This window comes from Corynebacterium sp. HMSC068H04, assembly GCF_001811255.1.
Lineage (GTDB): Bacteria > Actinomycetota > Actinomycetes > Mycobacteriales > Mycobacteriaceae > Corynebacterium > Corynebacterium hesseae.
This window is the reverse complement of the sequence record NZ_KV803977.1, coordinates 56,148-112,026: the sequence shown is the minus strand read 5'-3', so window position 1 is coordinate 112,026 and position 55,879 is coordinate 56,148. Positions and strand designations below refer to the sequence as shown.

General features: G+C 64.4%; 53 protein-coding genes and 1 pseudogene (2 of these 54 only partly in view). 38 read left to right on the top strand and 16 right to left on the bottom strand.

Annotation, left to right across the window (positions count from 1 at the left end; translation table 11 throughout):
• The 3 genes in view from HMPREF2792_RS03130 to eccB are tightly spaced (at most 55 nt apart) and all read left to right on the top strand, a layout consistent with a single transcriptional unit that may run on beyond the window.
• On the top strand, positions 1–194 hold the 3' portion of the coding sequence (locus tag HMPREF2792_RS03130) for a trimeric intracellular cation channel family protein (RefSeq protein WP_039674330.1). 640 nt of this gene lie to the left of the window's left edge; only the last 194 of its 834 coding nucleotides appear in the window; its start codon lies beyond the left edge, outside the window; the stop codon is at positions 192–194.
• Positions 195–209: 15 nt separating this feature from the next.
• Positions 210–1,067 carry a tRNA pseudouridine(38-40) synthase TruA gene (gene truA / locus HMPREF2792_RS03125; RefSeq protein WP_070521662.1) on the top strand — a complete coding sequence of 286 codons (858 nt, stop codon included), beginning with the start codon at positions 210–212 and terminating at the stop codon, positions 1,065–1,067.
• A gap of 55 nt (positions 1,068–1,122) precedes the next feature.
• Entirely contained in the window at positions 1,123–2,382 is a 1,260-nt protein-coding gene (gene eccB, locus HMPREF2792_RS03120) for a type VII secretion protein EccB (RefSeq protein WP_070530784.1), read from the top strand.
• Here the strand turns inward: eccB and HMPREF2792_RS03115 are convergent.
• Together HMPREF2792_RS03115 and eccD are read right to left on the bottom strand one after the other, a co-directional pair.
• Positions 2,273–3,517, bottom strand: a complete 1,245-nt coding sequence (locus tag HMPREF2792_RS03115; protein ID WP_070530782.1) for a S8 family serine peptidase — start codon at positions 3,515–3,517, stop codon at positions 2,273–2,275. The genes eccB and HMPREF2792_RS03115 overlap by 110 nt on opposite strands.
• Positions 3,514–4,845: a type VII secretion integral membrane protein EccD gene (eccD, locus tag HMPREF2792_RS03110; RefSeq protein WP_070521649.1), complete on the bottom strand. Its 1,332-nt coding sequence runs from the start codon at positions 4,843–4,845 to the stop codon at positions 3,514–3,516. Before eccD ends, HMPREF2792_RS03115 begins: the two co-directional genes overlap by 4 nt.
• A gap of 129 nt (positions 4,846–4,974) precedes the next feature.
• Between eccD and eccCa the strand changes: the two genes are divergently transcribed.
• From eccCa to HMPREF2792_RS03055, 10 genes are all read left to right on the top strand, one after another.
• The gene (gene eccCa, locus HMPREF2792_RS03105) at positions 4,975–8,703 is read left to right on the top strand and encodes a type VII secretion protein EccCa (protein ID WP_144724300.1); all 3,729 of its coding nucleotides are present in this window, start codon (positions 4,975–4,977) and stop codon (positions 8,701–8,703) included.
• On the top strand, positions 8,700–9,830 hold the full coding sequence (locus HMPREF2792_RS03100; protein WP_070530778.1) for a type VII secretion-associated protein: 1,131 nt from the start codon (positions 8,700–8,702) through the stop codon (positions 9,828–9,830). The genes eccCa and HMPREF2792_RS03100 overlap by 4 nt, the downstream gene beginning before the upstream one ends.
• Before the next feature lie 178 nt (positions 9,831–10,008).
• Positions 10,009–10,326, top strand: a complete 318-nt coding sequence (locus HMPREF2792_RS03095) for a WXG100 family type VII secretion target (RefSeq protein ID WP_070521640.1) — start codon at positions 10,009–10,011, stop codon at positions 10,324–10,326.
• 71 nt (positions 10,327–10,397) lie between these two features.
• A complete protein-coding gene (locus HMPREF2792_RS03090; protein ID WP_070521638.1) occupies positions 10,398–10,685 on the top strand; it encodes a WXG100 family type VII secretion target in 288 nt (95 codons plus the stop codon).
• Between the two features lie 433 nt (positions 10,686–11,118).
• Entirely contained in the window at positions 11,119–11,562 is a 444-nt protein-coding gene (gene rplM / locus HMPREF2792_RS03085) for a 50S ribosomal protein L13 (RefSeq protein ID WP_010189505.1), read from the top strand.
• Positions 11,562–12,098, top strand: a complete 537-nt coding sequence (rpsI, locus tag HMPREF2792_RS03080) for a 30S ribosomal protein S9 (protein WP_070521636.1) — start codon at positions 11,562–11,564, stop codon at positions 12,096–12,098. The genes rplM and rpsI overlap by 1 nt, the downstream gene beginning before the upstream one ends.
• 162 nt (positions 12,099–12,260) lie before the next feature.
• Complete coding sequence (gene glmM / locus HMPREF2792_RS03075; protein ID WP_070530775.1) at positions 12,261–13,604, top strand: phosphoglucosamine mutase; 1,344 nt, start codon at positions 12,261–12,263, stop codon at positions 13,602–13,604.
• A gap of 140 nt (positions 13,605–13,744) precedes the next feature.
• A complete protein-coding gene (locus HMPREF2792_RS03070) occupies positions 13,745–14,056 on the top strand; it encodes a hypothetical protein (protein WP_070530773.1) in 312 nt (103 codons plus the stop codon).
• Positions 14,056–15,741 (top strand): zinc metalloprotease, encoded by a 1,686-nt coding sequence (locus tag HMPREF2792_RS03065; RefSeq protein WP_070530771.1) that lies wholly within the window; start codon positions 14,056–14,058, stop codon positions 15,739–15,741. Before HMPREF2792_RS03070 ends, HMPREF2792_RS03065 begins: the two co-directional genes overlap by 1 nt.
• A 357-nt stretch (positions 15,742–16,098) precedes the next feature.
• Positions 16,099–16,317, top strand: coding sequence for a hypothetical protein (locus HMPREF2792_RS03055; protein WP_070521584.1), 219 nt, complete (start codon positions 16,099–16,101; stop codon positions 16,315–16,317).
• A 72-nt stretch (positions 16,318–16,389) separates the two neighbouring features.
• Here HMPREF2792_RS03055 and HMPREF2792_RS03050 read toward each other — a convergent pair whose 3' ends face one another.
• On the bottom strand, positions 16,390–17,211 hold the full coding sequence (locus HMPREF2792_RS03050) for a dienelactone hydrolase family protein (RefSeq protein ID WP_070530766.1): 822 nt from the start codon (positions 17,209–17,211) through the stop codon (positions 16,390–16,392).
• 106 nt (positions 17,212–17,317) lie between these two features.
• On the opposite strand from HMPREF2792_RS03050, the gene glmS reads away from it, so the two are divergent.
• The 9 genes from glmS (at position 17,318) to HMPREF2792_RS03005 (ending at position 25,744) form a co-directional block, all read left to right on the top strand.
• Positions 17,318–19,189: a glutamine--fructose-6-phosphate transaminase (isomerizing) gene (gene glmS / locus HMPREF2792_RS03045; RefSeq protein WP_070530764.1), complete on the top strand. Its 1,872-nt coding sequence runs from the start codon at positions 17,318–17,320 to the stop codon at positions 19,187–19,189.
• A 25-nt stretch (positions 19,190–19,214) separates the two neighbouring features.
• A complete protein-coding gene (gene alr, locus HMPREF2792_RS03040; protein ID WP_070530824.1) occupies positions 19,215–20,321 on the top strand; it encodes an alanine racemase in 1,107 nt (368 codons plus the stop codon).
• Entirely contained in the window at positions 20,311–20,775 is a 465-nt protein-coding gene (tsaE, locus tag HMPREF2792_RS03035) for a tRNA (adenosine(37)-N6)-threonylcarbamoyltransferase complex ATPase subunit type 1 TsaE (protein ID WP_070530761.1), read from the top strand. Before alr ends, tsaE begins: the two co-directional genes overlap by 11 nt.
• A 1-nt stretch (position 20,776) precedes the next feature.
• Positions 20,777–22,369, top strand: a complete 1,593-nt coding sequence (locus HMPREF2792_RS03030; RefSeq protein ID WP_070530759.1) for an aspartate:alanine exchanger family transporter — start codon at positions 20,777–20,779, stop codon at positions 22,367–22,369.
• Positions 22,370–22,438: 69 nt separating this feature from the next.
• The gene (locus tag HMPREF2792_RS03025) at positions 22,439–23,008 is read left to right on the top strand and encodes a hypothetical protein (RefSeq protein WP_070530758.1); all 570 of its coding nucleotides are present in this window, start codon (positions 22,439–22,441) and stop codon (positions 23,006–23,008) included.
• Positions 23,008–23,700: a tRNA (adenosine(37)-N6)-threonylcarbamoyltransferase complex dimerization subunit type 1 TsaB gene (gene tsaB / locus HMPREF2792_RS03020; RefSeq protein WP_070530756.1), complete on the top strand. Its 693-nt coding sequence runs from the start codon at positions 23,008–23,010 to the stop codon at positions 23,698–23,700. Before HMPREF2792_RS03025 ends, tsaB begins: the two co-directional genes overlap by 1 nt.
• On the top strand, positions 23,697–24,191 hold the full coding sequence (rimI, locus tag HMPREF2792_RS03015) for a ribosomal protein S18-alanine N-acetyltransferase (protein ID WP_070530754.1): 495 nt from the start codon (positions 23,697–23,699) through the stop codon (positions 24,189–24,191). Before tsaB ends, rimI begins: the two co-directional genes overlap by 4 nt.
• Complete coding sequence (gene tsaD, locus HMPREF2792_RS03010) at positions 24,185–25,237, top strand: tRNA (adenosine(37)-N6)-threonylcarbamoyltransferase complex transferase subunit TsaD (protein WP_070521556.1); 1,053 nt, start codon at positions 24,185–24,187, stop codon at positions 25,235–25,237. The genes rimI and tsaD overlap by 7 nt, the downstream gene beginning before the upstream one ends.
• A 78-nt stretch (positions 25,238–25,315) precedes the next feature.
• Entirely contained in the window at positions 25,316–25,744 is a 429-nt protein-coding gene (locus HMPREF2792_RS03005) for a hypothetical protein (protein ID WP_070527889.1), read from the top strand.
• A 34-nt stretch (positions 25,745–25,778) separates the two neighbouring features.
• On the opposite strand, the gene HMPREF2792_RS03000 is transcribed toward HMPREF2792_RS03005, so the two are convergent.
• Together HMPREF2792_RS03000 and HMPREF2792_RS02995 are read right to left on the bottom strand one after the other, a co-directional pair.
• Positions 25,779–26,414 (bottom strand): response regulator, encoded by a 636-nt coding sequence (locus HMPREF2792_RS03000; RefSeq protein WP_070527893.1) that lies wholly within the window; start codon positions 26,412–26,414, stop codon positions 25,779–25,781.
• Entirely contained in the window at positions 26,411–27,541 is a 1,131-nt protein-coding gene (locus tag HMPREF2792_RS02995; RefSeq protein ID WP_070521551.1) for a sensor histidine kinase, read from the bottom strand. The genes HMPREF2792_RS03000 and HMPREF2792_RS02995 overlap by 4 nt, the downstream gene beginning before the upstream one ends.
• Positions 27,542–27,653: 112 nt before the next feature.
• Here HMPREF2792_RS02995 and HMPREF2792_RS02990 point away from each other — a divergent pair, with 112 nt between their 5' ends.
• The 5 genes and pseudogenes from HMPREF2792_RS02990 (at position 27,654) to HMPREF2792_RS02970 (ending at position 34,008) form a co-directional block, all read left to right on the top strand.
• Complete coding sequence (locus tag HMPREF2792_RS02990; RefSeq protein WP_070521548.1) at positions 27,654–28,259, top strand: ABC transporter ATP-binding protein; 606 nt, start codon at positions 27,654–27,656, stop codon at positions 28,257–28,259.
• Positions 28,243–29,517: an FtsX-like permease family protein gene (locus HMPREF2792_RS02985; RefSeq protein WP_070527896.1), complete on the top strand. Its 1,275-nt coding sequence runs from the start codon at positions 28,243–28,245 to the stop codon at positions 29,515–29,517. Before HMPREF2792_RS02990 ends, HMPREF2792_RS02985 begins: the two co-directional genes overlap by 17 nt.
• Before the next feature lie 140 nt (positions 29,518–29,657).
• Complete coding sequence (gene groES / locus HMPREF2792_RS02980) at positions 29,658–29,957, top strand: co-chaperone GroES (RefSeq protein WP_167595557.1); 300 nt, start codon at positions 29,658–29,660, stop codon at positions 29,955–29,957.
• An 18-nt stretch (positions 29,958–29,975) separates the two neighbouring features.
• The gene (gene groL / locus HMPREF2792_RS02975) at positions 29,976–31,586 is read left to right on the top strand and encodes a chaperonin GroEL (RefSeq protein ID WP_070530752.1); all 1,611 of its coding nucleotides are present in this window, start codon (positions 29,976–29,978) and stop codon (positions 31,584–31,586) included.
• Positions 31,587–31,735: 149 nt separating this feature from the next.
• Positions 31,736–34,008, top strand: a pseudogene (locus HMPREF2792_RS02970) (excinuclease ABC subunit UvrA).
• 222 nt (positions 34,009–34,230) lie between these two features.
• Here HMPREF2792_RS02970 and HMPREF2792_RS02965 read toward each other — a convergent pair.
• A complete protein-coding gene (locus HMPREF2792_RS02965; RefSeq protein ID WP_070530751.1) occupies positions 34,231–34,530 on the bottom strand; it encodes a WhiB family transcriptional regulator in 300 nt (99 codons plus the stop codon).
• A 348-nt stretch (positions 34,531–34,878) separates the two neighbouring features.
• Here HMPREF2792_RS02965 and HMPREF2792_RS02960 point away from each other — a divergent pair, with 348 nt between their 5' ends.
• Positions 34,879–35,496, top strand: coding sequence for a sigma-70 family RNA polymerase sigma factor (locus HMPREF2792_RS02960; RefSeq protein WP_070530749.1), 618 nt, complete (start codon positions 34,879–34,881; stop codon positions 35,494–35,496).
• A 118-nt stretch (positions 35,497–35,614) separates the two neighbouring features.
• Positions 35,615–36,454, top strand: a complete 840-nt coding sequence (locus tag HMPREF2792_RS02955) for a hypothetical protein (protein WP_070521536.1) — start codon at positions 35,615–35,617, stop codon at positions 36,452–36,454.
• A gap of 85 nt (positions 36,455–36,539) precedes the next feature.
• Here the strand turns inward: HMPREF2792_RS02955 and HMPREF2792_RS02950 are convergent, their stop codons facing one another.
• The gene (locus HMPREF2792_RS02950) at positions 36,540–36,914 is read right to left on the bottom strand and encodes a DUF5319 domain-containing protein (protein WP_070521533.1); all 375 of its coding nucleotides are present in this window, start codon (positions 36,912–36,914) and stop codon (positions 36,540–36,542) included.
• Between the two features lie 149 nt (positions 36,915–37,063).
• Between HMPREF2792_RS02950 and guaB the strand changes: the two genes are divergently transcribed.
• Both guaB and HMPREF2792_RS02940 read left to right on the top strand, forming a co-directional pair.
• Positions 37,064–38,578, top strand: coding sequence for an IMP dehydrogenase (guaB, locus tag HMPREF2792_RS02945; RefSeq protein WP_070530747.1), 1,515 nt, complete (start codon positions 37,064–37,066; stop codon positions 38,576–38,578).
• A gap of 9 nt (positions 38,579–38,587) precedes the next feature.
• Positions 38,588–39,748: a GuaB3 family IMP dehydrogenase-related protein gene (locus tag HMPREF2792_RS02940; RefSeq protein WP_070530745.1), complete on the top strand. Its 1,161-nt coding sequence runs from the start codon at positions 38,588–38,590 to the stop codon at positions 39,746–39,748.
• Between the two features lie 47 nt (positions 39,749–39,795).
• Here HMPREF2792_RS02940 and HMPREF2792_RS02935 read toward each other — a convergent pair whose 3' ends face one another.
• On the bottom strand, positions 39,796–40,776 hold the full coding sequence (locus HMPREF2792_RS02935) for an EamA family transporter (RefSeq protein ID WP_186312138.1): 981 nt from the start codon (positions 40,774–40,776) through the stop codon (positions 39,796–39,798).
• A gap of 74 nt (positions 40,777–40,850) precedes the next feature.
• Between HMPREF2792_RS02935 and HMPREF2792_RS02930 the strand changes: the two genes are divergently transcribed.
• Together HMPREF2792_RS02930 and guaA are read left to right on the top strand one after the other, a co-directional pair.
• Positions 40,851–41,777, top strand: coding sequence for a LysR family transcriptional regulator (locus HMPREF2792_RS02930; RefSeq protein ID WP_070530743.1), 927 nt, complete (start codon positions 40,851–40,853; stop codon positions 41,775–41,777).
• 24 nt (positions 41,778–41,801) lie between these two features.
• Positions 41,802–43,370 carry a glutamine-hydrolyzing GMP synthase gene (gene guaA / locus HMPREF2792_RS02925; protein ID WP_070530741.1) on the top strand — a complete coding sequence of 523 codons (1,569 nt, stop codon included), beginning with the start codon at positions 41,802–41,804 and terminating at the stop codon, positions 43,368–43,370.
• 408 nt (positions 43,371–43,778) lie between these two features.
• Here guaA and HMPREF2792_RS02920 read toward each other — a convergent pair whose 3' ends face one another.
• From HMPREF2792_RS02920 to HMPREF2792_RS02910, 3 genes are read right to left on the bottom strand one after another with little or no spacing between them, the layout of a single operon-like run.
• Positions 43,779–44,942, bottom strand: coding sequence for an HNH endonuclease signature motif containing protein (locus tag HMPREF2792_RS02920; RefSeq protein ID WP_070530739.1), 1,164 nt, complete (start codon positions 44,940–44,942; stop codon positions 43,779–43,781).
• Between the two features lie 33 nt (positions 44,943–44,975).
• The gene (locus HMPREF2792_RS02915) at positions 44,976–46,040 is read right to left on the bottom strand and encodes a threonine aldolase family protein (protein WP_070530736.1); all 1,065 of its coding nucleotides are present in this window, start codon (positions 46,038–46,040) and stop codon (positions 44,976–44,978) included.
• An 11-nt stretch (positions 46,041–46,051) separates the two neighbouring features.
• Positions 46,052–47,104: a PspC domain-containing protein gene (locus HMPREF2792_RS02910; protein ID WP_070530734.1), complete on the bottom strand. Its 1,053-nt coding sequence runs from the start codon at positions 47,102–47,104 to the stop codon at positions 46,052–46,054.
• A 113-nt stretch (positions 47,105–47,217) separates the two neighbouring features.
• On the opposite strand from HMPREF2792_RS02910, the gene HMPREF2792_RS02905 reads away from it, so the two are divergent.
• Positions 47,218–48,366 carry an ATP-binding protein gene (locus HMPREF2792_RS02905; protein WP_198530288.1) on the top strand — a complete coding sequence of 383 codons (1,149 nt, stop codon included), beginning with the start codon at positions 47,218–47,220 and terminating at the stop codon, positions 48,364–48,366.
• Positions 48,367–48,368: 2 nt separating this feature from the next.
• Entirely contained in the window at positions 48,369–49,022 is a 654-nt protein-coding gene (locus HMPREF2792_RS02900; protein ID WP_029158950.1) for a response regulator, read from the top strand.
• An 8-nt stretch (positions 49,023–49,030) separates the two neighbouring features.
• On the opposite strand, the gene HMPREF2792_RS02895 is transcribed toward HMPREF2792_RS02900, so the two are convergent.
• On the bottom strand, positions 49,031–49,441 hold the full coding sequence (locus tag HMPREF2792_RS02895; protein WP_070530729.1) for a hypothetical protein: 411 nt from the start codon (positions 49,439–49,441) through the stop codon (positions 49,031–49,033).
• A gap of 59 nt (positions 49,442–49,500) precedes the next feature.
• Here HMPREF2792_RS02895 and HMPREF2792_RS02890 point away from each other — a divergent pair, with 59 nt between their 5' ends.
• Together HMPREF2792_RS02890 and HMPREF2792_RS02885 are read left to right on the top strand one after the other, a co-directional pair.
• Entirely contained in the window at positions 49,501–50,184 is a 684-nt protein-coding gene (locus HMPREF2792_RS02890; protein ID WP_070530727.1) for a hypothetical protein, read from the top strand.
• A complete protein-coding gene (locus HMPREF2792_RS02885) occupies positions 50,181–51,725 on the top strand; it encodes a Y-family DNA polymerase (protein ID WP_070530725.1) in 1,545 nt (514 codons plus the stop codon). Before HMPREF2792_RS02890 ends, HMPREF2792_RS02885 begins: the two co-directional genes overlap by 4 nt.
• Positions 51,726–51,730: 5 nt before the next feature.
• Here HMPREF2792_RS02885 and HMPREF2792_RS02880 read toward each other — a convergent pair whose 3' ends face one another.
• Positions 51,731–52,384 carry an AMIN-like domain-containing (lipo)protein gene (locus HMPREF2792_RS02880; protein WP_070530723.1) on the bottom strand — a complete coding sequence of 218 codons (654 nt, stop codon included), beginning with the start codon at positions 52,382–52,384 and terminating at the stop codon, positions 51,731–51,733.
• Between the two features lie 98 nt (positions 52,385–52,482).
• Between HMPREF2792_RS02880 and HMPREF2792_RS02875 the strand changes: the two genes are divergently transcribed.
• Entirely contained in the window at positions 52,483–53,349 is an 867-nt protein-coding gene (locus HMPREF2792_RS02875; RefSeq protein ID WP_070530721.1) for a sucrase ferredoxin, read from the top strand.
• Positions 53,350–53,365: 16 nt separating this feature from the next.
• Here the strand turns inward: HMPREF2792_RS02875 and HMPREF2792_RS02870 are convergent, their stop codons facing one another.
• The 3 genes from HMPREF2792_RS02870 to HMPREF2792_RS02860 form a co-directional block, all read right to left on the bottom strand.
• A complete protein-coding gene (locus HMPREF2792_RS02870) occupies positions 53,366–54,046 on the bottom strand; it encodes a methionine ABC transporter permease (RefSeq protein WP_070530719.1) in 681 nt (226 codons plus the stop codon).
• Positions 54,043–55,086, bottom strand: coding sequence for a methionine ABC transporter ATP-binding protein (locus HMPREF2792_RS02865; protein WP_070530716.1), 1,044 nt, complete (start codon positions 55,084–55,086; stop codon positions 54,043–54,045). The genes HMPREF2792_RS02870 and HMPREF2792_RS02865 overlap by 4 nt, the downstream gene beginning before the upstream one ends.
• A gap of 106 nt (positions 55,087–55,192) precedes the next feature.
• Positions 55,193–55,879, bottom strand: partial view of a MetQ/NlpA family ABC transporter substrate-binding protein gene (locus HMPREF2792_RS02860; protein WP_070530714.1) — the 3' portion only. 219 nt of this gene lie beyond the right edge of the window; only the last 687 of its 906 coding nucleotides appear in the window; the start codon falls outside the window, past its right edge; it ends in the stop codon at positions 55,193–55,195.

Here is a 55,879-nt window from a genome sequence, read left to right as displayed (position 1 = left end):
GCTTGTCTGCCCGCATTGTTCGGGATGGCGCCCGCAAGGCCAAGCGCAAAGCCGGCCAGGCCAAGAAGAATCTAAAGCACCCCAAGCGGGCTGGCTATGCCGCTTTGAGCAAGCTGGGCGTGAGCAAGAGCGCGAAGCGCCAGCACGCGGCCCAGGATTGGGAACTCAATCGCGAGTGGAATGCCAACGACTAGGTAGAATTAGCATCCATGACTAACGTTCGCCTTCGCCTAGACTTGGCCTACGACGGCACCGACTTCCACGGGTGGGCCAAGCAGAAGGGCGGCCTGCGCACTGTTCAGCAGACCGTTGAGGAGAAGCTGAGCATGGTGCTGCGCCACCCAGTGGAGCTCACCGTGGCTGGGCGCACCGATGCCGGAGTGCATGCCAGCGGTCAGGTGGCGCACTTAGATACCACACGGGCGGCGCTGGGACAGCGCAGCATTGACGGCGATCCCACCAAGCTGGTGAAGCGCTTGGCCAAGTTGCTGCCTGCCGACGTCCGCGTCCACGCCTGCACCGAAGTTCCCGCAGATTTCGACGCGCGCTTTTCTGCCTTACGCCGCCGCTACGTCTACCGCATCACCACCCATCCGCGCGGTGCACTTCCGACTCGCGCACGCGATACCGCGACGTGGTTCAAGCCAGTGGACCTGGAGCTAATGCAGGCCGCGGCCGATCAGCTGGTGGGGCTCAATGACTTCGTGGCTTTCTGCAAGGCGAAGCCGCACGCCACGACCATTCGCGAGCTCCTTGCCTTTGAGTGGAAGGACGTGTCGACGCCCGCGGAGCCGCAGCTCTACGAGGCGCACGTAACCGCGGATGCCTTTTGCTGGTCCATGGTGCGCTCGTTGGTGGGCTGCTGTTTGCGGGTGGGGGAGGGCTCGCGCGGAGTTGACTTCGCCGCCCATATGCTGCGGGAAGAAAGCCGGTCCTCCGAGATCCCGCTTGCTGATGCTCAAGGTTTGAGCCTGGTGGGCGTGGATTACCCCGATGCGGACCAGTTGGCCGCGCGGGCGGAGATGACCCGTGGTCGTCGCGCTGCGGAGGACACCGAGTTGGGTTAATCTAGAACCCACTGCGCCGTGGGAGGGTGGCGCTGCGATTCGGGGGAGGATTCTCATGGCACGCGCGTTGCCAACTACCAAGGCCCAGGTATCGGGCCACAAGTTTCTACTGCGCCGCCTCGAGCACGGACTCGTGTTCGGGGATATCCGTATGATTCATGATCCATTGAAAAGGCGCCAACGCGCCCTGCTGGGCGGGGTAGCCGCAGTAGCCTTCTTGAGTCTTGGCTCGGGGCTCATCGCCTGGATGCAGCCGGACCCGCAACCCGGCGATGCGCCCGTCGTGCGTTCCTCCGAAGGGCAGCTCTTAGCGCTGGTCAACGGCACGTATCATCCAGTGGCTAACTTGGCTTCGGCCAGACTCATTGCCAACGAGCCGGTCGAACCGCATGTGGCAGGGGATAGCTTCTTAGAAGAGATGAGCCTGGGCACCCCGCTGGGGATTGCAGACGCCCCCAACCTTCTTGCAAGCGCAACTGGGCAGGAACCAGGATGGTCGGCCTGCTTGGAAGAATCAACACAGGGCGCGAACTGGCAATCCAGCAGCCGCGTTGGCACCGTGACCGTGGTTGCGCACCGCGCTGTTCCCAGGTTCGATGAAGAGCACGCTGCCGTAGTGGAAACCGATGGCACGCAGTGGCTGCTCACCGGCCAGGGGCGCGTCGTGCTGCCCGAGGCTACGAGCACACAAGGCCGGGTTCTGCGGCGCGCGCTGGGGATGACCGCGGAGACCGCCGTGTGGGCCATGCCCGCGGAGCTGCTCAACACATTTGCCGAACTGGAGCCGCTGAGCTTTCCGGCCGCCCCGCCGGAGATTCTGGATACTGGTGAGCAGCTCTGGGCGCGCACGGAGCAGGGTGTTTTCTCCATCACCCCCACACAGGCGGAAATGCTGGTCGGCCTGGGCGCACAGCGTTTGCCTGCGCAGGCGCAGGAGGTGGCCGCGCTGGGGGACGTCCCACCGTCCTTCAACCTCCCCACCACCCGTGTGGACTTCCTGTCCCCTGAGCAAGGCTGGTTGTGCGCAACTCACGAGCAAGGCGCCGGAACCATGCGGCCGGTGGCGGCCACGGTGGACTTGCCGGGGGACTCGGCCGCGCAGCGTTTCGCCGGCCTCCAGGCTGGCGTGGGCGTGGACAGCGGGCACGGCTACCACGTGGTCTCCGCCACCGGCAGGCGCCACGAGCTGGCTAGCGCGGCAGAGCTTAAAGCACTGGGGGTGGGGGAACCGGAGCGGGTGCCGTGGGAGATCCTGCGGCTGCTGCCGGAAGGCTCTGCTTTGAGCCGCGCGGAGGCCTTAGGGTCTGAGCACTGAGGGTGGCTACGAGGGCGAGGAAGGCCACGGCGCCGAGGAGAAGGCGAACAATTGGCCAGCCCTTGGCGGGTGGCGCCGCCTGCGGCCTCACCGCGACGGCACGCTCCTCACGGGATTCGCTCGCGGGCCGATAGGTCACTGCTGTGAGAGGATCAACCACCCCATGCCCGGGCTCTGCTGAGTCAATGATGCGCTGGCGCAGCTGTGCTGGGGAGTCCCCAGGGTAGCGCTGCGCCAACAAGGCGATCGTGCCACTGACCAGGGGAGCTGCAAAGGACGTTCCCTGAAAGACGGTGTCCTCCTTTCCCGTGGCCCATCCGCCGCCGGGCTCCAGCGCGAGGAGAACGCTGCCTTCCGCGCTGAGCGGTGCCGTGATGGAATACTCCGCGAGGTCGTGCGGCGTGGCCAGAGCACCAACCGCGAGGACGGTTTCGGCTTCCGCGGGAAAGACCACGTCATCCTTTTCACAGCCGCCGGCCGTCGCGTTTCCCGACGCCGCCACAACCACCGCCCCAGCCCCTTCCGCGCGCTGCAGCGCCGCGTCCAAGGCGGAACGATCGACCCGCGTGGCGGCTTCCGGCGGAACGCACGACACCACGGAGACGTTGATGACCTGAACCCCCGCGCTGACGGCGTCTTCGATGGCGGCAGCCAGGCTGGCCAGCGTGCCGGCCCCGGCGCGGTCCGCCTCATCGTTGTCCGGCGCTGGGGTCCGGTAGTGCGAGCTGGTTTGCCGGATGGAATAGATTTCCGCATCCGGGGCCACGCCGAGTTCCTTGCCAGCGATGACGCCGGCCACCACCGTCCCGTGCAGGTCGCAGTCCCGCAGCGGGTCGGGCTCCTCCGGGGTCACGAAGTCCGCTCCTGGCGTCACCCGCAGCTGTGGATGGGCGGCCACCCCGGTATCGATGACCGCGACCTTCACCCCAGCACCCGTGGCAAAGGAATGCAGCCGCGCCCGGTACTCCGCATACTGCGCGGAGGGCTGTGGCCCTGCCGTGGCGAGCGTGGCCTTCGCGCAGGCGGTATCCGGTTCGCGGGCGACGGCTACCGGTGCACACAGAGCACTGGTACCCCAAGCCAGGCAAACACCAAGCGCAGCGCCGACAGCGCCTATTTGGGTCAGCGTATTCATGATCCCAACCCCCGAATGAGCTCGAAGAGCCCCGCCACGTGCGCGGCCAGCGGCAGGCACGCGGCCAGGGCGAGAGCCTCGGCGCGCTCGAACCACACGATAGTGGTCGGCTCAATCTGCCGTAGCTTGCCTGCCCACACCGGCACGGACAGCATGGCCGCGATGACCAGACCCGCAACGATGCTAAGAACCCACGTTCCCGTCGTTGGGGCGGAAAGCAGCTGCCACTCGCGTAGAGGTACGGCCACCGCGGCACACGCAGCAGCAAGGCCATAGATTCCCAGCGCCCACGCAGCGACGGGCCGGGCGTGGCGTGCCGCATGCACGATGACACCGCCCGCGACACTCAGGCACAGGGCTTGGGAAACAATGACGGTTGCGCCCTCGTGAGCGTTGAGCGCGACGAGGAGAAGGGAAGGAACGCCCGCCAGCGCGCAGCCCACTGCGATTCCCTCGTAGGCCTGCCCGGCGCGCCGGGCTTTGAGCGAGTTATCCGTAGGGTCCTCATCGGAGATGCTCAGGTCTTGTCCGGCGGTGGGAAGTTGTGGCACCCGGAGGCCAGCGAGCCGCGTGGTGAACAGGGGAGCGCCTGCGAGTAGGGCCACGGTGGCGGCAAGCAGCGGGGCGGGGCCAAGCAGGCCGATGAGCACGAGCAGGCACCACGTCGCGGCACTTGCCCGAGCACGTATTCCGCCGATGCGCACCAGATGGGAGAGCACCGCCACGGTACCCACGGCCGCCGCCGCAGCCACGAGTGGCGCGGCCGGAATCGCGGTTCCGGATGGGCCAGCAAAGAAGGGCACCCCAGTGGCCAGCGCCCCCGCCAGCCCGGCAGCCACGTGGGAGGCCGCGAGCAGGGAGCCGCGCCGGGTCCACGCCGCGAGCACGAGGCCGATTATCGCAGCGGCGGTGCAGCCAACCGCGGGAGACAGCGCGGCGGCGAGCAACGCGCCGACGGCGATGAGCCCCGCTGCGCCCCAGAACCCGGCCAGGCCGGAAAACTGCGCTGCAGAGACGTCGGCAGCGAGCGCCTCCGCGGCATCGCGCACAATCGGCGCCGGCGATGGCTCATCGGGGCTGAGCACGAGGACGGAACCGTCTTCCACGCTGGTGCGATCCAGCGGCGTGGTCATCGATATGGTCTTGCCCGCCGCGGTAGTAGCGCGCCACAGGATGGGGGCCGGTGGGACGTCGACAAGCACGAGCAGTTCCCCCAGCACCTCCCCGAGGCTGGAAGAAAGCGGCAAGGATATGTCCGCCTCTTTGCGGGTATGACCTGCGTGGATACGGACGGTGACGTGGACAGAATGCGCGAGTGCGCGAGTCATGGAATGTACCTCCCCCGAGAAAAATTTCTGGGCAACCCCTTGCCCATTGCCTCACATTGTGGCTTACTGGTGGCACGCTGTCCACCGCTTCAGGAGGCGGTGGAGTACTTCGGGGGGAAGGACTTTGATATGCGCGTACCCACACGCGTCGTGGACACTGGGCAGCCGGCCTATCGGGAGCCGGCACCGCCGTTGCCGCAGGGCAGCATTAACGCCGAGGCCGTGCCGGAGGCGGCTCGCGCTCAACCCGTGCCACTGGTTCGCCTACTTATGCCGCTGGTCATGATCGCGGCCATGCTGGGCATGGTGGCGCTCATGGTTCTCGGGGCGGGGGACGCCCGCCGGATGAGCCCCATGAGCCTCATGTTTCCGCTCATGATGCTGGCCAGTATGGCCATGATGTTTAACCCGCAGGGAGGCGGGCAGGATCCGGATGAGACCCGCCGGACCTACCTGCGCCACCTCAAGGCGCTGCGGGAGGAAGCGCTGGAGCGCGGGGCGGCGCAACGCGCGCATGAAGAACACCGCAACCCTGACCCTGAGCAGCTTGGAGCGTTGATTCCGACAACGCGCCTGTGGGAACGGGACGCGGATTCCCCGGACGCCTTGGAGGTGCGGGTGGGGACGGGGCCGATGGCCCTGTGCACGCCCATTAACGTGCCGGATTCGGGCGCGGCGGAGGACCTCGATCCGGTGTGCGCGGTGAGCTTGCGCCAGACCGTGCGCGCGGTGGGAACGCTGGCGGACATGCCGGTGGTCATCCAACTGCAAGCCTTTCCCATCGTTGGCCTGGCCGGCGAGGATGCGGCCGGGGTTGCCCGCGCGCTGCTGCTACACCTGGCCGTGCTGCACGGTCCGGAAACAGTGGGCATTGAGTACCACGGTGAGGAGTGGAACTGGCTGAAGTGGCTGCCACACGTTAGGGATCCGGGCCAAGCCCAGTTCCGCATCCGCGTTGTTGAGGAGGACCAGGCAAGCGGCGTTGCCGTGCCGCGCAGTGACGCGCTGGAGGATACCCCCACAACCACCATCGCCGTGGGCGTTACGCCTCATTCGCCGCTCGGGCGCCGCGCTGAGGAAGAAGGCATCTATCTGCGGGCGGAGGGCGCGCTCTCCGTGGTTACTGCCGCGGGGGAGGAGGAGCTGGGACGCTGTGCGCTTGTCGACGATTCCACGGCCCTCCTGCGCGCCCGTACGCTTGCGCCCTATCACCGCCCCTTTGGCAGTGATGCTGCGGCAGCGCCCCGGCACGGTCGCGATGCGGACCTGCCGACCTTGCTGGGCTATCGGGACGTGGATGCGCTTCAGGCCTCCGGCATGTGGCAGGGACGTAGCCCGGCTGAGCGGCTACGTGTGCCCATCGGCGTGGACGAGTCCGGGCACCCGCTGATGCTTGATGTGAAGGAGTCCGCGCAGGGCGGGATGGGGCCGCATGGTTTGTGCATTGGTGCTACTGGCAGCGGAAAGTCGGAATTACTTCGAACGCTTGTCGTAGCGCTGGCCGCCACCCATAGCCCGGAGGAGCTCAACCTCGTGCTCGTTGATTTCAAGGGTGGCGCAACCTTCCTAGGGTGTGAGGAGCTGCCGCATACCTCCGCCGTGATTACCAACCTGGAGGAAGAATCGACCCTGGTGGAGCGCATGTATGATGCCATCTCCGGCGAGATGAACCGCCGCCAGGAGCTGCTGCGCAAGGCGGGCAATTTTGCGAACGTGGGCGAGTTCAATGCCTCGGCTGCTGCGGTGGCCGAGCACGGACCGCTGCCGGCGTTGGTCATCGTGGTGGATGAGTTCTCGGAGCTCTTAGGCCAGCACCCGGACTTCGCCGAGCTCTTCGTCGCGGTGGGAAGGCTTGGCCGCTCGCTCCATGTGCACCTGCTGCTGGCCTCCCAGCGCTTGGAGGAAGGGCGCTTGCGGGGATTGGATTCGCACCTGTCCTACCGCATCGGATTGAAGACCTTCTCCGCGGGGGAGTCCCGCCAAGTTCTCGGCGTGGTCGATGCCTATCATCTCCCCGCCCAGCCGGGAGCCGGCTACCTCAAGACGGATGCCGATGCCCCTACTCGCTTCCACGCCTCCTATGTGTCTGGCCCGGTCACGCGCCGGGTAGCGCCTGATGATTCTGAAATGAATGCGCGGCACGCCGCGCGCGTGGAGCTTTTCACAGGGCAGCGCGCGGTGGAAGAAGAACTCGGATTTGCAGAGCTCGTAGATTCCTCGAGCACGCTCCTGGACACCGTGGTGGCCGCTGCCCGGGATGAGGCTGCTCGGCGTGGCCAGTCGGCGCGAAGAATCTGGCTGCCTCCCCTGCCGCCCGTGGTGGAGCTGTCCAGCGTTGCTTCCTTGCGGGAAGATTCTCCCGGCGCGGGCGGAGAGTTGCGCGCCGAGGTGGGGCTTATTGACCGCCCCTACCACCAGCGCCAAGACCCGCTCACCGTGGACTTTAAGGCAGGAGGTGGGCACCTGGCGTTGTGCGGTGGACCGCAGTCGGGTAAGTCGATGGCGCTGCGCAGTATCGCCTCCGGTCTGGCGCTGCGGCATTCACCGGGACAGGTGCGTTTCTATGTCATTGACCTGGGCGGCGGGCAGCTGCGGGTGCTGGACCGGCTGCCCCACGTGGCCGGGGTGGCTGGCCGTGAGGAGCCGGAGAAAATCCGTCGCATCGTTGATGAAGTCGCCGGCCTCGTGCGCCGCCCGGAGCCCCGCCACACCTTCCTCATCGTGGACGGCTGGCACCACATCGGCACCTCCGGCGCGGATTTTGAGGACCTTGCTGAGCCGATCACCCAGCTGGTCGCCGACGGCGCCTCCGCCCGCGTCCACGTCGTGATCGCTGCAGCGCGGTGGACGAGCCTGCGGCCGTCTATTCGGGATCTCATCGCGGCCCGTATCGAGCTGCGGCTGGGTGAAGCAATGGACTCACTCATCGACCGCAAGGCGCAGCAGAAGCTCCCGGCAACGCCCGGACGGGGAATCACACTGGCAGGGGAGAACCTGCTGTTTGCCGCAACGTCCCCGCAAGACATCGCCCACATCTGCGGTGTGCATGCCGGTGCCGAACCGGTTCCACCGCTGAAGATGCTGCCCGCCCTTCTCACCGAGTTGCCCGAGCCAGATGACGGCTCGCCACTGGACGGGGTGGCCTGGGGAATCGGCGGGCCGGACCTCGAAGTCCTTAGTTGGGATCCAGTCACACAGCCGCACCTGGTGTGCATTGGTTCCCAAGGCTCCGGCAAATCGAACTTCCTCAGCGTAATCCTGGCCGGAATTAGCCACCTGGGCAGGGAAGCCGCCCGCCTCGTGGTCATCGATGAGCGCCGTGCACATTTGGGGACGTTGGATGAGGAAATGGTGGCGGCGTATGGGGCGTCGGCAAGCGCGGCCACCCAAGCCATCCTCGATACCGTGCGCACCTTGGAACAGCGCCTTCCCGGCCCCGAGGTCACCCCCGCCCAGCTTGCAGCGCGCAGCTGGTGGGAGGGGCCGGACATCTACCTGGTTATCGACGACCTCGACCTGGTCAGCGACATTGCCCTGGCGCCACTGCTCGAGCTCCTCCCGCATGCCCGCGATGTGGGGCTGCACCTGGTGCTCGCGCGCAAAGCCGGCGGCATCGGGCGCGCGATGTTTGGGCAGTTCCTCTCTGCGGTGCGGGACCTGCAGCCGGCGCTGCTGCTTCTCGACGCCGACCGCGACGAAGGCGCCATCTTCGGCATCAAGCCAACAGCGCTGCCGCCAGGCCGCGGCCAATGGGTCCTGCGCGGCATATCTCAGGGCTTGGCGCAGGTGTATGTGCCGAGCGCCGATAGTTCACACAACCCACCACAGACCACAGGCAACAAAGGAGACAACCAATGACCGCGACGCACGCACTGCGAACACCGACAACCGCGCCAGAGACCACGCTGATCGTCACGGTGCTCGATGCCGCCACGATTTATGAAGGCCCGGAAACGATTTATCGCTATGACCTGCCCGGCACGGGAATCGCCGAGGGGTGGGCGCTGGAGGCCGTCCTTGACCAGGCAGAAAAAGTCTGTGGGGCGGAATGGCCGGACGTCACCGTTGAGGTGGTGGCGGATCCATCCGGAACGGATGTCAGTGTCGAAGCCGTGAGTATCCTGCGCCGGCAACTCGCTGGTGCCGGGGCGACGGTCCTAGAGCCAGAACCATCGCCGCCGCCGGCACCGGTTGCGGTCAGCGCATCACAGGCTGCTTCCCGCTCAGCGGTGGGGGAGCAACAGTACGACTATGACGGTGCGAAGGAGATAACTGCTGAGCGGCCTCGGGCAGCTCGCCGTTTGCGCTCCCATCGCGCAGCGCAATCCCGTTGGACGGCGTTTTGGGGAGGCGTCGATCCCTTCTACATCGCGATAGCGGTCATGGTGGTTGTCGTCGCCGGGGTGTCCTGGTGGGCGGTGGGGCGCAAGGATGCGGCCGTGGCGGCGTCGACTTCCGAACAGGTGGATGAGAATACGTCTGTGGCTGCCGGCGCGCCGGGTACGGCTGCAGCACCCGGTGGGGATGAGCGTCCTAGGGGTGCCGCAACGGAGGCGGAGTCCGAGGGATCCGGCAGCACGCAGCTGCGCCCTGGCCAGCAGGCCATCGAGGTGGAAGGGATGTCCCTGGTACTCCCGCAGGGATTCCGGACCAGCGTGGAGGACGGGCTTGTCACTGCGGCCGGCGAAGACCCCAATTTGCGCATCCTTTTGGCAGCCGATCCGCTCTTCAACGTTCCCGTCGACGTCCTTTTCGCCGAGATTAAAGGACAGATCGACTCCGATCCCGCCCTCCGTGATCCGGTCGAGGAATCTGGGCGGCTGACGTATACCGAGGACCCTGGAGACGGTTCGCAGGTGACGTGGATGATGTGGGAAGACAAGGGCCATCAGATGTCCGTGGGGTGCCACACCAAGTTTGAACCCAACGTGGTGCAGAAAGCCGCCTGCCGGATGGCTGCGGAATCTCTGGTCAAAAAGGAGTAGGAGGGAGCACGCCGCGAAGCTAAAAGATTTTTGAACGCGGCGGGAACCGATGAGCCACTAGCTCAGTCCAATAAGGGTGAGAAGGACACAGGGTGCTTCTCGGGGGGAAAGAAACACACACCAAGCCCTTGGAAAAGGGATATACCCCAGGTAGGGATCAAGACAGAAAGAGAAGAACATGACTCAAACGTTCCGCACAGAAGCCGACGTAATGGTGGCCACCGCCGGCCGCGTCGACTCCACCAATGACGAGGTACAGGGTGAGCTCACCCGTCTGCAGGGTGTTGTGGATTCCGTTCGCGGCAGCTGGGCAGGCCGCGCGCAGGTTTCCTTTGACAACCTGATGCAGCGCTACAACTCCTCCGCGCAGCAGCTGCGTGAAGCGCTGACCGCCATCAGCGAAAACATCAGGGATAATGCCCGCAACTTCGACACGGTTGAGGCGGATAACGCCCAGTCCTTCGAGAACGTCGGCGGCGCGGGACTGGCCTTGTAGCGCTAGCTGCTTTCACTGACTACAGCACACGTTGAATTACACACGAGCACACAGAAGATAAGGAACACGCAATGTCTGGAATCAAGTATCAGTTCGGCGCCATCGCCGGCGCCGCAGCCGACATCAACTCCACCTCCGGTCGCATCAATGGACTCCTCGGTGACCTGAAGGCCACCCTGCAGCCGATGGTATCGACCTGGGAGGGAGATTCCGCTGCGGCATATAACGCGGCGCAAGCTAAGTGGGATAAGGCGGCCGCCGAGCTCAACACGGTGCTGGCGACCATCTCCACCACGGTCTCCCAGGGCAACGACAACATGAGTGACGTCAACCGTCGCGCTGCCGCCAGCTGGGGATAAACCGACCCGGCTGTGAGTCTTGAACTGGGTGGGTGAGCTTTTTCTTTAACACCATTCACCACCATGAGTGATGAGCGGTAGGTAGGAAGGCGCGGAGGCTAGGAAAGGAAGGCGCAGGGAATGGAAGGGCTGGACGCGCCGCCTTGACTCAGCTTCCACCGCCCGCCCAGTGAAGGCGCCGGTATCGCTTCTCATCAACGTTTCTGTCTCTACCCCCACCCCGAATGAATTGAGGTGGAGGCGTTGGTGAGGGGCGATATCGGCGTTTTGGGTTTTCAAACTGCTGCGTACTAAAGTGAAACACCTATGTGTCCGCACCCCGTCGTTAGTGGGTGCGCGCGGGCTGCAGGTCTCCACCGGCCGCTGTATGTACCGCGTCAAGGCTTACATAGCGATGGCCGGCAGTTCCGAGACAGACTTTCAAGGAGTCATTTTGTCTACTTTCCACCCGAAGAGCGGTGACATCACCCGCAAGTGGTACGTCATCGACGCTACCGACGTGGTTCTGGGCAAGCTCGCTTCCACCGTGGCTGACATGCTGCGCGGCAAGCACAAGCCCCAGTACGCACCGAACGTTGATTGCGGCGACCACATCATCATCCTGAATGCGGACAAGATCCACATTTCTTCCAACAAGCGCGAGCGCGAGATGCGCTACCGCCACTCCGGTTACCCGGGCGGCCTGAAGTCCATGACCCTTGGTCAGTCCCTGGACGCCAACCCGGTCCGCGTTATCGAGGAAGCTGTGAAGGGCATGATGCCGCACAACAAGCTTTCCAACGCCTCCATCAAGAAGCTGCACGTTTTCGTGGGCGAGGAGCACCCGTACGCCGGCCAGAAGCCGGAAACCTTTGAGTTTAAGCAGGTGGCACAGTAATGACCGAGCAGAACATCGACAACAATGTAGCCGACGCTGCCGACATCGCTGCAGCAACCGCCGCTACCGAGGAGTTCACCAACACCATCGGTGATTCCCTGGCAACCGATACCGAGGCTGAGGTTGAGACCGCTGCCCCGGCTATCCACGAGGGCCCGATCCAGACCGTTGGTCGCCGTAAGCGCGCCATCGCTCGTGTTCGCCTCGTTGCTGGTTCCGGAAACATCTCCGTCAACGGCCGTGCCTTTGACGAGTACTTCCCGAACAAGCTGCACCAGCAGGACATCCTGCAGCCGCTGACCATCCTTGAGCGCGATGGCCAGTTCGACATTAAGGTCACCGTCAACGGTGGTGGCCCGACCGGCCAGGCCGGCGCTCTGCGTCTGGCTATCGCCCGCGCACTGAACGTCTACAACCCGGCTGACCGCCCGGCCCTCAAGAAGGCCGGCCTGCTCACCCGTGACGCTCGTGCCGTGGAGCGCAAGAAGGCTGGTCTGCACAAGGCACGTCGTGCCCCGCAGTACTCCAAGCGTTAATCTTCGCGCACTGCATTTTCGAAAGCCGCTGCTTCCCTAGTACGGAGGCGGCGGCTTTCGCTTTGTGTAGGGCGTGCACAACGTGAAGCCGCGAGTCATAGACAGACATCGTTGGTGGCCCGATCTGCGGAAGCTATGGGGTAGCAGGCATAATGAACAACTATGACTCGACTTTTTGGAACCGATGGAGTTCGCGGCCTAGCGAACAAGAAGCTCACTCCGATCCTGGCCTTGCGCTTGGGACAGGCGGCGGCGGAGGTATTGACCTCGGACCGTGAGTCCTATGAGCGTCGACCGCTCGCGATTATCGGGCGCGATCCGCGCGTGTCGGGTGAGATGCTGGATGCGGCGATCGCATCGGGCTTAGCATCGCGTGGCGTCGACGTCGTACGCGTCGGCGTGCTGCCTACCCCGGCTATCGCGTTCCTCACCGATGACTTTGGGGCAGATCTCGGCGTGATGATCTCCGCCTCCCATAACCCGATGCCGGACAATGGCATCAAGTTCTTCTCCGCGGGCGGTAAGAAGCTGCCTGATGAGGTGGAGGATCGCATCCAGGCTGCCATGGGAAGCCTCACCGAAGACGGACCTACTGCGACCAAGATTGGTCGCATCATTTCGGAGGCTCCCGACGGCCGCGAGCGCTACCTCAAGCACTTGGCCGAGGTCGTGACCACGGATCTGAGCGGCATCAAGGTTGTCGTCGATACCGCTAATGGTGCTGCCTCCAAGGTGGCACCGCAGGCCTACGAGGCTGCGGGTGCTGAGGTCATTGCCATTCACAACAAGCCCAATGCTTTCAACATCAACGAGGACTGCGGTTCGACGCACATCGAGAAGACCCAGGAGGCCGTCGTCGAGCACGGCGCCGATCTGGGCTTGGCTCACGACGGCGACGCTGACCGCTGTTTGGCCGTGGATGCCGAGGGCAATGTTGTTGACGGCGACCAGATCATGGCGATCCTCGCCGTGGGCATGAAGGAAGACAACGATCTCCGCTTCAACACCTTGGTGGCTACCGTCATGTCGAACCTGGGCCTGAAGCTGGCCATGCAGGAGCAGGGCATCGAGGTCAAGGAAACCGCCGTGGGTGACCGCTACGTGCTGGAGGAGCTCAACCGTGGCGATTACTCCCTGGGCGGCGAGCAGTCCGGCCACGTGGTGTTGCCGGATGACTGCACCACTGGTGATGGCACTCTGACTGGCCTGTCCATCATGGCGCGCATGGCGAAGTCCGGGAAGTCCATCAAGGAGCTGGCCTCCGTGATGACGGTATTGCCGCAGGTGCTCATTAACGTTCCGGTGTCCGATAAAGCCGTCATTCTTAAGGCTCCTGAGGTCAAGGAAGCTATCGCTGCCGCCGAGTCGGAGCTTGGAAACACAGGCCGCGTTCTGTTGCGCCCGTCCGGCACGGAGGAGCTCTTCCGCGTCATGGTGGAGGCTGCTGAAGAGGAGCAGGCGCGCAAGGTGGCGGGCAAGCTCGCTGCGGTTGTTGCTGCAGTCTAGTTCTACGCACCCACGCTAAACCCCGGGCCATGCGGCCTGGGGTTTCGTGTTTTGTGGGTGATGGGGGAACCGGAGGGGAGGTTTCTCAGTCCAATAAGGGCAGGAATCACTGTTTGTTGTGGACGAGAAGGAGGGCGCTCATGCCCGACGTATTTTTTGATGAGGACGAAGCCACGCGGCTTCTCGACGCCGTCGTGGACCAAACCCGCGCCCAAAGTGACGCGCATCGTGGGGACAGACCGAACTTTCCCGCGTCATCCGCGGGCAGGGACTTCGGCGGGCATGGGGCGCAGATTCAGGCGTTGCTGAGCCAGCTGCATGAGCGCGGAGCGTGGCGGTTGGACAACATATCGGCCACAGCGGATGCTGCACGCGCACAGCTGCGTGCCTTCGGGGAGATCGACCGTGGTCTTTCTAGCCAGCTTGGTGAGCAGGAAGCGGGGATGAACTGATGTCCACGATGGTCAAGTCACTTTTGGGTGATTATTCACAGGCGGTGTCCCAGTTTCAGGCCGCTAGCCTAGGGGGCTACTCCGGACCCAGCACACCTATTGGTCTGTTGGGGGACATGGTGGGCTCGGTCGATGGGATTAAACCGGATGACCTGATTAGCAGTACCGCATCGGCGATGGGCGCTCGGCGCCCGCGGCGCGGTGGCAATGGATTGCGAGATTTCCTTTTAGGGACGGTTCTATCGCTGGCCGGGGGAGCGCTCATGGATCACCTGCGCGGCGTGCAGGATGACTTTGAGAAGGAGAGAGACGAAGCCGATGACCTGGTGGAATCCGCACAGCAGTGCTCCGAGGCCATCGAGGATGTGGTCGATGTTTCCGATTCTGCGGTGGCAGAGCTCATCTCCGCTGTCATTCCCCTACTCAACATCCTGACGTTGCTATTGCAGCGGCATCCTCTGGGAAAGGCCATCGTCCCTGAGATAGCGCGTATTGGTGGGGATCTGATCGATCAGACGAATGACACTATTACGCAGACCTGCCGGGACCGCGATACTGCTATCGAGAATTGCTATGGCGAGTTTGAGAGGCGCTGTTCTGAGGTGTGTGAGCGCGAGCTTCCGGAGACCCCGCCGGAACCCGAATGCGGCTGTGAGGACAAACCGAAGCAGTGCCCACAACCTGAGCCTGAGCCTTGTGAGCCGACGAAGCCAGCCCAGTCCGCTGAACCTGTTGCACCAGCGCAGTCTTCTCCCGCACCGGCTCCTTCCACACCTGCCCCGCCGCAGCCTCCAGTTGAGCAGGGGGTTGAAAAACCGGTAGTGCCGCCGGAGGAACCGGCGCCAACTCGTCCCGCTGCGGCGCCGGAAAAAGAGTGCCCGCCGGATGAAGAGAAGCCACAGCCGGCGAAACCGTCCCAGCCTCCAAGCACACCAACTGAAACCGTAGCGCAGCCCAAGCCGGAATCCACTGCGCCAGAAGCGCAGCACACACCGTGCGGCTGCCATGCGGAGAAGGAAGCGCAGTCCTGCGGTTGCAGCGAGCAGCAACGTGAAATGGAAACAACGAAGCCAGCTGATGCAGGGGTGGAGATTCCCACCGAACCCGCGCAACAGGAGGTAATTGACTGCCCGGAGGATATGGAGCCGGTGGCTGAGGAAGTCGAGTGCCCTGAGGAACCGGTAGAAGGTGAAGACTGTGAGGCGCCAGAGCAGCCACCAGTTGCGGAGCCGGGTGAGTGCAAGCCTGAAGAATCCTGCTGCGGAAGCTTGGGAATCCTCGGCGTAGGGGTCGCCATCCTGGGGCTGGGCCTCTTGGCCGAGGCGGCTGTGGACTTCATCGAAAACCTGCCGGAGCCAGAAACTGTACCGGAGCCGGTGCCTGAGCCAGAGCCCGAACCCCAGCCAGAACCAGAGCCCTGTCCGCCGCCTGCGCCGGAACCTGCTCCTGACAATGGTGTTACGCCGCCACCGCCGGAGCTGAACAATGTCCCGGAGCCAGAAGCACCGCCGGAGAAGCTTGCACACATGCAAGCAGCGGAAGCACCGGTGCCAGCACCGGATCCTGCGCCAGCACCCGCATCCGAGCCAGCGCCAGCTCCCGCAACTGAGGCCGCACCAGACATAGCGCCGCAAGAAAGCTCAGAGACATCGTCTGTACACGCACGAAAGGCAGGGCAGTGGTAATGCCGCACAATGATTTTGATGAGTTCGCCCGCGGATTCCGCGAGCGCACAGCCGCACGGCTACTGGAATTTGAGAAAGCCATGGCTAAGGCACAGGATGAGCTGGAAAGATCTGCGCAGCGCGCGGCCCAAACCCAAGTGCACCCGGACCCACAGAGGCGAAGCCCAGCCGCCAGGGGTGTAGGGCACGGCCAAAGCCAGGGGCAGGGGCGGGGCCGCCCGCGCGGTCAAGTGCAATCGGTGCTCAGGCGCGGGTGACACGGAAACCGGGAAACTCCTCTGTGCGCCAGCAGCCCCAGGTGCTACCGTGGCGTGAGTAATCGCTGTACGTATCAACCAGGGTTTGGAGGAAGACCGCATGACAGTTCCTTGGCTTTATGACGTCTTGTGGGGCGTTCTTCCCATGCTGTACCTCTTGGTGGCTTTTGTTGTGCTTGGCATTGAGATTAAATACGACAGAGAAATGGCCCACATAAAACTGTGGACAGCCGCTCAGTTGCTTCTGCCGGGCATTGCACTTATCGCCTGGCTTTTCATTGAGGTTCCTCGGTTAAAACGACTAAAGCAGGACGAATAAACCATCGTCCTGCTTAAGTCGGAGCACATGTGCGCCTTGCGGCGCTAGCTCGTCGAAACGTTTCCCGTCGTGCTAGTAACCGGCCCGCTTGGTGAGGTCTTCGCCGACGAAGCTCTCGACGCCCTTGGCGGAGGCGTCGGCAGCCGCAAAGTCGTCGTACTTGGATTCGCCAGCGAGGGTGGACAGGAAGAAGCCAGTGACAAGGCCGCGGGCAGTTTCGACTGCGGAACCTTGGAAGAAGCCGGAGCCAAGCGCCAACTTGAAAAGCTTGTCCTCGCTGAAGCCGGACTGCGTGCCCTTAGCAATTTCGCGGTAAGCCACCGGACCGCCCCAGGCGTTGGCCAGCTTCGCGGGGTTTCCCGCGCGGAAGATATCATCTTGGCCCGCGCCAATAACGAGGCCGCGTGCCTTCACTGCGTGTGCGGCCTGAACCGCGGACGGGGAAGTATCGGCAGGGTAGAGGGCCGCGACGGCGCGGACCTTCGGGTTATCCACGGCAGCCAGGGTAGCCACGCCGCCGCCCATGCCGTGGCCAAAGACACCCAGCTTGGAAGCGGAGACCGAAATCTTGCCAGCGCCCAGCCTGACGCCGGCGGCAATTTGCAAGGCCGATTCGAGGTCGGCAGCCAAGTCGCGGTGTTTGGCAAAGACGCCCGTCTCCGTATCCGGAGCAACCACCACGATGCCCCAGCTGGCCAAGTGGCGCAGGGTGGCGTGGTAGTCCTTGATGCTCTTCGTCCAGTCGTGGGCAAACGCCACGGCGGGCAGGCCCTTGCCCTCAACCGGGGTGTACACCTTGCCCTCAAGCCCTGCATAAGACAGGTCTCCGACGAGGACGCGGTGCGGGCCGCGCTTAGACAACGTACCGAGATGCTTCTTCAAATTCGCAGACACGCTTTACAGAATAGAGGAAAGAATAAGCAAAGCGGTGAACAGTGCGGGAGATTAAGTAGGATCCTTGCGATTCGGCATGTTAAATCATGCTGTAAAATTTCGACCTATGTGTGGAATCGTTGGATACATTGGCCATAACACCGATGGCCGTGAGTACTTTGCCTTAGACGTTGTGCTGGAGGGCCTGCGTCGACTGGAGTATCGCGGCTATGACTCAGCAGGCGTCGCAATGTACGCCGATGGCAAGATCGGCTGGCGCAAGAAGGCCGGAAAGGTCGCCGCGCTGGAAGCCGAAATCGCCGCGCGTCCGCTTCAGGATTCCGTCCTGGGCATCGGGCACACCCGCTGGGCCACTCACGGTGGCCCGACCGATCTGAACGCCCACCCGCACGTGGTGGATGGCGGCAAGCTCGCCGTCGTTCACAACGGCATCATCGAGAACTTCGCCGAGCTCAAGACCGAGCTGGAGGCCAAGGGCCACAACTTTGTGTCCGAGACCGACACCGAAGTCGCCGCCACCCTCCTGGCGGATGTGTTCCACAACGAGGCCGGCGGTGACCTCACCAAGGCCATGCAACTGACCGGCAAGCGCCTGGAAGGCGCGTTTACCCTCTTGGCTATCCACGCCGAGCAGGCAGACCGCATCGTGGCCGCGCGCCGCGATTCTCCGCTGGTTATCGGCTTGGGTGAAGGGGAGAACTTCCTGGGTTCGGACGTCTCTGGCTTCATCGACTACACCAAGTCCGCCGTCGAGATGGACAACGATCAGGTCGTCACCATCACCGCGGATGATGTCGAGATCACCGACTACGACGGCAACCCCGCCCAGGGCAAGCCCTTCGAGATCAAGTGGGATGCCGCCGCGGCCGAAAAGGGCGGCTTCAACTCCTTCATGGAGAAGGAAATTCACGACCAGCCGGCAGCCGTGCGCGATACGCTGCTGGGCCGCCTCGATGAGACCGGCAACCTGGTCCTCGATGAGATTCGCATCGAGGAGTCGGTGCTCAAGTCTATCGACAAGATCATCGTCATCGCCTGCGGCACCGCCGCCTACGCAGGACACGTCGCGCGCTACGCCATCGAGCACTGGTGCCGCATCCCGTGCGAGGTGGAGCTGGCCCACGAGTTCCGCTACCGCGATCCGATCGTCAACGAGAAGACCTTGGTTGTGGCCCTGTCCCAGTCGGGCGAGACCATGGATACCCTCATGGCCGTGCGCCACGCCCGCCAGCAGGGCGCCAAGGTGATCGCCATCTGCAACACCCAGGGTTCCTCCATCCCGCGCGAGTCCGACGCTGCCCTCTACACCCACGCCGGCCCGGAGATCGCCGTGGCCTCCACCAAGGCCTTCTTGGCGCAGATCACCGCGACCTACCTGCTGGGCCTCTACCTGGCCCGCCTGCGCGGCAACATGTTCTCCGATGAGGTCAACTCCGTCCTCGAGGATCTGCGTGATATGCCGGATAAGGTTCAGGCAATCATCGACAACGAGCAGCAGGTCTACGACCTGGCCAACGCCATGGAGAATGCCAAGTCGGTGCTCTTCCTGGGCCGCCATGTCGGCTTCCCCGTCGCGCTGGAGGGCGCGCTCAAGCTCAAGGAGATCGCCTACCTGCACGCGGAGGGCTTCGCCGCCGGCGAGCTCAAGCACGGCCCCATCGCGCTCATCGAAGAGGGCCAGCCGGTCTTCGTCATCGTGCCTTCCCCGCGCGGCCGGGATTCCCTGCATTCCAAGGTCGTCTCCAATATCCAGGAGATCCGCGCCCGTGGTGCCATCACTATCGTCATCGCGGAAGAGGGCGACGAGGCCGTCGAGGCCTACGCCAACCACATCATCCGCATCCCGCAGGCGCCGACGCTCATGCAGCCTCTGCTGGCTACCGTCCCGCTGCAGATTTTCGCCTGCGGTGTGGCAACCGCCAAGGGCTACGACGTGGACCAGCCGCGCAACCTTGCGAAGTCGGTGACCGTCGAATAGCGCCGCACCCTTAAGTGGCACAATGGTGGGCATGTTGAAAACCACCGTTGACCTCAACGCTATTGCTCACAATGTCGCTCGCGTGAAGGAGGCGGTGGCCCCGGCCCGCCTCATGTGCGTGGTCAAGGCGGATGCCTATGGCCACGGCATCGAGCGCTGCGCCCCGGTCATGGCGAAGGCGGGGGCGGACGCCTTCGGGGTGGCCACGCTGGCCGAGGCCGTGGCGCTGCGGAAGGTCATTGATACCCTGCCCATCGCTGCCTGGCTGTGGGAGCCGACGGAGGACCTCGCCCCGGCCCTAGCCGCTGGTATCCAGATCGGCATTCCCTCTTTGGCGCACGCGCAGGCGCTCATCGCCGCCACTGATGCGCCCACCGAGGTCTTCGTGATGGTGGAGACGGGGATGCACCGCTCGGGCGTCGACAAGCACGCGTGGGAGGAGACCTTCCGCCTGCTTGCCGACGCCCCCCACATCACCGTCCTGGGCCTCATGTCCCACTTTGCTTGTGCGGACGAGCCGGAGCACCCGCACAATGATCATCAGGAAACGGAGTTCCGCCAGGCCCTAGAGCTTGCCCGTGAGGTCGGGCTTGAGTGCCCGCTGAACCATCTGGCTAACTCGCCCGCGGCCTTGACCCGCCCTTCGGCGCGCTTCGAGCAGGTGCGCGTCGGGCTGGTCCTGTATGGGCTCGAACCGGTGGCCGGGCGCGACCATGGGCTGAAGCCTGCCATGACGTGGGAAGCGTCCGTCGTTGCGGTGAAGCCGATTTCGGCGGGGGAGTCCACCTGCTACGGCTTGACCTGGACCGCGGATAGCGACCGTCAACTCGCCACCGTCAGCGTGGGCTATGCCGATGGGCTGCCGCGGGCCTTTCAAGGGGCGCTGCAGGTAGGCATCGGCGGCGAGCTCTACCCGCAGGTGGGCAGGGTCTGTATGGACCAGATTGTCGTCGACCTTGGGGCTAATCCCCACGGTGTGCGCGCCGGGGAGACAGCCGTTATCTTTGGCCGTGGCGGCATGAGCGCTACCGAGCTGGCCGAGGCAGCCGGGACCATCAACTACGAAGTACTGTGCCGCCCCACTGGGCGCACCCAGCGCACATACCGCGAAGGAGCTAGCGATGCGCAGTGATTTTCCACACGAAGGACACCGCGAGGCGGCCACTCCGGAGGATGCTCAGGCCTTCGGCGAGGAGCTGGGCGCGGCTTTAGAGGCCGGGGACCTAGTTATTCTTGATGGTCCCTTGGGTGCCGGGAAAACCACCTTCACGCAGGGTATTGCCCGCGGAATGCAGGTGAAGGGGCGGGTGACGTCGCCGACCTTCGTCATCGCGCGCGAGCACCCCTCGCGCGTGGGCGGGCCGACGTTGGTGCACGTGGATGCCTACCGCCTCTTGGATCATTCAGAGGATCCGTTGGGGGAGCTGGACAGTCTAGACTTAGACACCGAAATAGAGGACGCCGTCGTCGTCGCCGAATGGGGCGGGGGCTTCATGGAGCGGCTATCTGACTCGTACCTCGCCGTTACAATCAACCGGGATTCGGACGATGACGTCCGCGTATTCACATGGAAATGGGTGAATTAACGTGCTGGCTTTCCTTGCTGAACAGCCCCTGCTCACGCTTTTTCTCATCATGGCGGTGGGATTAGCCGTCGGCAAGATCAATGTCTTCGGCATCTCGCTCGGCGCCGCCGCTGCGATGTTCGTGGCCTTAGGCTTGTCCGCGGCCAACCCGGACATCGTGGTCCCGGCGTTCGTGTATCAATTTGGTTTGGCCATCTTCGTGTATGTCATCGGCCTGAACTTCGGCCGTAGCTTCTTCCAAGATTTCCGCCGGCGTGGATGGAAGATGTCCATGGTGGTCATCGTATTCTTCTTCGTGTTGGCGGGGCTGACCACCCTGGCGATGCGCATGTTTGATCTGGACCCGGCGATTAGCGTGGGCACGCTGGCGGGTTCGGTGAGTTCGACGCCGGGTATGGCCGCGGTCGTCGAAGCCTTGGGTGGCGATAGCACCCCGGTGGTGGGCTATTCCCTGGCTTACCCGGGCTGCATCATCGGAACCATTCTGGTTGCCGCGATTGGTGCCAAGGTGCTGCGCGTGAACCACATTGAGGACGCGCGCGCCGAGGGCATGATTGCAGAGCCGCTGGAGTGGCGGGCGGTGCGCCTGACCCGCGATTTCGACGCAACGGTGGGGGACCTCCAAGAGGTGACCGGCGAGCGCGTCATCGCCACCCGCCATGTGAACAACCCACACGAGCACGACCTGGCCTACCCGGAGCTCCCGCTGCGCGCCGGCATGGAATTCCTGCTCAACGGCACAGCGCCCGCGTTGGATAGCGCGATTTCCCAGTTGGGTGAGGAGATCCACATCAACCTTCATGAGGAGGATGGCCTGGTCTACCGGCGCCTGACCGTGTCCAGCCCACGTGTTGCGGGCTATCAGCTCAAGGACTTGGACACTGTGAAGGAAGGCTTCCTCATCGCGCGCGTGCGCCGCGGCGACTCCGACGTCGTGCCAAACGAGGAAACCGTCCTGCACTACTCGGACCGCGTGCGCGTCATCACCGCGCCGGGCAGGCTTGACGACGTCCGCCGTTTCCTCGGCGACTCCGAAGCCAAACTCGGCAACGTCGATTTGTTGCCCTTTGCCCTAGGCCTCTTCATCGGTCTGCTCTTCGGCGCTATTCCGATCCCGCTTCCGGGCGGCACTACGTTGTCCTTCGGCTTTGGTGGCGGCCCCATCGTCGTTGGCCTCATCTTGGGCGCGCTGGGCCGCTCGGGCCCAATTAACTGGCAGCTTCCTTTCCACGCCAAGCAGACGATTTCCACGCTGGGGTTGACTTTGTTCTTGGCGGGCGTGGGTACGTCGGCAGGCGGCCAGTTCCGCGATGCCTTGTCGGATCCGACCTCCCTGAAGTACATAGGCGTGGGCATTGTGCTGTCTCTGGTTTCTGCCATCGGCATCGTCGCGGTATCCATGCTGGTGCTGCGGCTGAAGTTTGATGAGTCGATCGGCATCGCCGCCGGAATGACCACGAACCCGGCGATCATGGCCTACCTCAACCCGCAAACCGGTACTCAGCTGGCAGAACGCGGCTATGCCACTGTGTATCCCACGACGATGATCGGCAAAATTCTCATGTGTCAGGTCTTGGCCTTGATTATTGTTTGATCGTTGTCGCGTAGGATGTCCCCGTACTGTTTATTCCCGCTACCCCGCGTGAGGAGCTAAAACACCTTTATGAACAAGCTTGGTCAATTCATCACCACAGTCGTTATCGGCGGCTTCGCCGTCTTTCTTGCCGCCCTCATCGTCCTGCCGATGGTCCGGCCCGCAGACGCGGAGCCGAAGGAGCCGTCGACCGTTGCCCAGTCTCTGAGCGCGTACCCGAAGAACCTGGACTTCGCCATGTTTATCCCGCAGGATGTGTACGGCCAGGAGTGGGGTGCGGTCGCCGCCGTTTGCCCGGGTGCCACCGAAGATCAGCTCAAGAAGGGCGGTGTGGAGACGACAAACCTGAACATTGACTTCGCCGACGGGGCCGTGCCTGATGACGTGAACTACATCTTGCTGGCTTCGCAGACCGGTGAGTTCAAGGCGGAGAAGCTCCCGCGCACACAGGTGGACCTGTGTGATGGTCTGCTGCAGCAGCTGAAGTCGCCGGAAGCAGCCAAGCAGGACATCCCGCCGCTGCTGCCGTTCCAGCAGGGCCAGCCGCTGCAGTTTATTCGCGATACCCAGGACTACGTGGATCAGATGGGTAAGAACAACCCCGACTACGTCGATACCGACTGGCACCTCGCAGGCTAATGAAGGTTCTTGCACTCGATATCGCCACCACGGACCTGGTGACGGGCATCGTTGATACCGACACCGGGGAGAGCATCGACCGCGTCATTAGCGGCACGCGCGCTCACAACGAGCAGCTCATCCCGACTATCGAGGAGCTGCTTGCCGACGCCTCCCTGGCTTACTCCGACCTCTCCGCCATCGTCGTCGGCACGGGGCCCGGACCGTTTACCGGTCTGCGCGTTGGCATGGCTACCGCTTCCGCTCTGGGGGTGGCTCTTCACCTGCCGGTGCATGGCGTGTGCACATTGGATGCCATCGCGCACGGGCGCACGGGGGAGTGGCTGGTGGCTATCGACGCCCGCCGCAAAGAGGTCTACTGGGCCACCTACGCCGACGGTAAGCGTCTCAGCGGCCCGAACGTGTCGAAGCCGGAGGCCCTGGAACTGGGCGCCGCTGGGCTCTCGAGTCCGGAGACCACGCGCCTGGTTTTCCCCGAGTCTATTGCCCCGCGGCTTCCGGAAGATATCGCTGGCCTTCCCCGCGAGTGGGCTACCCCGCGCGCGGCGGGGCTGGTTGCGTGCGCTGATCTTTCTGCCGAGCCCGCGCCGCTCGTCCCGCTGTACCTGCGGCGTCCCGATGCCGTGGAGCCGAAGGCGAAGCCGCGCTCGGCCGCCTTGGTCGGCGGCATCGGGGAAACGCCGGCACCATGAGGCTGCGTCCGCTCGTGCTTGAGGACGCACCCCGCTGCGCCGAACTAGAAAAGGTACTCTTCCCCGGTGAAACTCCCTGGCCGGCGCGTGCCTTCGAGCAGGAAATCGCGGCGGGGCACACCACCTACTGGGCGGTTGACGCAGGCGTCAACCGCGATGACCACAACGACGACCGCGGAGAGGTTCTCGGTTACGCCGGCGTGGGGCGGATGGGGCCCGCGGCCTGGCCGGAATACGAAATCCGCACCATCGGCGTCGACCCGGCGGCTCAACGGCAGGGCATCGCGCGGCTGATGATGGATGCCATCGTCGAGCTTGCAGATTCCCACGACGCGCCCATCTTCCTTGAGGTTCGCGTGGGCAACGATCCGGCCATTCGCCTCTATGAGGCTTATGATTTTGTCATCAACGGCCTGCGCCGCAACTACTACCAGCCCTCCGGCGCGGACGCCCACACCATGTACCGACCACGAAAGAGTGAGAGATGTTAATCCTCGGCATCGAGTCCTCCTGCGACGAAACCGGCGTGGGAATCATCGAGCTGTCTGACAACGGCCACATGGAGATCCGCGCCGACGTCGTCGCCTCCTCCATGGAGCAGCACGCGCGCTTCGGCGGCGTGGTGCCGGAGATTGCCTCCCGCGCCCACCTCGAAGCGATGCCGCAGGTGATGAAGGCAGCGCTGGAGGAAGCGGGCGTCGAGAAGCCAGATGCGGTGGCCGCCACCGTGGGGCCGGGACTGGCCGGCGCGCTCCTCGTCGGGGCGTCGGCAGCCAAGGCCTTCGCCTCCGCGTGGGGCGTGCCCTTCTACGGCGTCAACCACCTCGGCGGGCACGTCGCGGTGGCCAACCTGGAGGGCGATGAGCTTCCGCACTCGGTGGCGCTGCTCGTCTCCGGCGGCCACACCCAGCTGCTCGAGGTCGAAGCCGTGGGCAAACCCATGAAGGAACTGGGCACCACGCTTGACGACGCCGCCGGCGAAGCCTACGACAAAGTCTCCCGCCTGTTGGGGTTGGGGTATCCGGGAGGGCCGGTCATCGATAAGCTGGCCGCCCAAGGCGAGCCCACCATCGATTTGCCGCGTGGTTTGTCCAAGGCCGAGGACCTGCGCGGGCCCAACCGCCACAACTTCTCCTTTTCCGGCCTCAAAACGGCAGTAGCGCGCCACGTGGAAAAAGCCGAGCGCGAGGGCGCGACGGTCCAGGTTGAGGACCTGTGTGCCTCCTTCCAGGAGGCGGTGGCAGATGTGCTGACCGCCAAGGCCGTGCGCGCCTGCCAGGACACTGGCGCCAAGGTACTGCTGCTCGGCGGTGGCGTGGCGGCGAATTCGCGGCTGCGCGCACTGGCGGCGAAGCGCTGCGAATCCGCGGACATCGAGCTGCGTGTGCCGCGCTTCAAGCTGTGCACCGATAATGGCGTGATGATCGCGGCGGTGGCCGCCCAGCTCATCCACGAAGGCGCAGAACCCTCCGGCCTGGCATGCGGGACCGATACACAGCTTGAGGTGGAAGTGCCGCTCGTGGCTGCTGCGCGCTAGCGGATGCGCAACCCCCAGGGTGCAGGTAGTGTGATGACCGATAATTGCCTCGCTCGCACATAAGGAGCTCACACCGCTATGACCACTGGATTCCTCGTTAACCCCGATCTGTCCCGCCGCACCATCGAGTTTGAGCTCGAGCACGCAAATCAATTCCTCGGCGGCACCACCGAGGATCGTGTCTCTGTGGCCTTCCAGGATGATGGCCAGACCTACGCGGCGCTGTTTAACCCGAACGCCAAGGCTGAAGGCGCCGACCCGAACCCGGTGGCTTCCCTGGCGCGCAATGCAGCTGCGACCGGCAATTCCGCCTTCTTGCAGGACCCAATCCGTTCCATCTGCGGTCCGGTTATCTTCGTTGCTGCCGACGGTGACGACAAGAACATCGACGAGGTCGCCGAGGCCGTGGAGCACGGCATCCGCGCGGTGAAGAACTACCACGAGGACAACCCGGAGGAGTACCAGCTGTGGCGCGCGGCTGTGCTGAACTCCCACCGGCAGGTCTAATTCCAGCCCTTGTTTGTAGGGCCTCAGCGCTTTTCTAGCGCTCGGTGTGGCGCAGCCATGCCAATACGGCCTTCACCCGCCGGTTGGAGTCCTCGGGTCGAAACCCGAGCTTTATAAATACACTGGAGACATGCTTGCTTACTGCTCCGGAGGTAAGGACGAGCGTGTCTTCAATGTCTTTATTGCTCAATCCTTGGGCCATAAGCCCCAGTACTTCCCGCTCGCGAGCGGTGAGCCGGGCTAGACCAGTGTGCCTTGCAGAAAGCAGCGCCGTGACCACCTCTGGGTCCACCACGGTGCCGCCGCGGGCGACATCGTCAAGCGTGCGCACGAATTCTTCAACATCAGAAACGCGCTCCTTGAGTAGGTACCCGAATCCGCCGTGCTCCAGGAGGCGGTCGAGATAGCTTGCCGCTACGTATTGGCTCAGCACCACCACGGGTTGGGTGGGGTCGGCTGCCCGCAGATCGTGCACGGCTTGAAGCCCGTCATCGGTCATCGTGGGCGGCATGCGCACATCGCTGATAATGAGGTCGAAGTCTTCCTGCACTGCGATGGCGCGCAGTGCTTCGGCATCTGTGACCGCCGTGACGCTATGACCGAGAGCACCGAGTAGTTGCTCCAGACCCGCGCGCAGGAGCGCGGAATCTTCTGCGAGTAGTAACTTCATTCCGCCTCCTTCAGCGGTAGTTTGACCAGCAGCTGGCCGCCGCCTTTACCCGTAGCATTGGTGCTATCAGCACCAAAGGTTACTGTGCCGCCGAGTGCAGCAGCACGCTCACGCAGCCCGGCGAGGCCCGTGCCTGAACCCACAGCTGCACTCTCACCGTCCGGCTCTTTGGCCGTGGGGCCCATGCCATTATCTACGATTTCTAGGCGCAGCATATCCCTAAAAGCGACCGTTACCACGGCTTCGGTGGCTGCGCCGTGTTTAGAGGCGTTTGTGAGCGCCTCGGCGACTGCATGATAGGCCAGCAGTGCTGTGGTCTCGTCTATCGAGCTCTCAGCGCCCTCTACGCGAAGTGTGGTCTCAAGCCCGGAATGGGCGAGTAACTCGTCGAGGGCGGGGATAAGCCCGTCGTCGAAAAGCACCTGCGGCGCAATGCCACGCACTGTCGCCCGCAATGAAGCCAGAGCCAAAGAGGCATTATGTTCTGCGTCAGTCAAGGCCTGCTGTGCCTGGGGCGGGGCTTGTAGTTTTGCCGCGGCCAAGTTGAGCTTGAGCGCAGTGAGGTACTGCTGCGGGCCATCGTGCAGTTCGCGTTCGATGCGGCGGCGCTCGCCGGAGAAGGCATCGATAAGCGTGGCACGCGAGGCCGCCATTTCCTCGGCCGAAGGACTCAATGCCAGTCGGGTCAGCGAGACCGACGCTGAGACCAAGAGGCGGTTGAGACCTACCAGTAACAACACAAGCAACAGAGCAGCCAGCCAGCAGGTTAAGAAAATAAGCGGTCGGTTGGAGGTGGACCACTCGCCAACGGAGAACTCGGCCTTAGGTACGAATGGCGCTATCGCTAGCACACCCGCTGTGAAACCCAGGGCCGTCCACGCGGTAAAGCATGCAGTCGAAATCAATAACTGCAACACGAGGTGATAGAACTGCTGCCAATCAAACCATCGATCTGCGCGCCGGGGTGGAATTTCCACGCCCATCCACTGCGCGCCCAACCGGCCGACAAGTTCCGCGGCGCGACCCACCAACGGGATCCACGGCAGCATCAGCACCGAAATCACCAAGGTTGGGATACACAGCATGCCGAGGAGGAGGCTCCACGCACAGGCTTTGAAGGTTCGCATAGTCTTCGACCCTATCCGCCATGCCGGTGGAAGGGCAGTGGAGCTAGCTCCACCATTTTTCGGGCAGCCCGCCCCATGTCATTGTTGTGCGTGGCCGAGTGGAATCAAAGGCATGTTAAAAGCAGAAAACCTTAGTAAGCGCTACGGCCGCCGCACCGTGCTCAATCGCGTCAATGTGTCTATCGCCCCAGGCGAATTCGTTGCCATCATGGGGCCATCGGGAAGCGGCAAAACCACGCTCCTGAACCTGTTATCCGGGCTCGATAAGCCCACTTCCGGCCGAGTCAACGCGCCGGGGCGCAAGCAGCGTGCATTTGTATTCCAAGACTACAACCTGCTGGAATCCCTCAACGCGCAACGCAATGCCACCTTGACGGCGCGCTTTTCCGGCCGGCGCCCTGCACGCGGCCGTGTGGCAGAGGTCTTCGATTCGCTCGGTCTCGCTGGATTGGAGAGCCGCCTGCCCGCACAGCTTTCTGGTGGGCAGCAGCAACGCGTGGCTGTCGCCCGGGCATTGCTGGCCCAAGCGCCCTATATCTTCGCTGACGAGCCCACGGGCGCGCTTGACGACGCCACCGCTTCCACCGTCCTTTCCCACCTTCACGCCGTTGCCCGCGATGGAGCCAGCGTGATCATGGTGACTCACTCGCACCTTGCCGCCGAGGCGGCCGACCGGGTCATTTCCTTGGAGGAGGTGGCCCATGCTGGTGTGGCTTAAGGACTTACAGTCCAATTGGCTATCGTGGCTGGCCGTAGCGCTGACCCTGGTGGTGTCTTCCACCTCGTGCACCCTAGCGCTAGCCATGCTGGTCGCTTCCCCCGGAGCCGAAGAAAACCCCGCTGGGCCTCTGGGCGGCACAGTGCTGGGCATGTCACTGTGCGTGGTAGTGCTGGTGACGCTCTCGCAGATGCGCCTTATCATCGCTGAGCGCGAGCCGGTCTACCGTTCCTGGCGCATGGTGGGCATGCCTGGGTGGATGATCCTGATTTTCATTCTGGGCCAAGTCGCGGTGGTCAGCGCGGCCGCCGGATTTCTTGGTGTGCTGCCGGCCCGTCCACTGCTCGCGCCGTGCGTGCGCGCCCTGCGCAGCGACGGCATCCCTTTGCCAGACATTGCGATTACAGGCCAGGTCGTTGGTATTGCGATAGTTGTCTGCATGTCCGCGGCCCTAGTCGGAGCGCTGCCTCCACTGCGCCGAGTCTTTCGGCCGCACGCCACCGCACACCCGGCGTGGCTCATGGTGAAATTCCTGCTCGCGTCCGTTGCTGTCGGCAGTACGGTCTATGGATGCCTACACATTGATGATCCCGGCGACCTCCTCTCGGCCGAGATGGGCTTGGTCATCCTTGTCGCGCTCTTTTTGCCCTGGCTTATGCCCGTCCTGGATCAATGGACCCGCGCGGCCGGCATCGCTGGGGCTAATGTGCGCGTGCGCCGAAGCTTTTCCACCCCGCACATCGTGCCGTGGGTGCTCGTCGGCGGCTTTATCGTCGCCGTCGGCTCGGGCCTGCGCTTTGGGAACGACGCAGGCGCCGGAGGCACCCTGTCCTCGTGGCAGGCCTTCCTCGCCCTTTTGGGTCCAGTCTTCGCACCTAGCATCGTGGGCGCCGTGCTTACCTCGCTGCTTATGCACGGGCGCATCGCGGCCGATATTCGTGGCCTCACCTTGGCGGGCGCCGCCCCCTCGGCCTGGGCGCGCGTGCAAGTGGGGGAGGCGGCGTGCCTCACCCTGACTGCGGCCGGCGTGGTCTGGGCGCTGTGTTTGGCGACGCTCCTGCCCCTCCAGCACCTGCTCACCCCACAGGCTTCCTTCGGTCGAACGCTGGTAGAGGAGTTGTGGTGGCCGTCCTTCGCCGTAATATTCGGCGCAATGTTTATTGCCCTGGGCGTCGTCAAGCTGGCGTTGGCCGGCTTTGTACACACCCGAGCCGCGTCGTTCGCGGAGGGCGAACGGGTTAGCGGCCCACAACGTTGAGGGCTAGCAGTCGCGAGGGTAGAGTGCTAGGCAGGTTGTTTTGACCCACAGTTGTTCACCCGCGACGACGGCTGTGCTGGACACCCACAACCGGCACGCGCGCGTCCACGTGGACGCGCACTAGGAACACTTTGGAGGAAATCATCATGGCAAACATTAAGCCGCTGGAGGACAAGGTCCTCGTTCAGATCGTTGAAGCTGAGACCACCACTGCATCCGGCCTGGTTATCCCGGACTCCGCAAAGGAGAAGCCGCAGGAGGCCACCGTCGTCGCTGTCGGCCCGGGCCGCACCAACGACAAGGGCGAGGTCGTCCCGGTTGGCGTCAACGAGGGCGACACCGTCATCTTCTCCAAGTACGGCGGAACTGAGCTGAAGTACGACGGCCAGGAGTACCTCCTGCTGTCCGCTCGCGACCTGCTCGCTGTCATCGAGAAGTAAAAGTAGGCGATTAACCCTATGCCAAAACTGATTGCATTTGACCAGGAGGCCCGCGAGGGCATCCAGCGCGGTGTAGACACGCTTGCCGACGCCGTCAAGGTCACCCTCGGACCGCGCGGCCGCAACGTCGTGCTGTCCAAGGCTTTTGGTGGCCCGACCGTCACCAACGACGGCGTCACCATCGCCCGCGACATTGACCTCGACGATCCTTTTGAGAACCTCGGCGCCCAGCTGGTGAAGTCCGTGGCCGTTAAGACCAACGACATTGCCGGTGACGGTACGACTACCGCCACCTTGCTGGCCCAGGCTCTCGTCTTCGAAGGCCTGCGCAACGTGGCAGCCGGCGCTAACCCCATCGAGCTGAACAAGGGCATCGAAGCGGCGGCTGAGAAGGTCGTCGAGGAGCTCAAGAAGCGTGCCACCCCGGTGAACTCCTCCGCGGAGGTCTCCCAGGTTGCCACCGTTTCCTCCCGCGATGCGGAGGTCGGCGAGATGGTTGCTGGCGCGATGGACAAGGTGGGTAAGGACGGCGTCGTCACCGTCGAGGAGTCCCAGACCATCGAGTCCACCGTGGACGTCACCGAGGGCATTTCCTTCGACAAGGGCTACCTCTCCCCGTACTTTGCGACGGAGGAGGAGACCTACAACGCCGTGCTTGACGACGCCTCAATTCTCCTCGTCCGCAACAAGATCTCCTCCCTGCCGGACTTCCTGCCGCTGTTGGAGAAGATCGCGGAGTCCTCGCGCCCGACGCTGATCATCGCTGAGGACATCGAGGGCGAGCCGCTGCAGGCACTCGTGGTGAACTCCATCCGCAAGGTCCTCAAGGTCGCCGCCGTGAAGTCCCCGTACTTCGGCGAGCGCCGCAAGGGCTTCATGGATGACCTGGCTGTTGTCACCGGCGCTACCGTCGTCGACCCTGAGGTTGGCATCAACCTCAAGGAAGTTGGCCCGGAGGTTCTCGGTTCCGCTCGCCGCGTCACCGTGTCCAAGGAAGACACCGTGATTGTGGATGGTGCAGGTACGGCAGAGGCCGTCGAGGAGCGCCGCGAGCAGCTGCGCCGCGAAATCGAGCGCACCGATTCCACCTGGGATAAGGAGAAGCTGGAGGAGCGTCTGGCCAAGCTGTCCGGTGGCGTTGCCGTCATCCGCGTTGGCGCCGCTACTGAGACCGAGGTCAACGAGCGCAAGCTGCGCGTCGAGGACGCCATCAACGCCGCCCGCGCGGCCGTTGAAGAGGGAGTCATCGCTGGCGGTGGCTCCGCGCTGGTCCAGATTTCCAAGGAGCTCGAAGCATTTGCTGAAGGCTTCGAGGGTGAGGCCAAGATTGGTGTGCTGGCCGTGGCCCGCGCGCTGACCCGCCCGGCCTACTGGATCGCTGAGAACGCAGGCCTGGACGGATCCGTTGTGGTCGCCCACGTTGCCGAGAAGGCCAACGGCGAGGGCTTCAACGCCGCCACCCTGGAGTACGGCAACCTGCTGGAGCAGGGCATCATCGACCCGGTGAAGGTCACCCACTCCGCCGTGGTCAACGCCGCCTCCGTGGCCCGCATGGTGCTCACCACCGAGGCTTCCGTTGTAGAGAAGCCCGCCGAGGAAGAGCCGGCACAGGCTGCGCACGCGCACTAAAACGTGCGTGCGGGAAACGTAGGTTTCCCGCGTGCCACAAGGGTTCCCGCATAGCCGTAAGGAAGGCCCGCTAACCCGCATATCTGCGGGGCGGCGGGCCTTCGCCGTGTCCGGGGCAGGACCCCGCCCCGTTAGTAGACTGCTGAGCCGTGGAACAAGAATTCATCACCGTCACCGGCGCCCGCGAAAACAACCTCAAGAACGTGGACGTGCGCATCCCTAAGCGCAAGCTCACTGTTTCACCGGTGTGTCCGGATCCGGCAAGACCTCGCTGGTCTTCGATACCGTTGCGGCTGAATCGCAGCGTCTCATCAACGAAACCTATCCCGGCTTCGTGCAGGGCTTCATGCAAGCCCCACCCCGCCCCGACGTGGACCGCTTGGAAGGGCTCACTGCAGCCATCGTCGTGGGTCAGGAGCCCATGGCGGCTTCCGCGCGCTCGACGTTCGGTACCGCCACCGACATCACCGGGCACCTCCGCGTGCTCTTCTCCCGCCTAGCCGAGCCCCGCGCCGGCGGCCCCGCGGCCTATTCCTTCAACGTGCCCTCCGCCTCCGGGCAGGGCGCCATCGAGGTCAATGGCGTCAAAGAGGTGCGTCGCTTCGAGCGCACCGGCGGCATGTGCCCGAGGTGTGAGGGAAGGGGGGAAGTGGGGGACGTCGACAAGCGCCAGCTCGTTGATGAAACTCTGACACTGAACGATGGCGCCATCATGTACCCCGGCATGAAGGTGGGCTCGTGGATGTGGCGCGCCTACGCCGAGTCCGGGCTGTACCCAGCCGACGTGCCGGTCAAGGAGTTCACCGAGGAACAGAAGCGGGACCTCTATGAGACCGAGACTAAGGTCAAGGTCGGCGGCATCAACATGAGCTACATGGGGCTGGTCACGCGTCTGAAAACCAACGTGCTGAGCAAGCCCGTGGAGTCCCTGCAAAAGCACATGCGGTCCTTTGTCGAGCGCGCGGTGGTCTTCATCGACTGCCCGGAGTGCCACAGCACGCGCTTGGCGCAGCACGCGCGCGAGTCCTACCTCAACGGCGTCTCCATCGCGGATGTCTGCGCCATGGAGCTTGCCGACGCCTCCGCATGGCTCCGCACCATCAACTCACCGCTTGCCGTGGCCCCGCTGCGTGGGTTGGAGGCCGCCCTGGATTTGGGGCTGGGCTACCTGACTCTGGCGCGCCCGACGGGAACGCTGAGCGGTGGCGAGGCGCAGCGCACGCGCATGGTGCGGCACATCGGGTCGGCGCTCACGGACGTCACCTATGTCTTTGATGAGCCCACCGCCGGGCTGCATCCGCATGACGTCACGCAGATGAATGAGCTTCTCCTGCAGCTGCGCGATAAGGGCAACACGGTGCTCGTGGTGGAGCACAACCCGGCGACGATGGCGATTGCGGATTGCGTCGTCGAGCTTGGCCCCGGCGCCGGAGTGGCGGGCGGCGAAATCCTTTCCGTCGGTGCCGCACCGTCCGTCAGCGGGAAGGTGGCGTTGAAGGATGAGGTGCGCGAGCCCACCGGCGCGCTGGAGATCCGCGGGGCGCGCCATAACAATCTCAAGGACGTCGACGTGGATATTCCACTGGGCGTGCTCACGGTCATTTCGGGCGTTGCGGGATCCGGAAAGTCATCGCTGATGGAATGCCTGCCGGACGACGACCGCATCCTCGTTGTCGACCAGTCTTCGTTGTCTGGCTCGCGGCGCTCAAACCCGGCCACCTACACCGGTGCGATGGACGCGCTGCGCAAGGCCTTCGCCAAGGCCAACGATGGGGCCACGCCGGGAATGTTCTCTTTCAACTCGGAGGGCGCGTGCCCGGCCTGTTCCGGCGCTGGCGTGGTGACCGTGGAGTTTGGTGCGATGGACAGCGCGGATGTGCCCTGCGAGGTGTGCGAGGGCCGCCGCTTTGCTGCCGACGTTTTGGGTTACGAGCTGGCGGGCAAGAACATCGCGGAGGTACTCGCGCTTCCCGCGGTTGAGGCCGTGGAGTTTTGCCGCGAGGCCAAAGTTACTGCTGCGAAGCGCGTGTACGAGCAGCTCGTTGCCGTGGGGCTGGGCTACCTGACGCTGGGGCAGCCGCTCTCGACGCTCTCTGGCGGCGAGCGCCAGCGGCTGAAGCTGGCGGTGCGGTTGTGCGACCGCAAGGCGACTGCGGACATCATCGTGCTCGATGAGCCGACGGTGGGCCTGCATCAGAAAGATATCGACACCTTGCTGCGCCTCTTTGACACGCTTGTCGACGACCACCTCACCCTCATCTGCGTCGAACACCACCGCGCCGTCCTGGCGCACGCCGATCACATCATTGATCTCGGTCCCGGCGCGGGCTCAGCCGGCGGCGAGGTTGTGGCGGCCTGCTCGCCGCGCGAGTTCCTCGACAAGGACACGGTGACCGCCCGCTACCTGGCGCAGGCGCTGTAAAAACTGACGTCTTTCACCCGCTGCCCCTTGCCCGTGCTGGCTGTTGGATATCAGTGCAGGTGGGGGAGGGGCGTGATGCTACTTAAAGAAACTTCGCAAAAGGCCCGCTGCGCGACGGCCCACGGCGGGCTCATCCAGTGGGGAGAGCAGCCTTGTCGCGTCCAGCCAATAGAGGTGGTGGTTTGCCGTCCGACCCCAAGGCTGGGAGCTGGCAGAAGCGGACTAGGCGCCGACGGTCGCGTGGGCGCGACGCGAGCGCAGGGCGACGACGCGCTCCGACTCGCTCATGCCGCCCCACACGCCGTAGGGCTCGCCGGAGGCGAGAGCGTGTTCGCGGCACATCTCGATGACCGGGCAGGTGCTGCAAATAGCCTTGGCGCGGTTCTCGCGCTGGGCGCGGGCGCGTCCGCGCTCGCCGTCCGGGTGATAGAACACGTCAGAGTTTTCTCCACGGCATGCGCCATGAAGCTGCCAATCCCAAAAGTCCGTATTCGGCCCGGGGAGCAGGAAGGACTGAGACACGTTCGATTCTCCTTTGCCAAAGATAGAGTGCCCAGGCGCGGGGCGCGTTGCGGGCACGCCCCCGTGAACGCCGAGGCGAAGTGAGACGAGATTGAAGTGTGTCCCCCTTGGGTAAACAGCGCGTTACGCAATGCTGACATGCAGGTATAACTGGCTGAAACTCCTCAACTGGAGCCCCTGTGACCTGCGCTTAAGGCTAAGATGAACGGTGTATGAACTTTTTCTAGTGGGGTCAAAGCTGGGGATGAGACCCGTCGTTTTGGGGTTTCGTCAAAAGGTTATGCCATGATGTTCATACAGAATATGAAGTAATGCATTAAGCAGAAGAGCAAAAGCAGAACGGCAAGGATGGCAGTGGCTACTCAGGCTACAGACGCGAGCGGCTCCTCAACGGTGGCGAAGCGCGACAGCGATAAGGAATTAGCGGACCTCGTTCCGCTGGCCGTCGACGGTAGCCGCCGCGCCCTCCAGCGCATCATGCGGATCATTCACCCGCAGGTCCTGCGCTATTGCCGCGCGCGCATCGGCGGCCACCGCCAGCCCACGGCGGAGGACGTGGCGCAGGAGATCTGTTTGGCGGTGGCGACGTCTATTGGCACGTACAAAGATAAGGGCCGCCCGTTTATGGCCTACGTCTATGGCATTGCTGCTCACAAGGTGACCGATGCCCACCGCGCCCTGAGCCGCGACCACACTCACCCCACGGAAGACCTTCCGGAGGATGCTGCTCAGGACGCTACCCCCGAAGAATCCGCCCTTGCCGTGGACGGTAGTAACAGAGTGCGGGCCATGCTCGATACGTTAAGTGACAAGGCCCGGGACATTATCATCTTGCGTGTGTTCGTGGGGCTGTCGGCAGAGGAGACCGCGGAAATTGTGGAGTCCACCCCTGGCGCAGTCCGCGTGGCGCAGCATCGTGCACTCGCGCAATTGCGCAAATCCCTCGATTCGCACGAGACGCAGTGAACCAACAATGTGAACCAGCAGAGTGAACCAGTAATTGGGCTAGCCCAGAGCTAGCAGTGAGCCATCGGCACTTGGCACCGACAAACTAATAATTCTCTAGTAAGGAAGGGAGGTCATCATGGCAAAGAAGGACGAGCCTCAGCAGGGTGTCGCTGAGCAGCTGCAGCCCTTGGTTGATGATGATGCATTCCTCACCACTCTCTCCGAAGGAACAGATCCCTCCGATGGCGGTGATGAACTGGCGGGGCTTCTGCTGGAGCTGCGCGGGGACGTCGAAAAGCAGATGCCTCCGGCCCCTCTCATTGAGGGCGCAGAGGAAGAGCCGGAGATCATTTCCCTCGGCGCGGCACGTCGCCGTCGAAGCAAGCCTTTCATGCACGGACTCATCGGGGCGGCCGCAGCTACGCTGCTCATCGCAGGTACCGGCGCTGTGGTCGTCAACGCCGGCCCGGGATCTCCGCTTTACGGAGTGAACCAGTCGCTCTTCGGCGCGGACGAGCACGATGTGTCCGTAGTGGAGCTTGCCGGAACGCTCGATGAGATGGAGAAGCGTTCCGCCCAAGGCGACATGGATGGCACCCGCCAGTTGCTTGAAGAAGCCCGGAAGATGGTGGACCAGGCTAAGCGGGAACGTGAGGCAGAGGCCCCTCGTACCACGAAGCAGCAGCCCAGCGCCACGGTGACGCAGACGCAGACCGTGGAGAAGCCTGCCCCGGTGGAGGAGCAGCAGCCGCCGGAGCCGGAAACCGTAACGCAGACAGAGACTGCGGTTTCCACCGTCGTGGTGACCCGCACGGTTTCGGCGGGCAACCCGCTGAGCCCACCGGAGCAGAACCAGCCGGAGCCAGGTCAGCAGGGCGGCGATCAGGCAACGCCTCCGCAAGGCGACAACTCCGACGGAGCTTCGGATGGCGCCACGGATAATGGCCAGCTCCCGCCGGCGCAATTCCAGCAATAAAACCACAAAGAACCTCTTCCCCCGCAACAGGAGGGAAGAGGTTCTTTCCGTTTAACGCGCGGTAGTTCTACCGCGCTGACCGCAGCTAGTAGCGCGAGTCCATGCCGTCGAGATAACCCACCGCATAATCCCAAGGGACGTAGCGCATCGGGTCCGGCTCCGCGCCCGGCTCGTGCACGGGGGCGAGCTGGCCTGCCAGCGTGGCCTGCATGTTGGAGGCCATGATGTCCCACTCGTAGAAGTGGTTCTCCTCGCAGTCCTCGCAGAAAAAGAAGATGCCATCGATGCCGCGCGGGCTGAGAACGCGCGCAAACTCTTGGACCATGGCCAGATCGTGGATGACGGCGAGACGGTCCTCCTCGGACAGCGGCTCGACGTGATCATCCTCCTCGAGGAAGGAAGCTGGGTCGTTCGGGTCGTCCGCGAAAGGATCGCGGGGCATGTTGGCGAAAAAGTTCACGTCTGCGAGCCTATTGACTCCGTGCGCGCATGGCAATTCCCTATAGATACCTATTCCTCTACCCACGGCTACCACTACGGGGCGTCCACGCACTACAGTGAGGGCTACCGCATAAAACTATCTGGTCAGTTTAGGAGAGCCCCACCCTCATGAGCCACGTCCACACCGGCGGAGACAACCCCGACAAGATTGCACTCTACGGCCTTACCTTTGATGATGTCCTGCTGCTTCCGGCAGAATCCAACGTCGTTCCCTCCGAGGTGGATACCTCGGCGCAGTTTACGCGCAACATTCGCCTCGGCGTGCCCCTGGCTTCCGCCGCGATGGACACCGTGACCGAGGCCCGCATGGCCATCGGCATGGCGCGCCAGGGCGGCATCGGCGTCCTGCACCGCAACCTGTCAGTTGAGGATCAGGCCCAGCAGGTAGAGATTGTCAAGCGCTCCGAATCCGGCATGGTGACCGACCCGGTCACGGCTTCCCCGGACATGACCATCGATGAAGTCGATACGCTGTGCGCGCGGTTCCGGATTTCGGGCCTGCCGGTCGTCGATAAGCAGGGCACCCTCGTGGGTATCTGCACCAACCGTGACATGCGCTTCGAGCCGGATTTCTCCCGCAAGGTCTCGGAGATTATGACGCCCATGCCGCTCGTCGTGGCCAAGGAGGGCGTCAGCAAGGAGGAGGCGCTGGAGCTGCTGTCCGCCAACAAGGTGGAGAAGCTGCCCATCGTCAACGATGAGAACAAGCTCGTCGGCCTCATCACCGTCAAGGACTTTGTCAAGACTGAGCAGTTCCCCAACGCCTCCAAGGATGCTTCCGGGCGCCTGCTCGTGGCGGCGGGCATCGGTACCGGTGAGGAGTCCTACCAGCGCGCAGGCCAGCTTGTCGACGCCGGCGTGGACGTCCTCGTCGTCGACTCCGCCCACGCCCACAACAACCGCGTGCTGGAGATGGTCTCCCGCGTGCAGAAGGACTTCGGCGACCGTGTTGACGTCGTCGGCGGCAACCTGGCCACTCGTGCTGCGGCGCGCGACATGATTGAGGCTGGTGCCGACGCCATCAAGGTTGGCATTGGCCCGGGCTCCATCTGCACCACGCGCGTGGTGGCGGGCGTGGGTGCCCCGCAGATCACCGCCATCATGGAGGCCGCCGCGGTGGCCGGCCCGGCGGGCGTTCCGGTTATTGGTGACGGCGGTATGCAGTACTCCGGTGACATTGCCAAGGCGCTGGCCGCCGGTGCGGATGCCGTCATGCTGGGCTCCATGCTGGCTGGCACCACGGAATCGCCGGGCGACATCGTGGTGGTCCAGGGCAAGCAGTACAAGCGCTACCGCGGCATGGGCTCCATGGGCGCCATGCAGGGCCGTGGCCTGACGGGGGAGAAGCGCTCCTACTCCAAGGACCGCTACTTCCAAGCTGACGTTAAGAGCGAGGACAAGCTGGTGCCGGAAGGCGTGGAGGGCCGCGTGCCATTCCGCGGTGACATCGATGCCATCGTGCACCAGATTGTCGGCGGCCTGCGCGCCTCCATGGGCTATACCGGCTCCGCCACCCTGGCCGAGCTCAAGACCAAGCAGTTTGTCCAGATCACCGCTGCGGGCCTCAAGGAGTCTCACCCGCACCACCTTCAGCAGATCGTCGAAGCTCCGAACTACCGCTAAGGACTAATCATGCGTGATTACGTAGAAATCGGCGTGGGCCGTGAGGCTCGCCGCACCTATGACCTGAACCAGATCTCCCTGGTGCCGACTCGCCGCACCCGTTCCTCCAAGGACGTCGACACCTCGTGGCACATCGATGCGTACACCTTCGACGTCCCGTTCGTCTCGGCGCCGACTGATGCGCTGGCCACTCCCGAGTTCGTTATCGAGATGGGCAAGCAGGGCGGCCTGGGCGTTATCAACGCGGAAGGCCTGTGGGGCCGCCACGAGGATTTGGAGGGCGCGATTGCCCGCGTGACGGAGAACTTCGGTGACCTGTCGACGCTGCAGGAGCTGCACGCAGCGCCCCTGAACGAGGAGTTGCTGGCCGAGCGCATCGCGCAGGTGCGCGATTCCGGCGTGACCGTGGCCGTGCGTGTCTCCCCGCAGCACGCCCGCGAGCTGGCGCCGGTCGTCATCAAAGCCGGCGCGGAGCTGCTGTTCATCCACGGCACTTTGATCTCCGCTGAGCACGTGCAGACCGGTGGCGAGCCGCTCAACTTGAAGGAGTTCATCGGTTCGCTGGATACCCCGGTGATTGCCGGCGGCGTGGCGGATTACACCACGGCCCTGCACCTCATGCGCGCGGGCGCGGCTGGCATCATCGTCGGCTCCGGCGTGAACACCAACCCGGAGACCGTGGGCATCGATATTCCCATGGCGACGACCATCGCGGATGTCGCGGCCGCACGCCGCGATTACCTGGATGAGACTGGGGGCCGCTACGTGCACGTGCTTGCCGACGGCGACATCTTCACCTCCGCAGACATCGCCAAGGCCATTGCTTGTGGTGCCGATGGCGTCGTTCTGGGACCGGTCCTGGCCCGTGCGGCGGAGGCAGGCGGCAAGGGCTGGTACTGGCCGTCCACGGCCGGCCACCCGCGTTTCCCACGCGGCATCATCGAGCCGGTTGGCGTGGCTGGCGCCCTCCTCGGCACCGACGCTTCCGGCGTTGACGCTTCTGGCACCGCCGAGGACGCTTCAGCGACCTCCCTCGAAGTCGTGCTCCACGGCCCGTCCAACGAGCCGCTGGGTGAGCTCAACCTGGTCGGTGGGCTCAAGCGCGCTATGGCCAAGTGCGGCTACACGGACCTGAAGTCCTTCCAGAAGGTGGGCTTGGCCGTTCGCTAGCCCGCCCGTTGTAACGCTGCTCCGCTCAACAAAGCTCGGGGCGGAGTTTATGTCACCGCTCCAGTGGCCGTGGCGCTGGCCTCAGTGGCCGTAGCGTTAGAGTCACTGGCACGCGGTTTTGGGTGCCACGGCAGCCGGGGCTTCTTTAGACGGCGTGGACGCAGCGCCACCTTGCGGAATACCACGCGCCCGCGCGCCGGCACCATGGTTTGCAACACCGAGGCCACCACAACCAGGCCGATAGCCGCCAGCTTAAGCTGGGAGGCATTCTGGGAGAGTAGGAGCCAGCCAAAGAGTGCGGCGAAGACAGGTTCCAGGGCGATCAGGATGGAAAAGACGTTGGGGGCGAGCCTGCGCAGCGCAATGAACTCCAACGAATAGGGGATGAGCGAGGCCAGCACGCCCGTGCCTAGGGCGAGCAATAGGAGGTTTGGGTCGCTGGCCAAAGCCACCGCGCCGCGCCCTCCGACAGGCAGGAGCACGAGGCCGCCGATGAGGAAGGCCACGGCCAATCCATCTGCGCCGCTAAAGAGAGCGCCCGCCTTCTTGCTGGCCAAGATATAGGCGGCCCACATCGCACCCGCGCACAGCAAGAAGAAAACCCCACGCAGGTCGAGAGGGTCTCCGTTGAAGGAGTCCAAGCCCAGCAGACCCATGCCGATGAGAGCGAGGGCGACGCAGGTGGCGTCGCGAAGCGAGCGGGAGAGGCACGCCGCCAGCAGCAGCGGGCCGAGAAACTCGATGGTGACCGCCGGGCCCAGCGCGACGAGCTCGATGCCGGCATAGAAAAAACCATTCATCAGGCCCAGCGTGAGGCCGAAAATGGTGGCGGAGATCCACTTCTCGCGGCTCCACTCGCGCACGCGCGGGCGCGCGATGAAGAGCAGAATCACAGCGGCGAAAAGCAAGCGTAGCGAGGCGGTGCCCCAGGGGCCTCCAATGGGGAAAATCTGGATGGCGAGGCTGGCTCCGAGCTGGAGGGAAATACACGAGCCGATGACGCACAGAACGGCAAACGGATTGGTCATGCAGTCCATTGTGGGGTGGGAAGAACTGTTAGTCTATCTACAGTTTTTAACACGTACCCGTTAGGGATTCTGTCATGTTGGACCTGCACCGCCTCCGCATTCTCTACGAGTTGCAACGCCTCGGCACCGTCACTGCGGTGGCGGAATCGCTGCGCTATACGCACTCGGCCATCTCTCAGCAGTTGGCGCAGTGTGAGAAGGACGTCGGCGTGGCGCTCTATGAAAAGGTCGGCCGGCGCGTGCGTTTGACGGAGCAGGGAGAAATCCTGGCCTCCTACGCGGAGCGAATGCTCGCGTTGGCGGATGAGGCGGAGTCGCAGGTCATCGCTTCAACCAACGCGGTGCGGGGCACGATTAAGGTCACGACCTTTCAAACGATTATGTCCTCGCTGGTCCCGCGGGCGCTCACGGAGCTGGCCAGGGAGTACCCAGACCTGCGCGTGCAGATCATCCAGCGCGAAGCCGATGGCGCGATGGAGCTGCTGGCGCGCCGGGAGGTGGACCTCATCTTGGGTGAGGAGTACGAGTCGGACATGCCCGCCACGGATGAGCACACCCACCGGGAGCTGCTTCTCGACGACCCCCTCCGCCTCATCACCCCACTCACCGGGCCCTGGAGCGAGTTGCGCTTAGAGGATTTTGCAGCGCATGACGAGGAAATCCCCTTTGCCATGGACCCGGAGGAGTTTTTATTGGGGCGGTTCGTCCACCGGCTGTGCCGCCGGCATGGCTTTAACCCCAGCGTGCTCTATGAAACCCCGGACCCCTTTCTACATGCGCACCTGGTGCGCACCGGACACGCGGTGGCGGTGATCTCGGACCTTTTCCTCTACGAAATTGAGGGCGTGCGCGTGGTTTCCTTGCCTGGTAATCCCACCCGCACGCTCTACACCGCGGTGCGCGCCGGGCGCGAGGGACACCCCGCCTTGCGGGCGTTTCGGGCGGCGTTGAGCAAGGCGGCTGCCACCGCTAAAGATTTTGGGCCACTCCCTGCGGTCTAGGGTGTGGGTTCTTGCGTTAAACTGATGACCGTGACTAACCCAAATACAACCCCGCGTCCTGTCCTCGTGGTGGATTTTGGCGCCCAGTACGCGCAGCTCATCGCCCGGCGCGTGCGTGAGGCCAACATCTACTCCGAGGTTGTCCCCAATTCCGCCTCCGTGGAGGACATCAAGGCCAAGAACCCGGCCGCGCTGATCCTCTCCGGTGGCCCGTCCTCCGTATACGCGGACGGCGCCCCCGCACTGAAGCCGGAGCTGCTCGAGCTCGGCATCCCGGTCTTTGGCATCTGCTACGGCTTCCAGTCCATGACCCAAGCCCTGGGCGGCACCGTGGCCTCCACGGGTGCCCGCGAGTACGGCCGCACGGACATGACCGTGTCCGGCGGTGTGCTCCACAAGGGCCTCGAGGACACGCACAAGGTGTGGATGTCCCACGGAGATTCGGTTTCCGAAGCCCCGGAGGGCTTTGAGGTCACCGCCTCTTCCGAGGGCGCTCCCGTGGCCGCCTTCGAGTGCCTGTCCAAGAAGATGGCCGGCGTGCAGTACCACCCGGAAGTTCTTCACTCGCCGCACGGCCAAGAGGTGCTCACGCGCTTCCTGACGGAGGTAGCAGGCCTGGAGCAGAACTGGACCGCAGAGAACATCGCGGATCAGCTCATCAACGATGTGCGCGAGCAGATCGGTGAGGAAGGCCGCGCAATCTGCGGCCTGTCCGGCGGCGTGGATTCCGCCGTGGCAGCAGCGCTGGTGCAGCGCGCCATCGGTGACCGTTTGACCTGTGTCTTCGTCGACCACGGCCTGCTGCGCGCGGGTGAGCGTGAACAGGTGGAGAACGACTTCGTGGCGTCGACTGGCGCGAAGCTCATCACCGTCGACGAGCGCGAGGCCTTCCTCAACAAGCTGGCCGGTGTGACCGAGCCGGAGGCCAAGCGCAAGGCCATCGGCGCGGAGTTCATCCGCTCCTTCGAGCGCGCCGTCGACCAGGCTCTGGACGGCCAGGATGCTGCGTTCCTGGTGCAGGGCACGCTGTACCCGGACGTCGTGGAGTCCGGTGGCGGTGACGGTACCGCGAACATTAAGTCTCACCACAACGTGGGCGGCCTGCCTGACGACGTCGAGTTCGAGCTCGTCGAGCCGCTGCGCCTGCTCTTTAAGGACGAGGTCCGTGCGGTTGGCCGTGAACTGGGCCTGCCGGAAGAAATCGTGGCACGCCAGCCGTTCCCGGGCCCGGGCCTGGGCATCCGCATCATTGGTGAGGTCACCGAGGAGCGCCTCGAGACGCTGCGCCAGGCAGACCTCATCGCGCGTACCGAGCTGACCAACGCTGGCCTGGACGGCGAGATCTGGCAGTGCCCGGTGGTGCTGCTTGCCGACGTCCACTCCGTCGGCGTCCAGGGCGACGGCCGTACCTACGGCCACCCGATTGTCCTGCGCCCGGTGTCCTCCGAGGACGCTATGACCGCGGACTGGACGCGCCTGCCCTATGACGTGCTGGAGAAGATTTCTACCCGCATCACCAACGAGGTCAAGGAAGTTAACCGAGTAGTGCTCGACGTGACGTCGAAGCCGCCGGGAACCATCGAGTGGGAGTAAAGCGAAGCAAACTCCCAGACGCTGCGTAGCGCGGCCGTGCCTTGAATTAACAGGGCGCGGCCGCGCTCCCGTTTTCGGCCCCTGGTACCAAGCCCGCGTGGTTTGTAGTTGGCACCGTCTTTGTCGCCACGAGCTCCGACCGAGGCACGGAGTAGAGCGTTTGTGTTGCCTCGTTGCTGTACAGCTCCGCGAATCGGGCGAGAGCTCTGGCATACCTCTTTAACGCGCGCGCGAGTAGCCGCACGCCGAGCGACAATTCTCAGCGAGCGGCTGGTGAAAGCGGCTGTTTGTTGCTAAGGCGTCGCAGGCCGGTGAGCCGGCGTCCTACGACCCATCGATCCGGTTGATCCGGAGACCGGTTGGACTTCGACCTGGGGACTCGGGCGACGATTCACGGGCTGGTTGAACTCATGAACTCGGTGGCGGGTCCGGAGGTTCGCCGGAGTTATGCGGCGGCGCGCCGGGGCCAGAGCCGTATGGCGGGCTGGAACGTGGGTCGGGTGGGCCGGATGCCGGCGGACCTGAGGATGCGCGAGCAGGCCTCGGAGCGGAGCGCGGCGGGTGGGCGGGGCTTTCGATGGGAATCGGCGGGCCGGCCCACGGCGGCAGGTAGTGCACGCGGCCATCAATGCGGTCGAGGTGCCCGCGGCCGGTGGGCTTTTCCGGGTCATCGTCATTGACCGCGTTGTGATACGCGCACAGCGGCACCAAGTTGGCCATGTTCGTCGGCCCGCCATCTTGAAAGCGGGTGAGGTGGTGGATCTGGGAGTCGTCGGCAGGCGCGTTGCACCCGGGCCAGGCGCACGTCGGGTGCTCTGCAGACAGCGCGAGGCGCTGCTTGGTGTTGGCAAAGCGGCTCGCCATGTAGAGGTTCACGGGGCCGTGGTGGGGGTGGACGAGGGTGATGAGGCCGACGTCGGCAAGCTTTTCGCGCACGAACTCCGCGCCCGTCATCGTGGCCCCATTGGTCAGCTGCAGCTCAATCTCCTCACCATCGCCATCCACGATGCGGTCGAGCTCATCCAAGCGCACGATGACGTTGGACTGCAGCTTCTGGCCCGAGCCGCCCCCGCCGCGGAACACGGTATGCGCCGCAGTGAGCAAGTCCTTGTCGGTGGTCTTCAGCACGGCCAGCAGCTTCGAGATGTTGAGCGAGGAATCCGTAATACTCAGCGTGTGGTTGCGGCCCGCGCGCCGCGTCACCCGCACGCCTGGGGCAGGGTCCTTCGGCGGGCGCCACTCTTTGAGCTTGGCCTTCGCCACCATGGGGATTTTCTCCCGCGGGGTGGCAGCCAGCAGTTGGCGCAACTCCCACGCCTTGCGGGCCTTGAGCTTGGAGCAGTAGCGCTCGATATCGAGGAGCGTGAACACGTCGTGGCCCGTGCGGCGCGCTTTGCGCTGCCGGGAGCGGAACATCGTGTCCCCGAAATACACCGCGTGCAGCCCCAGGAGCTTCTCCGCGAAATCCGGCCGCGCACCCATCTCAATTAGCTGCGCGCGCGTGACACCGGCGCATTGCTCGACCACGTCGAGCCCGCGCGCTAGTGCTTGAATGTAACCCCCCAGTTGCATAGCTCACAGCCTAAACCAGGTTGGGGAACCTCGCTACTTGAGCGCAGAAATCGCAGCGCAGAGCTTATCGACGTCCCCCTCTTCCGTCGACCACGCCGTACAAAAACGCACCACGCGCAGGCCTTCGTGTTCTTCGAAGAACTGGCACACGAAGTCCTGCGCGAGCTTCTCTTCCTGTTCGCGTGTCAACAGCGCGAATTGCTGGTTGGTGGGGGAGTCGAAGAGCATGTCGATGCCTGTGGTGCGGAATGCCTCGGCGATGCGCTGGGCTTGGGCATTGGCGCGGGCGCAGATCTGCTCGTAAAGGGTCGTTGCAGCCGTGCCGGGGAGCGCATCGGCGGATTCAGGAGTGGGGGTACTGAAGAGGGCGGCGAATTGCGCGCCGAGCAGCCAGCCCTTAGCCAGCAGGCCGCCGTTTTGCTTCATGGCGTTGCGAAAGCGCGGCGCGCCCGCGGGGAAGACGATGGCCTCGCCGAAGAGGGCGCCGCATTTGGTGCCGCCGACGGTGAAGACGTCGACAAGCGCGGCCAAGTCCGGCGGGGTGACATCCGCAGCGGACAGGCCGTAGCCGAGGCGGGCGCCGTCGACAAACAGGCCCAACTCGTACTCGTCGCAGACCTCGCGCAGGGCCACGAGTTCGGCGCGGGAGTAGGCGGTGCCGAACTCGGTAGGCTGTGTGATGTAGACCAGTGCGGGCTCCGGCATGTGCTCTTCCACCCCGGAGGCGCGGTATTCCTCCATGCACGCGCGAACCTGCGCGGCGGTGATCTTTCCCAGCTGGTTCGGCAGCGTGATGACCTTGTGCCCGGTGTGCTCGATGGCGCCCGTCTCATGGGTGGCGATGTGCCCGCTATCCGCCGCGATAACGCCTTCCCAGGGGCGCAGGCGGTGGGCGATGATGGTGGCGTTGGCCTGCGTTCCACCGACCATGAAGTGCACTTCGGCGTTCGGCGCCTGGCAGGCAGTGCGGATGCGCTCAGCGGCCGTGGCACACAGCTCGTCGGCGCCATAGCCGGTATAAGCCCCGCCCGCCCCTGCGATGGCATCAAGGACGCGGGGGTGGGCGGAGCGATGGTAGTCGTTGCCGAAGTGAATCATGGGTGGCCAGTTTAGCCGGTGACGGTGACTTCGCCGATGCCTGCGTCGATGTGAATGTTCAGCAGCGCGTCAGGGTCCTGGCGTTCGGTGCAGTTGCTCTCACCCAGGCCGTCATCACAGGTCAGCGCGACGGGGATGTCCTTCGGGAGGATGACCTCGACGGCGCCGATGCCGGCGTCGACGGTGACGTCGTGCTTGGTTGTGAGGTCGTGGAGCTGGCTGAAGTCCACCGTCGATTCGCCGATGCCCAGGTCGTAGTAGTCCTCGAGCTCATCTTCATGGGTGGGCGCGATGTCTTGCTCACCGACGTTGAAGCGGGCGCTGAAGCCGGACTCGTCGGCCTCGGAGACGAAGGTGACTCCAAGGAAGGCAATCGTCAGGGCAGCCCCCACAGCGCCGAGGGCAATCGCGGCCTCAGCCCACTGCGAACCGCGCTTCTTTTTCGGTTCTTCCCGCGGGCCCGGCTCCGGCAGGTTCCAGGCATCGGGCACTACGCCGAGTGGATCCCAGGACGGCGGGGTCCTGCGGCCTGATGGGAAAGGGTGGCCGTCCGCCGGGGTATAAGCATTGAGGTTGACAGGTTCCTCGCGCACCGGCTGCTCGGCGGCCAGCAGTCCGCTAGGCGGTAGCGGCTCGCGTTGGTGAAGGGCGTACCAGGCCAGCGCCAGCAGGCCGAAGGTCAGCGTAGCGGGCGGAAGGCCGGCGAGGAATTGCCCGCTGAGGAACAGTGGGCCGGAGCTAAACGTCAGAAGGACGCCGACAATTAGGATCCAACCGAGCTCTTGCTCCTCCTTGACGCCATCCTTGCCCAAGGCCGCATCGAGCGGGCAGTAGGGCGAGCCGTAGCGCGGCATGAGCGCCCACGCGGCGAGGTAGGCGGCGATGCCCCCGCCGAAAGCGAGTGCTGCGACCACGAAGGCCACGCGCACAATCGTCGGATCGAGCTGGTAGCGCACCGCGATGCCTTCGCAGACACCGGCGAGCTGGGCGTCGCCACCCTGCTTCTTGGGAAGGCGGACGGGGCGGGTTGTCCACATCTGGTTGAAAGTGCTGTTCTTCGTCATACTTTTATGGTGCCGCGCGGGGCTTCGCGGCGGTATCGGTAATCGCCCTGATTTTTAGACCTCAGGGTTGTCCCCGATGTGCCGGAGGGGTGGTGCGTGGGACTATGTCTAGTATGACTTCGCCCTATGTCCCCGCCGAGAACGCGGCGCCTTATCCCGTGATGTCACGCCCCCAATCTGGCCGCGTGGTGGCCGGCGTGGCAGCGGGGTTGGCACAGAATCTGGGGGTTTCGGCGCTCTCCGCGCGCATCGCCTTGACCGCGTTGACCCTGCTGGGTGGGGTGGGGGCGATGGCCTATGCCGGGCTGTGGATCTTCACGCCCGCGCTTGACGACGCCCCCTCCACCCGCCGCAGCCCCCTCTCCCTCGTGCTGGTGTTCCTGGCGCTGGCGGGTAGTGCGGTGGGTGTGTTGGGGGTTTCGGGGGCGTCGCTAAGCGTGGCGGTGCCGTTGGCGGTGGTGGCCGTCGGCGCGGTGCTGGCGTGGTTGGCGTATGACCGCGGGCTGAACACGCCGGTGGGCCTGGTTGCCGTGGCGGCCGGTGCTGTCCTGGTCATCGGTGGTGTCGTGGTGGCGGCGGTGACGTGGGAGAGCGGATCGGGTTCGGCGATCCTGGCCACGGCGCTGACGCTGGTGGGCTTTGGTGCGTTGGTGGTGCCGCTGGTGCTGAAGCTCTGGCGTTCGCTGTCGCAGGAGCAGGCGGCCAAGGCGGTCTCGGAGGAGCGCGCCGAGATTGCCGCCCGCCTGCACGATTCGGTACTGCAGACGCTGGCGCTGATTCAGAAGCGGGCGGGGGATTCGCGTGAGGTGACGCGTTTGGCGCGCGCCCAAGAACGCGAGCTGCGCGCCTGGCTTTTCGACGCCCCCTCCGCCGCCCCCACCACCTGCTTCGGAGCCCTCGAAGCGGCGTGCGGGGAGGTGGAGGACCTCTTCGATATGCGGGTATCCGCTGTGACGGTGGGGGAGGATGCGGAGCTGACGGAGGCTGCGAAGTTGCTTATTCAGGCGGCGCGCGAGGCTATGGTCAATGCCGGCAAGCACGCGGGCGTGGACGCGGTGGATGTCTACGCGGAGTTGTTGGCGGGCGAGCTGAGTATCTTTGTGCGTGATCGCGGGGTGGGTTTCGACGTGGATGCTATTCCCGCTGATAGGCACGGGATTCGTGACAGTATTCGCGCGCGCGTAGAGGGATCTGGTGGGCGCGTGCGGATTTCCTCGACCCCGGGGGAGGGCACCGAGGTGGAGCTGGCGGTAGCGTTATGAGCATGGTGAAGGTCTTTTTGGTTGATGATCATTCCGTCTTCCGCGCGGGCGTGCGCGCCGAGTTGGCGGCGGCCCCGGAGATTGAGATCGTGGGCGATGCGGGCACCGTCGCGGAGGCACTGGAGGGCATTGCGCGTACTTCGCCGGACGTGGTGCTTCTTGATGTCCACATGCCCGATGGCGGCGGCCTCGCCGTTATTAACGCGACGGCTAATCAGCCGGCGCGGCCGGTGTTTTTGGCGCTGAGCGTGTCGGATGCGGCGGAGGATGTGATTGCGCTGATTCGGGCGGGCGCGCGCGGCTACGTGACGAAGAATATTTCCGGCCCGGACCTGGCCGAGGCGGTGGTGCAGGTGCATAGCGGGGACGCATACTTTTCGCCGCGCCTGGCGGGCTTTGTCCTTGACGCTTTTGCCTCCGGATCGCCCGCACCGGAGCCGGAGGAGGGGCAAGACCCGGCGGTGGATGCGCTGACGCGCCGCGAGCTGGAGGTTTTGCGGTTGCTTGCGCGCGGCTATACGTACCGCGAGATTGGCAAGCAGCTGTTCATCTCGGTTAAGACGGTGGAAACGCACGCCTCCAATATTTTGCGCAAGACCCAGCAGTCCAACCGCCACCAGCTCACGCGCTGGGCCACCTCGCGCGACCTGGCTTAAGTCGCAGCCTAGGCAGGGGGTGCGTAGGCGAGCTTGCGGGAGCCGTCGACGTGGGGAAAGAGCAGGAAGGCCGCGCCCGCGACGAGCGCCCACACCAGCGCGCTGCCCCAGGCAGGTAGTGCGAGGAGCGGGGAGAGCATAACCATCAACCACAGCACCATGAGGGGAATAAGCTGCGCGGCGTTGGGCAGCATGGTGACGTTGTGGCGCTGGGCATAATCGCGCAGGTCCGCGCGGTAGGGGTGCAGGAATACGAGCGCGCAGGCGGCGATGAGGAGAAGCAGGCTGAGCCCCATGGCGAGCCCGAAGTGGATGCGGCTGGTGCCTGCCGCCACGGCGGCACCAGCCAGCAGCGAGGCGCCGAGGCGTACCCACGGCGGGGTGGGGATTGGGGTGGTGTGCGCGCGGAGGGGATTCATGGCGCCTAACGCTACCAGCGCAATTGCGCGTGTCCGGGGAGAGGTTCATAATAGGAGCCATGAATCAAACAGGTGTTCGCGTAGTGGGCGGCTCACGGGCCGACCAGATTGCGGTTCTACGCGCCCAGATTCAACGCCTGGAAACCCCGGATGATTCGGTGCAGGTGCAGCCGGACGCGGAACTTCTTGGCGTCCCTGAAAAGTTATCTGAGCTGCTACCGGGCGGTGGCCTGCCGCGTAAGCGGGCAACCGTCTGCGCGGAATGTGCCGCGCTCGTGGTGGAGCTGATAACTCATGTTAGCGCGGTGGGCGGACACGTCGGGGTAGTGGGCTGGCCGGATCTATCACTCGCACAAGTGGCCGAGGATGGTGATGTCTCCCGGGTCATCACGGTGCCCGACCCGGGCGCGGAGCCCTGGGCGGTAACTAGCGTGCTGTGTGAGGGGCTGGACCTCGTCGTGCACAAGGGGACAGGTGCGCTGAGCCCCACCCGGGCGCGCCCCGTGCTGGCGAAGGTGCGGGCAGGGCAGGCGGCCCTGCTCACCGTGGGGACCCGGCTGCCGGGCACGGCCGTGGAGATCGGCGCGGAGGTCGTCGCAGTGCGTGGCTTGGGCCGGGGCAGCGGGCGGATTCGGGGGGTTGATATAGGGGTGCGGGTGGCGTCGGCAAGCATGCGCCCGCGGCGTGGAGTGCTCACGTGCGGGCAGCGACCAGACACGCGCCCGCACTTGGAGGCGGTGTGAGGGTCGCGGCGCTGTGGTTCCCGGATTGGCCTATCCAGGCGCTGCAGGACGCAGACAGGACAGCATGTGCTATCGCCGCCCAGCACCGCGTGGCGGTGTGTAACGCGGCGGCGCGCCGGGCGGGGGTGCGCCGCGGAATGCGCGTGCGCCAAGCCCAAGCCGTCCTGCCGGAGCTGCGCGTGGAGGAGGCCAACCCGGACCGGGACGGGGTGGTGTTCGCGGAGATTGCCGCGGGCCTGGACGCGGTGGCTTCGTCGGTGGAGGTGCTGCGCCCTGGGCTGGTCATCGTGGACGCGGGCGCGGCCGGGCGTTTCCACGGCAGTGAGGCGAAGGCGGTGGAGATGCTTGTCGACGCCACCTCCAGATCCCACCTCGACGCCACTGTCGGCGTCGCGGACGAGATTGCCACCGCGCTGATTGCCGCCCGCCACCGCAACCTGGGCGCGGTGGTGCCGGTAGGAGGGTCGCGCGACTTTCTGGCTAAGCAGCCGGTGGGTGTGCTGGCGGCGGAAGTGGCGCTGGGCTGTGCGGCGGACGTGGTTCATTCTTTAGAGCAGCTGGGTGTGCGCACCTTAGGGGAGCTGGCGAGCCTGCCGCTGCGCCAAGTCACCACCCGTTTCGGCGAGGCCGGGCGGCGGTGCCACGCGGTGGCCGCGGCCGCACCGGATCGGCGCGTGGCACCGGAACTCGCGCGCCCTGACCTGGGCGTGGAGCAGGGCTTCGAGGAGCCCTTGGAGCGCGTGGATGCTGCGGCTTTCGCTGCGCGTCAGCTCGCGGCGCGCCTGCACGTGCTACTCGAGGAAGCCGGCGTGGTGTGCCTGCGCTTGCGCGTTGCTGCGGAATTTGAGGGTGGCGAGCGCCTGGAGCGGATCTGGCGTACCCAGGAAGCGCTCAGCGAGGCCGCTACAGCGGACCGCGTGCGCTGGCAGCTCGATGGTTGGCTGAGTGCTGCGCGGGCGGGGAGTGCGCCGGGTGAGGGAGGGGGCATCGCCAAGCTGGCGTTGGAACCGGTGGAGGTCGCCCCGCCGGGGGACGGGCTTTTGTGGGGCGCGGATGAATCCACCGAGCAGGCCAAGCGTGTCATCGCGCGCGTGCAATCCCAGCTGGGGGTGGACCGCGTGCTGCAGCCCCGCCCGGCGGCCGGGCGCGGGGTGGCCGAGCGCATCGAGTACGTCCCTTATGGCGAGCAGCGCGACCCGCAGCCGGAGGGCACGTGGCCGGGGCGCATCCCGGCGCCGCTTCCGGCGATCCTGGCGCACCCGGCTGCGAGGATTCGGCTTATCGACGTCTCCTCGAAGGACATCATCGTCACCGCCGAGGCCCTCCTTTCCGGGGAGCCAGCAGGCCTGGGGTGGGGCCAGCACCGCTACCGGGTGACTGGGTGGGCCGGCCCGTGGCCCGTGGATACCGGGTGGTGGGAGGCGGGTGCGGCGCAACGCTGCGCGCGCCTGCAAGTCGTCGGGGAAAACGACAAAGGCCAGCGCGCCTGGCTCCTCGTGTGGGCAGGCGGGCGCTGGTCGGTGGAGGCAACCTATGCCTGAACGGCTTAGTTCAAGATGTCGATGACCAGGCGCGTCGGCGCCCTGAGCACCTGCACCGAATACGGGTGGCGTTCGTTAAGCCCGATAACGAACTGCGAGCGAGCCTCGAAGGTACCGCCGCTGACCACCTGGGTAACTAGGCCGCCGGCGCCATTTACGGTGCCGATATTCGGGTCTTCCATGTTGAGCTGGAAGGGGTAGGCGGTGCCGTCGATGCTGACGTCGAGCGCGGTGGAGCCTTCATAAGCAATCGGGTTGCCGGATCCTTGCTGGGCGGGGGCATCGGTGTAATCAATGAACCAGCCCGGCGAACCATCCCCGACAAACTCGAAGACCACGCGGTCAAATCCCTCGTGCTTACCCACGCGGACATCGGTCACCACCAGCTCCGAGGGGGCCGGTGGGCGGAGGGTTTTCATCTCCATGTTGGCGTCGCCCAGCGGGGTCAGCCCAGCCGGTGCGGCGGGGGAGGGCGCAGTGGGAGTGACGGTAGCGGTGGAAGTGGAGGCGCCGGACAGGGTGGCGTCGAGAGTCTTCGTGGGGTCGCCGGTACTACCATCCGGGGAGGAAGAAGGAGCGCATCCCTGAAGCACGAGCGCACCCGAGACAACGAGTGCGGCCACTGGGGCGACTGTGCGCAAGAGATTGTGTTTCGGCATAACTTCGAGCGTAGTGGCACTTCGGGGAATTATATGCATCGAGCTAAGCATCGTAACCACATTGTTGTGAAGCAAGTGATGCCAGTTAAGATGGCGCCATGACCTTCTGCTCCGACGTCCAGGTCGAGCCCCTGGCTGGTACCGCTAAACAAGAATCTGTGTACGTCCTTTTTGAGTGGCCCACGGCGTGGTCTCGCGACGTGCTTGACGGACGTACCTTTGACCCCGGCTTGACTGCGAAGCTCAAGGCCAAGCTCAAAGGCGTGGCGGGCCTGCAACTCATTCGCCGCCCCGGGCGCGCCGGGCATGAACGGAGGACGGGGCACTTCCGTTGTTTCGTCGTGTGGGCGCGCGAGGGGCTGGTGCAGGATTACACCCTGAACGGCCCGGAGGACATTCTTGACCTGGATCTTGAGCATCCCACCGGCACGTGCCTGCCGCTGGTGCTCGTGTGCACCCACGCCAAGCGCGATGCCTGCTGCGCCATCAAGGGGCGCCCGCTGGCTGCCTCCCTGGCATGCGAATTTGAGGAGACCGTGTGGGAAACCTCCCACACCAAAGGCCACCGCTTCGCGCCGTCGGTGCTGCTGATGCCGTGGGGCTATTCCTTTGGCCGCCTCAACGTGGAGGCCGGCCGTGAGCTCGTGGGCAAGGCGCTGCACGGCGAGTATTTCTACCCCGCCAACCGTGGTTCCGGCCTCACCACGCCCCGGGGCCAGGTAGCGGAGCTCGCGGTGGCACGCCAGCTTCTCGACGCCTCCGAGACCCTCCACTACGGCGACCTCACCGTCGACGCGACAGATACCGCAGCGGCAGGTACTGCCGCTGTGCGACACCGCGACGGCCGCGCATGGGACGTGGAGCTGGAAGAAAAAGAGGCCTCCGGCGTTGTCTCCTCCTGCGGAGACAAACCGAAGACCTCTCGAATCTACGTCGCGCGTCGCGTCGAAAAGCGCAGCGTATAGATAGGGGTTGGCGTGGTTAGCGGCGCATAATCTTGGCCGAGAGCCAGTTGCCGAAGAACTGCGCTGCCTGCACCAGCACGATAATGATGAGGGTTGCCACCACGGTGACTTCCCACTCGAAGGCGCGGTAGCCGTAGACAATAGCGAAGTCACCCAGGCCACCGCCGCCGACGTAGCCCGCCATCGCGGACATGTCGACGATGCCGATGAACAGGAAGGTGTAGCCCAACACCAGCGGGCCCAGTGCCTCCGGAATGATGATCGTGGTGATGATTTTCCACGGCGAAGCGCCCATCGCGCGGGCCGCCTCAATCACGCCCGGATCCAGCGCCACGAGGTTCTGCTCCACGATGCGCGCCACCGCGAAGGTAGCCGCAATCACCATGACGAACGTGGCCGGTTCACGGCCGATGGAGCTTCCCAGCACCGCCACCGTCAGCGGCTGGACAAAGGCCAGCAGGATGATGAACGGGATCGGGCGAATGAAGTTCACCAGAATGTTGATGACGAAGTGAATGGGCTTGTTCTGCAGGATGCCGCCCGGGCGCGTGGTGTAGAGCAGAATGCCCAGCACGAGGCCGATGATGCCCGCAAGCACCAGGGTCGTGGCGACCATGATGAGGGTGTCCTTGATGGCGTCGACAAGCGTACTGCCCAGTCGGTCCCAATTGGCCTGCGCGAGGTAGGTGACGTTCATCGTTGAATCTCCTCAATCTCGGTGGTGCGTTGCATGTGTGCGTAAAAGTCTTCGATGGCGGCGTCCGGGCCGTTGAGGCGGACGGTGATCTTGCCAAAGGAGTGCTTCTGCAAGGTGGTGATACCGCCGTGGACCACGGCGATGGACACGCCCTCGTCCGCGAGTTTGCCCGCGGCATCGAAGAAGCCGGACTTCTCCGTCAGGTTGATGGTGAACAGGCGGCCCTCGTGGGCCAAGAGGTCATCGGCCTCGACGACGTCCGGGGTGTTGCGCAGCGAGGTGGCCACGAATTTCTCCGCCACCTTGGTTCGGGGATTGGAGAAGACCTCATAGACACTGCCGGACTCAATAACGTGGCCGCCTTCCATGACGGCGACCTTGTCTGCGATGGAGCGCACGACGTCCATCTCGTGGGTAATGACCACGATGGTGATGCCGAAATCGCGGTTGACCTTGCGCAGAAGGTCGAGAACCTCATGGGTGGTGGTGGGGTCGAGCGCTGAGGTGGCTTCATCCGCCAGCAGCAGGGAAGGGTTATTAGCCAGGGCGCGGGCGATGCCGACGCGCTGTTTCTGGCCGCCAGAGAGCTGCTCCGGGTAGTTATCGCCCTTGTCCGCCAGGCCGACGAATTCCAGCAGTTCCTGGACGCGCTTTTTACGCTCCTGCTTCTCGACGCCCTGCAGCTTCAGCGGGTACTCAATATTGCCCGCCGCGGTGCGCGAGGACATGAGGTTGAACTGCTGGAAGATCATGCCGATGTTGCGGCGAATGCCCCGCAACTTGGATTCGGGGAGGGGGACGACGTCGGTGCCGTCGAGAAGCAGCTGCCCTGAGGTCGGCTTATCGAGGCCGTTGATCATGCGCACCAGCGTGGACTTGCCCGCGCCGGAGAAGCCGATGATGCCGATGATCTCACCGGGCTCGACGGTCAGGGAGACATTATCGAGTGCGGTGGTGGTGGTTTTCTTGTTTTTAAAGACTTTGGTGATGTTGCGGAATTCAATCCGGGTGCCCTGGTGGGCGCCAGTGTGTTCAGTCACGTGGTTTTCCTTTGTACGTGTCCGTGTAGTGAATAAGCAGGGAGTAACGGGCAAAATCCCCCGGGTCACGCAAACGAGCGTGAGCGCGGGGGAGGGGGAGATTTGCTTAGCTAGAGGAGGCTTCCTCTTCCAAGCGCTCCAGAATCTCCTGAAGCTCTGACTGGGGTTTATCCACGAAGATGGTGGTGCCACCCGTGGTGTCTTGCACCGCGGCCTTCACCTCATCAGAGAGGTAGAGTTCAGCCAGCTTCTTGACCTTCTCATTGTCCTTGTCCTTTTCCTGCACAGCCCACACGTTGACGTAGGGGTCGAACAGGATCTCCGGGTCGGCGTTGGGGTTTTCCGGGTCGTCGTAAAGCACGGCGTCGGCCGGGTTGATACCCGCACGCTTGAAGAAGGAGTTGGTGATGATGGCAGGCTTGCCTTCGCCGAAGGCGGACGGAGTCTGGGAGGCATCGACCGGGGTGATGGTCACCTTGGAAGCGGACTCGTCGATATCGGCGGGATCCGGGGTGAGCTTGCCCTCTTCCTTGAGCTTCAGCAAACCGTTGGCTGCCAGCAGGTTGATGGCGCGGCCCTGGTTCGTGGCGTCATTCGGAATGGCGATGTCCTGCCCCTCGATGCCGTCGATGCTGTCGTGGCCCTTCCAGAACAGAGGCATGGGGTAGACCTGCGTGGACGCAACTGGGACAAGGTTTGTGCCGTTGCCCACGTTGTACTCGGCGAGGAACTTTAAGTGCTGGAACTTGTTGGTGTCCGTGCTCCCCTCAGCCAATGACTGGTTGGGGGTGGC

Excerpts from the sequence above, each read along its gene's own strand:
- truA (WP_070521662.1), top strand. The coding sequence starts at position 210 with ATGACTAACGTTCGCCTTCGCCTAGACTTGGCCTACGACGGCACCGAC.
- eccB (WP_070530784.1), top strand. The coding sequence starts at position 1,123 with ATGGCACGCGCGTTGCCAACTACCAAGGCCCAGGTATCGGGCCACAAG.
- HMPREF2792_RS03115 (WP_070530782.1), bottom strand. The coding sequence starts at position 3,517 with ATGAATACGCTGACCCAAATAGGCGCTGTCGGCGCTGCGCTTGGTGTT.
- eccD (WP_070521649.1), bottom strand. The coding sequence starts at position 4,845 with ATGACTCGCGCACTCGCGCATTCTGTCCACGTCACCGTCCGTATCCAC.
- eccCa (WP_144724300.1), top strand. The coding sequence starts at position 4,975 with ATGCGCGTACCCACACGCGTCGTGGACACTGGGCAGCCGGCCTATCGG.
- HMPREF2792_RS03100 (WP_070530778.1), top strand. The coding sequence starts at position 8,700 with ATGACCGCGACGCACGCACTGCGAACACCGACAACCGCGCCAGAGACC.
- HMPREF2792_RS03095 (WP_070521640.1), top strand. The coding sequence starts at position 10,009 with ATGACTCAAACGTTCCGCACAGAAGCCGACGTAATGGTGGCCACCGCC.
- HMPREF2792_RS03090 (WP_070521638.1), top strand. The coding sequence starts at position 10,398 with ATGTCTGGAATCAAGTATCAGTTCGGCGCCATCGCCGGCGCCGCAGCC.
- rpsI (WP_070521636.1), top strand. The coding sequence starts at position 11,562 with ATGACCGAGCAGAACATCGACAACAATGTAGCCGACGCTGCCGACATC.
- glmM (WP_070530775.1), top strand. The coding sequence starts at position 12,261 with ATGACTCGACTTTTTGGAACCGATGGAGTTCGCGGCCTAGCGAACAAG.
- HMPREF2792_RS03070 (WP_070530773.1), top strand. The coding sequence starts at position 13,745 with ATGCCCGACGTATTTTTTGATGAGGACGAAGCCACGCGGCTTCTCGAC.
- HMPREF2792_RS03065 (WP_070530771.1), top strand. The coding sequence starts at position 14,056 with ATGTCCACGATGGTCAAGTCACTTTTGGGTGATTATTCACAGGCGGTG.
- HMPREF2792_RS03055 (WP_070521584.1), top strand. The coding sequence starts at position 16,099 with ATGACAGTTCCTTGGCTTTATGACGTCTTGTGGGGCGTTCTTCCCATG.
- glmS (WP_070530764.1), top strand. The coding sequence starts at position 17,318 with ATGTGTGGAATCGTTGGATACATTGGCCATAACACCGATGGCCGTGAG.
- tsaE (WP_070530761.1), top strand. The coding sequence starts at position 20,311 with ATGCGCAGTGATTTTCCACACGAAGGACACCGCGAGGCGGCCACTCCG.
- HMPREF2792_RS03025 (WP_070530758.1), top strand. The coding sequence starts at position 22,439 with ATGAACAAGCTTGGTCAATTCATCACCACAGTCGTTATCGGCGGCTTC.
- tsaB (WP_070530756.1), top strand. The coding sequence starts at position 23,008 with ATGAAGGTTCTTGCACTCGATATCGCCACCACGGACCTGGTGACGGGC.
- rimI (WP_070530754.1), top strand. The coding sequence starts at position 23,697 with ATGAGGCTGCGTCCGCTCGTGCTTGAGGACGCACCCCGCTGCGCCGAA.
- tsaD (WP_070521556.1), top strand. The coding sequence starts at position 24,185 with ATGTTAATCCTCGGCATCGAGTCCTCCTGCGACGAAACCGGCGTGGGA.
- HMPREF2792_RS03005 (WP_070527889.1), top strand. The coding sequence starts at position 25,316 with ATGACCACTGGATTCCTCGTTAACCCCGATCTGTCCCGCCGCACCATC.
- HMPREF2792_RS03000 (WP_070527893.1), bottom strand. The coding sequence starts at position 26,414 with ATGAAGTTACTACTCGCAGAAGATTCCGCGCTCCTGCGCGCGGGTCTG.
- HMPREF2792_RS02995 (WP_070521551.1), bottom strand. The coding sequence starts at position 27,541 with ATGCGAACCTTCAAAGCCTGTGCGTGGAGCCTCCTCCTCGGCATGCTG.
- HMPREF2792_RS02990 (WP_070521548.1), top strand. The coding sequence starts at position 27,654 with ATGTTAAAAGCAGAAAACCTTAGTAAGCGCTACGGCCGCCGCACCGTG.
- HMPREF2792_RS02985 (WP_070527896.1), top strand. The coding sequence starts at position 28,243 with ATGCTGGTGTGGCTTAAGGACTTACAGTCCAATTGGCTATCGTGGCTG.
- groL (WP_070530752.1), top strand. The coding sequence starts at position 29,976 with ATGCCAAAACTGATTGCATTTGACCAGGAGGCCCGCGAGGGCATCCAG.
- HMPREF2792_RS02960 (WP_070530749.1), top strand. The coding sequence starts at position 34,879 with ATGGCAGTGGCTACTCAGGCTACAGACGCGAGCGGCTCCTCAACGGTG.
- HMPREF2792_RS02955 (WP_070521536.1), top strand. The coding sequence starts at position 35,615 with ATGGCAAAGAAGGACGAGCCTCAGCAGGGTGTCGCTGAGCAGCTGCAG.
- guaB (WP_070530747.1), top strand. The coding sequence starts at position 37,064 with ATGAGCCACGTCCACACCGGCGGAGACAACCCCGACAAGATTGCACTC.
- HMPREF2792_RS02940 (WP_070530745.1), top strand. The coding sequence starts at position 38,588 with ATGCGTGATTACGTAGAAATCGGCGTGGGCCGTGAGGCTCGCCGCACC.
- HMPREF2792_RS02935 (WP_186312138.1), bottom strand. The coding sequence starts at position 40,776 with ATGACCAATCCGTTTGCCGTTCTGTGCGTCATCGGCTCGTGTATTTCC.
- HMPREF2792_RS02930 (WP_070530743.1), top strand. The coding sequence starts at position 40,851 with ATGTTGGACCTGCACCGCCTCCGCATTCTCTACGAGTTGCAACGCCTC.
- guaA (WP_070530741.1), top strand. The coding sequence starts at position 41,802 with ATGACCGTGACTAACCCAAATACAACCCCGCGTCCTGTCCTCGTGGTG.
- HMPREF2792_RS02920 (WP_070530739.1), bottom strand. The coding sequence starts at position 44,942 with ATGCAACTGGGGGGTTACATTCAAGCACTAGCGCGCGGGCTCGACGTG.
- HMPREF2792_RS02915 (WP_070530736.1), bottom strand. The coding sequence starts at position 46,040 with ATGATTCACTTCGGCAACGACTACCATCGCTCCGCCCACCCCCGCGTC.
- HMPREF2792_RS02910 (WP_070530734.1), bottom strand. The coding sequence starts at position 47,104 with ATGACGAAGAACAGCACTTTCAACCAGATGTGGACAACCCGCCCCGTC.
- HMPREF2792_RS02905 (WP_198530288.1), top strand. The coding sequence starts at position 47,218 with ATGACTTCGCCCTATGTCCCCGCCGAGAACGCGGCGCCTTATCCCGTG.
- HMPREF2792_RS02900 (WP_029158950.1), top strand. The coding sequence starts at position 48,369 with ATGGTGAAGGTCTTTTTGGTTGATGATCATTCCGTCTTCCGCGCGGGC.
- HMPREF2792_RS02895 (WP_070530729.1), bottom strand. The coding sequence starts at position 49,441 with ATGAATCCCCTCCGCGCGCACACCACCCCAATCCCCACCCCGCCGTGG.
- HMPREF2792_RS02890 (WP_070530727.1), top strand. The coding sequence starts at position 49,501 with ATGAATCAAACAGGTGTTCGCGTAGTGGGCGGCTCACGGGCCGACCAG.
- HMPREF2792_RS02880 (WP_070530723.1), bottom strand. The coding sequence starts at position 52,384 with ATGCCGAAACACAATCTCTTGCGCACAGTCGCCCCAGTGGCCGCACTC.
- HMPREF2792_RS02875 (WP_070530721.1), top strand. The coding sequence starts at position 52,483 with ATGACCTTCTGCTCCGACGTCCAGGTCGAGCCCCTGGCTGGTACCGCT.
- HMPREF2792_RS02870 (WP_070530719.1), bottom strand. The coding sequence starts at position 54,046 with ATGAACGTCACCTACCTCGCGCAGGCCAATTGGGACCGACTGGGCAGT.